Raw genomic sequence first — 52,183 nt, forward strand, 5'->3', positions numbered from 1 at the left:
CCTGCTGCTGTACGGCGCTGCCACCGGCGACACCGCGCTGCGCGACCTCGGCGTCTACCTGTACACCACCGAGGCCAACGCCGTTCAGCAGTACTGGTTCGACGCCGACCACCAGGTCTTCCCGGCCGCCTTCCAGCACGCCACCGTCGGCATGGTCTGGGGCTCCGGCGCCGCCTACTCCACCTGGTGGACCGCCGCGCCCGGCATGATCCACGGCATCAACTTCCTTCCCGTCACCTCCGGTTCGCTCTACCTGGCGCGCCGCAAGGACGATCTGGCCGCCAACCTGGCCGAGTTGAAGGCCAACAACGGCGGCGCGTTCACCGACTGGCGCGATCTCCTCTGGGAGGCCGAGGCGTTGACCGACCCGGCCGCCGCCAAGGCCGACTGGGACGCGGGCAACGCCGGCTACACCCCGGAGGAGGGCGAGTCCCGGGCCCACACCTACGCCTGGATCTACGACCTCGCCGCACTCGGCACCCTGGACCCGGCGACCACCGCCGACACCCCGACCGCGGCGGTCTTCGCCAACGGCTCCACCCGCACCCACGTGGCGCACAACTTCACCACCACCGCGCGGACGGTGCACTTCTCCGACGGCTACGCCCTGACCGTCCCGGCCCGCTCCACCGCCTCCGAACGCGGCACCCGGTCCGACGGCGGCACCGGCGGCGCCACCAACTCGCCCTCCCCGACCGCGAGTCCGTCCCCCACCACGTCCCCCACCACGTCCCCGACCCCCTCCCCGTCCGCCACCGCCCCGCAGACCCGCGCCAACACGCTGTACCTGCAGCCCGGCGGCGCCCTCACCCCCGCCTACGGCACCGGCGCGACCAGCAGCACCGTCCCGTCCGGCGGCGGCGCCAACCACGACGGCACGCCCTACCAGCCGCTGACCTTCACCATGGCCCACCTCGCCGGCACGCTCCGCCCCGGCGGCGCCACCGACTTCGACCTGTACGTGGACGCCGGCTCGACCGTCGCACTGGCCCAACAGGCCCGCGTCTCCTACGACTTCAACGGCGACGGGACGATCGACCGGACCGAGACCTACCGCTACTTCGCCACCGACCCGGTCCCCGGCTGGGAGCGCTACAGCGCCACCGCCGCCGGCCTGCAGTCCAGCACCGGCGCCCCGCTCACCAACCTCAGCGACGGCACCGTGAAGATCGAGGTCTGGCCCGCCCTCGGCAGCGCCCCCGCCCAGCTCCGCACCGGCGCGACGCAGTCCCAGGGCAGCGCGTCCGTCCTGCGCCTCCCGTTCGACTGACCCCGCTCCCCCACCCGAACGCCGCCGGGGCCCACCGACAGGGGCCCCGGCGGTCGGCCGTTCCACGAGACCGTTCCGCCGGGCCGGTGTGCGGGGCCGGTGTGCGGATTTCGGGGACACCCGGCGCGGATCGGCGCGCGCTGCCCGGCCCGGTCCCCGTGACGGGGCAGGCTCATCGGAAGCGCACACCCCGACGCACTGCCCGCCGGAAGGACCCCGGATGGAACCGCACTTCGGACGCCGCCTCCTGCTCGGCGCCCCCGCCGTGGCCGCCCTCGGCCTCGTCCTGCCCATCGCCGACCGGGCCACCGCCGACACCGCCGACCGCACCGGCCGTCGTACCGGCCACGCCGACCTCACCGGCCGCTTCCGCGCCCTGGAGCGTGAACACGGCGCCCGGCTGGGCGTGTTCGCCCACGACACCGGCTCGGGGGCGACGGTGCGCTACCGCGCGGACGAGCTGTTCCCGATGTGCTCCACGTTCAAGACGCTCGCCGTCGGCGCGGTGCTCGACGGCGGCGACGACCTCTCCGCGCGGGTGCACTACACCGAGGCCGACGTCACCGACTCCGGCTACGGCCCGGTCACCGGTCGGCCGGAGAACCTGGCCGGCGGCCTGACGGTGGCCGAACTCTGCGCCGCCGCAATCGAGTTCAGCGACAATGCGGCCGCGAACCTGCTGCTGCGCCGACTCGGCGGGCCGACGGCCGTCACCCGCTTCTGCCGTGCGATCGGCGACCCGGTGACCCGGCTGGACCGCTGGGAACCCGCACTCAACTCCGCCGAACCGGACCGCGTCACCGACACCACCACCCCGCACGCGCTGGCCCGCGACTACGCCCGCCTGGTCCTCGGCCCCGTCCTCGCCCCGCCCGACCGGGACCGGCTCCGCGGCTGGCTGCTCGGCAACACCACGGGCGCGCACCGACTGCGGGCCGGCCTCCCGCCCTCCTGGACGCTCGCCGACAAGACCGGGACCGGCTCCCACGGCACCGCCAACGACGCGGGCCTCACCTGGCCCCCGAACCGCGCCCCGATCACCCTCGCCGTCCTCACCACCCACCCCACCACCCGGGACGCCCCCACCGACGAACCCCTCCTCGCCACCACCGCCCACCTGATCGCCGAAGCCCTGTCCTGACCCACCCCGAGCACCCCACCACAGGCGCCCCAGCAGTTCCCCGACCGACCCCGCAGGCCCCGCCGCCAGGCGAACGCACGAACCACCAACGGCGCCCCCGCCCGCAACCCACCGCAGGCGGCCTCCACCCCCGGGCACAGCCCACCCCGGCCCGCCGCAGGCGAACTCCCCCCGGCCAGTCCCATCGGCCCCGCAAGCCCGCCGCAGGCGAACCCCCGCCCCGGCAGAACCCCGGTCCACCCCGCAACCACACCCCGCTGACCCCAGCCGCACCCGCCGCAGGCAGCCTCCCACCCCAGGCAGAAGCCCCCCGGCCAATCCCATCAGCCCCACAAGCCCGCCGCAGGCGAACCCCCGCCCCGACAGAATCCCGCCCGACCCCGCACCGCGTCCCACCGCCCCACCGACCCGCCGTCAGGCGGATGCGCGGATCACCAGCTCCGTCGGAATGATCACCGACGACGGCGCGGACGCCGAGGGGTCGTTGAGGCGGCGCAGCAGGAGTCGGGTCATCAGGCGGCCCATCTCCTCGATCTGCTGGCGGACGGTGGTGAGCGGCGGCTCCGTCCAGGCGGCGATGGACTCGACGTCGTCGAAGCCGACCACCGCGACGTCCTGGGGGACCCGGCGCCCGGCTGCCCGCAGGACCCGGATCGCACCGGAGGCCATCGCGTCGGAGGCCGCGAACACCGCGTCCAAGTCCGGTCGCCGGGTGAGGAGTTCGGCCATCGCCCGGCCACCGCCGTCCGCGGTGAAGTCGCCGACGGCGATCAGGTCGGCGTCGCCGTCGGGCAGCAGGTCGCGGTAGCCGTCGAGGCGGTCGATCGAGGAGGTCTGGTCGAGCGGGCCGGTGATGGTGGCGATCCGGCGGCGGCCGATCGAGCGCAGGTACTGGACGGCGAGCCGTCCGCCGCCGCGGTTGTCGTTGTCGACGTAGACCAGGTCGCGGTCGGACTCGGCGCCGGGCCACCCGGGGCGGCCGCCGATGACGAAGGGCAGGCCGAGGCGGTGCGCGGTGGCGGGGGTCGGGTCGGAGCGGTGCAGCGAGAACAGCAGGACGCCGTCGACGTGGCCGCCGGCCAGGTAGCGGCCGATCCGGTCGTGGTCCTGCTCGTCCTCGGCCAGCAGCAGCACCATCTGGTTGTCGGCGGCGGCCAGTTCGCGGCTGATGCCACGCAGGTGCTGGGCGAAGAACGGGTCGGAGAAGAACCGGGCCTCGGGTTCGGCGACGACCACGCCGATCGCCCGGTTGCGGCGGGTGACCAGGGTGCGGGCGGCCAGGTTGGGCACATAGCCGAGTTCGTCGACGGCCTGCTGGACCTTCTCGCGGAGCGCGGCCCGCACGCCCGCCCCGCCGTTGACCACCCGGGAGGCGGTGGCCCGGGACACGCCGGCCCGTTCGGCCACCGACTCCAGGGTGGGCCGGCCGCCCGGTTCCGCGCCGGCGCCGTTCCCGGGGCGGTGCTCCGCCCGTGCATCGGCCACCGTGGGCTCCTCTCCGCCGTCCGCAGCTGCCGGTCGGCAGTTCCGCTGGCGATCAGCCTAGCGCCCGCCACCCCGTTCTGAGAGCGCTCCCAGAAACCGGCCCGGAGCCACCCGGAGCCACCCTGAAACCACTCCGGAGCCACCCTGGAGCCGGCCCCGCAACCACTCCGGAGCGACTGCGGGGCCGGCTCAGACGGTGACCACGTGCCGTTCGCCGGCCTCGACGGCGACGGTGAGCCGGTTCCCGGGCGGCGGGAACGGGCAGATGAAGTGGTCGGCGAAGGCACACGGCGGCAGGAAAGCCCGGTTCAGGTCGAGCACGGTGGTGCCCTCGGCGTCGGGCGCGGGCAGCGTGACGAACCGGAACCGGTAGGTCTCTCGGCCGCTGGTGTTGTCCGCGAGGACAGCGCTGAGCCGGCCGCCCTCGCCGCTGACGGTGAGCGTGTGCGGCTGCCCGGCCAGCGTGAACGCGATCCGTCCGGCGACGGCGAGCGGGCGGGCCCGGCCGTCCGCGTTCTCCACCAGCACGGCCTGCCCGCCGTCGTCGAAGGGCGTGAACACGGCGGGCACCGCCCAGTCCGGCGCGTACGGGTAGACCGAGATCCCGGCGAACGCGGCCCGGGCGGGCGCGGCGGGGTCGAAGACCCGCAGCGCGAGTTCGCCCTCGCGCTCGATCGGCACCAGCCGCAGTTCGTCCAGGACGGCGATCCCGGGCTCCCGGTCGATGTCCGGCCGCAGCTCCACCCGGCCGGTCAACTCCCTTTCCCCCGAGGCGTGTTCGAGCCGGACGCCGTCACCGAGCCGCAGCTCGGCGCAGACCGCCCCGTCCTCGGCCCACCAACGGCCGGGCAGCCCGGGGAGTTTCGCGGGCTCCGGCGCCAGCCAGTGGGTGCCGGTCAGCGCCAGCGGCCCGTGCGGGGCGCCGACCGCGGCGTTCCGCGACTCCGTCCAGCGCTGCCAGCTCTCGGCTGCGGTGTCGGTCATCTGACTGCCTCCCAAGTCGTCGGTGCCGCAGGGAACTTGCGGCCGGTCCGGTCGGCCGCGGCGGAGCGGGTTCAGGGGCGGGCGAGCGGCCGGAACAGACCCTCCTGCATCACGGAGACCACCAACTGCCCGCTGCGGTCGTAGATCTCGCCCCGGGCCAGGCCGCGCGCGCCGTGCGCGATCGGCGACTCCTGCTGGTACAGCAGCCACTCGTCGGCCCGGAACGGGCGGTGGAACCACATCGCGTGGTCCAGCGAGGCGAGGTCGAAGTTCCGTTCGCCCCACAGGGGTTCGACGGGGGCGCGAACGGCGTCCAGCAGCGTCATGTCGCTGGCGTACGTCAGCGCGCAGACGTGGATCAGCGGGTCGTCGGGCAGTGCGCCGTTGGTCCGCAGCCACACCCCGCTGCGGGCCTCGACGCCGTCCAGTTCCTCGCGCGTCCACTTCAGCCGGTCCACGTAGCGGATGTCGAAGGGCTGGCGGCGGCTGATGAACGGCGGCAGTTCGCCGAGCCGGGCACCGACCTCGTCCAGCGCGCTCGGCAGGTCCTCGGGGGCGGGGACGTCCGGCATCGGGAACTGGTGCTCGATGCCGGAGGGTTCGGGCTTGTGGAAGTCCGCGGTCAGCGCGAAGATCGACCGCCCGCCCTGGATGGCCAGTACCCGGCGGGTGGTGAAGGAGCGCCCGTCCCTGATCCGGTCGACCTGGTAGACGATCGGCACGCCCGGGACGCCGGGGCGCAGGAAGTACGAGTGCAGCGAGTGCACCGGCCGGTCCTCGTCCACCGTGCGGCCCGCCGCCACCATCGCCTGGCCCGCGACCTGGCCGCCGAAGGTCCGCTGCAGTGCCTCCTCCGGGCTGCGGCCGCGGAAGATGTTCAGCTCGATCTGCTCCAGGTCGAGCAGGTCGACGAGCTGGTCGACGGGGGTTCCCATGTATCGCTCCCTCTCCGGACGCCCGGCGGACAAGGGTGTGCCGCCGAACGCCTTTCCTCGTCCAGCACAAGTCTCCGCGCCCACCCCGCATTCCCGCCCTCCGGCACGCTGACACCCTCTTCCAGCGTGGCCGGCACCGCCCTCCGGCCGTGACCGAAACCGCCCCTCAGCTCCGGTCGGCGCCGTCCTCCAGGGCCCGCAGGCGGGCGGTCGCGGCCGGGGCCTCGGCGGCTCCGAGGCGCCGGTACAGGGCGACGGCCGGCCGGAGGGCGGCGAGGGCGGCGGCGTGGTCGCCGGCCCGGGCGGCACAGTGGGCGGTGCCTTCGAGGGCTCTGGCCTCGTCCAGGGGGCTGTGCGCCGCCCGGGCCAGGTCCAGGGCCTGCCGGTAGAGGGCCGGCGCCCCGGGGGCTCCGGCGGTGTCGGCGGCCAGCGCGGCGGTGCTGGTGAGCACCTCGGCCTCGCCCTGGCGGTCCCCCACCTCGCGGAAGAAGGCCAGCGCCTGCGCGAACAGGTCGGCGGCGGCCGCGTGGTCCCCGGTGGCGTGCCGGACCCGGCCCAGGTCGTGGGTGGCGTTGGCCGCGCCGTAGCGCTGGCCGACCTTCCGGAAGATGTCCAGGGCCCGGCCCAGCAGGTCGGCGGCGGCCGCGTGGTCCCCGGTGGCGTGCCGGACCCGGCCCAGGTCCTTGAGGGCGTAGGCCTCGCCGTCGCGCTTGCCCAGGTCGAGGTAGATCTCCAGGGCCCGTTCCAGCGCGGCGGCCGCGGCGGCCGCGTCCCCCGTGGTGAGCCGCACCCGGCCCAGGTTCCACAGGGCGTTCGCCTCGCCGTGGCGGTTGCCCAGCTGCCGCATGATCGTCAGGGCCTGTTCCTGGAGGCTCCCGGCGGCGGCGTAGTCGCCGGTGGCGTGCCGCACCCGGCTGAGGTCCCACAGGGTGTTCGCCTCGCCGTGCCGGTCGCCGAGGTCCTGGTGGATCTCCAGCGCCCGCTCCAGCAGGTCGGCGGCGGCCGGGTAGTCCCCGGTGGCGTGCCGGACCCGGCCGATGCTCCACAGCGAACCGGCCTGGCCGAGACGGTCGCCGAGCTCCTGGTAGCCGGCCAGGGCGCGCTCGTGCAGGCCGGCGGCGACCTGGAGTTCCCCGAGCACGTAGCGGACCCGCCCGAGCTCCTCCAGCGCGCCCGCCTCCCCGGACCGGTCGCCGAGCTCCTGATGGACGGCCAGGGCGCGCTCGTACAGCCCGCAGGCTGCCTGGAACTCCCCGAGCGCGTGCCGGACCCGCCCGAGGTCCGCCAGGGCGCCCGCCTCGCCGGACCGGTCGCCGAGCTCGCGGGCCGTGGCGGCGGCGGTGCGGTGCAGGGCGGCGGCCTGGTGCCACGGCCCCTCCTGCTGGAGGAAGGCGGCGAGGGCGGCGGAGAGGTCGACCAGGTGCCGGGGGCCGGCGACGGCGACGGCCGCCAGCAGGTTGTCCCGCTCGCTCCGCATCCAGGCCAGCGCCCTGTCCCGGTCCGGGAGGGCGGGCGCGCCGGCCGGGGTCGCGGCGGGGCGCGGCGGGCCAGGGCGGCCGTGGTGGGCCAGGTGGCGGTCGGCCTCGCCGGCGGTGTACCGGTAGTGGTCCAGCAGGCGCTCCAGCGCGGCGGCGCGCTCCGCCTCCTCGGCGCCGTCCGCGTGCCCCAAGGTGCGGGCGTACAGGCCGACCAGGTCGTGGAACCGGTAGCGGCCCGGGACGTGCTGGGTGAGTAGGTTGTGGTCCAGCAGGGATTCCAGCAGGCGTTCGGCCGTCCGGTGGTCGGCACCGGCCAGGTGGGCGGCGGCGAAGGCGTCGAAGTCCGGCCCGGGGACCAGGCCCAGGCGGCGGAAGAGGTGCTGCTCGGCCTCCGGCAGGGCGGCGTAGGAGGTGTCGAAGACGGCCGCCAGGTTGCGGCCCTCGTCCCGGAGCCGGTCGAGGCGGCCGTGCTCGTCGCGCAGTTCGTCGACCAGGTCCTCGATGCGCAGCGCGCGGCGGTGACGCAGGCGGGCGGCGGAGATCCGGACGGCCAGCGGCACGTGGCCGCACAGGGCGGCCAGTTCGGCGACGGCCGGGTGGCCGTCCGGGACGCGGCCGGGACCGGCCACCCGGTGCAGCAGCGCGGCCGCCTCGGCCGGGGCGAGGGTGTCCAGGGCGAGCGTGTGGGCGTCGTCCAGGCCGGTGAGGCGTTTGCGGCTGGTGACGATGACCAGGCAGCCGGGGGTGCCGGGCAGCAGCGGACGGACCTGCGCGGTGCTGACGGCGTTGTCGAGGACGATCAGCGTGCGGGTGCCGGCGAGGCGGTCGCGGTAGAACGCGGCGCGTTCCCCGAGGTCCCGGGGGATCAGCTGCGGCGGCACGCCGAGCGAGCGCAGGAACCAGTCCAGCGCGTCCTCGGCGGCCAGGGCCGCCAGCCCGGGGGTGTGGCCGTGCAGGTCGACGAAGAGCTGCCCGTCGGGGAAGCTCCCGCGCATGCGGTGCGCGGCGTGCACGGCCAGCGCGGACTTGCCGACCCCGCCCATCCCGTCGATCGCCGAGATCACCACCATCCCGGCGTCGCTGCCCGCGGGCGCCTCCCGGGCGAGCGCGAGCAGCCGGTCGATCTCCTCCGCCCGGCCGGTGAACAGCCGCGTGTCGGCAGGAAGTTGGCAGCGCGACGCGCCACGGGCACGGCCCGGCGGCTCGGTCGTGGCGGCCGCCGGGGTGTCCGCCGCGCCTCCCGTCGGGCCTTCCGTCGTGCCTTCCGCCGCGGACAGCAGCCGCCCCTGGGCGGCGGCGTCCAGGCCGAGCGCCACCGCGAGCCGGGTGACCGACGACAGGCGCGGCCGCCGCCGTCCGGCCTCCAGCATGCTGATCGCGTGCGCCGAGACCCCCGCCAACTCGGCGAGTCCCTCCTGCGTCAATCCGGCCCGCCGACGCTGCTCCCGCAGCATCGCCCCGAAACCCCCGGCCACCGACGTCCCCCTGCCCATGTCCTCCGCGCGGCAGTCCGGGCCGGCCCGCCGGCCCTCGATCTGACGCTGGCACGACAGTAGGGCCTGTCGTGATCAAGCGCCAGGAAAACGCAAAGGGCACGCAGTGGAGTGCCCTACCCACCGCGCCGAGGATGGTCGTCGTCCAAAGACCGCCCGCTCCACGGAGGAAGACCAGATGCGCGCCAAGAACCGTCCACTGCTCAGGAACAGTTTCGTCCGCCTCCTGGTCGTGGCCATGTCCGCGGTCGGCCTGACCACCCTGTCGGCCGGCGCGAGCACCGCCGCGGTCCTCCCCCAGTCGTGCCACGGCCCCGTCGTCATGCCCGGGGAGCACTACGTCTACATGGGCGGGTCGCCCGCGTTCGCCATCGAGCTGGTGTACGACGACTGCAAGTACGCGACCGAGGCGGCGATCATCAACCTGCGCTCCGTGCCCACCCGGTGGTGGCTCGCGGTCGACATCGCCGACCAGAACGGCCAGATCCTGCACGGCGACACCCGCGGGTACGGCACCGAGTACGCCGCCCAGACCGGCTACGTGTCGCTGAACTCGGGCAAGGTGTTCCAGGCCCGCGGCTGGCTCCGGCTGGAGAACGGCTGCAGCGTGTTCTTCGACTCCGACTGGCACAACTACAGCAACGGCGCCGACCAGGGCGGCGGTTGGAACACCAGCTGCTGACACCGGCACCGGGGCCCGCACGCGGGCGCCGGGCCGTACGGCCGGGGGGGGGGCGGCCCCCCCCCCCGGGCGCCCCCCCCCCCCCCCCGCCGGGCCCCCCCGCCCCGCCCCCCCCCCCGCCCCCCCCCCCCCCCCCCCCCCCCCCCCCCGCCCGCCCCCCGGGGCCCCCCCCGGGGGGGCGGGGCGCGCGCGGGGGGGGGGCCCCCCCCCCCCCCCGGCCCCCCCCCCCCGGCCGTACGGCTTTCCGCACCGGCTCGACCGGCAACGGGAAACGCCCGACCCCGACCGCCCCGCACGGCCTTCAGGCCATCCCGGACTGCCGCACCGTGATGTTCAGCCGCCCCGTCAGACCGAGCTCCGGGTCGGCGGTGCCGGGCAGCGTCCGCGGCACCCCGTGGTACGCGAAACGGGCCGCGCCGCCGAACACCAGCAGGTCGCCGCTGCGCAGCTCCAGGTCCGTCCACGGCCCGGTCCGGCTCTCCGTGCCGCCCAGCCGGAACACGCAGGCGTCGCCCAGCGACAGCGACACCACCGGGGCGTCGACCCGCTCCTCCCGGTCCTGGTGCAGGCCCATCCGCGCACCGTGCGGGTAGTGGTTGACCAGCGCGACGTCGGGCACGTACCCGGCCGCGCCCGCGACCCCGCCGCCGTCCTCCCCGTACGCCTCCCGCACCGCCCGCCGGGCCAACGCGTCCAGCAGCGGCGGGAACGGCTTCACCGGCGCGCCGTCGCCGTCCACCACCGTCCGCGCGTAGCCGTACGGGTACCAGTGCCAGCCCAGGCAGACCGTCCGCGCCGACATCACCCCGCCGGAGGGCAGCCGCACCGCCCGCATCCCGGCCGGCGCCCGCGCCCACTCCCGGCACGCCGCCACCAGCTCCCGCTGCTCCGCCGCCCCCAACCACCCGGGCAGCAGCACCACCCCGGGCACCGGCTCCTCCCGCCCACGCCCGAACAACTCCCCGACGAACACCCCGCCGCCTCGCACCCCGCCATCCTCCCACCGCCCCCCGACACACCCCGGCCCGCCCGCCCGCTCCCCACCTGCACGACCCACCGCCCCGACCGAGCCCCCACCCGCCTCCTCGCACACGCAGCAGACCACCCCCGCCGGAGCCCCCCACCCGCCCCCTCGCTCCCCCGCATGCGCGGCGCGCCACCCCGGCGGACCCTGGGAAGGGGCTGTCGTCCGGCTCGCCGAGGAGGCGTGATGCATCCGCTGGAGTTCCGTGTGGTGGACCTGCCCGCGGCCTCGTTGCACAAGGCCGTGGTGCTGGTGCTCGGGCAGTACCGGGCCGTGCTGGTGGGTGCGGGGTTGCGGCTCTCGGACGGGCGGCGGCTGGTGCGCGAGGTCGAGCGCTCGGGGCGCCGACTCGCGGCGGTACTGGTCGCGGACCACGCCGCCGACTCCTGGCTGGCCGCCGAGGTGCTGCGCGACGCGTTCCCGGAGGCCCGGTTCCTCGCGCCCGCCTCGGTGCTGGCCCGGATCGAGCGCGAGCACGCCGCCGTCCGGGCCGGCTGGGCCGGTCTGGGGGCCGAACTCCCGTCCCGACTGGTCGCGTTGGAACCGCTGCCGGAGGACGCCGTCGAGCTGGAGGACCACCGGCTGGAGCTGCGCGGGGCCTCGCTCGGCCTGCCCGACCGGCACTACCTGTGGGAGCACCGCAGCCGGACGCTGCTCGGCGGGCCGCTGCTGCGGCAGGACGTCCACCTGTGGCTGGCCGACACCCCGCGCCCGGCCGAGCGCATCGCCTGGATCGACCTACTGGACGAGATGGCCGCGCTGGAGCCGCTGCGCACCGTCCCGGGCCACCGCCGCCCGGACGCCGCCGGGCCGGAGCCGATCGGGTGGACGGGCGACTACCTGCGGGCCTTCGAGACCGAGCTCGGCAAGCCCGTCCCGGCCGAGCTGGTGGAGGCCGCCCTGCTGGGCCGCTTCCCGACGGCCGCGCTGCCGGGCCTGGTCGGGCCGGGGGTGCGGGCCGCCCGGGCGGAACTCGCTGCGGCCTGAGCCGAACTGACGTCCCGTCGGGGGTGTTCTGCTGTACCTACTGGTATGTACAGTGCCGGGCATGACCGTCCCGAGTGTGCCCGGCACCGCCGACCGCCTGATCGAGAGCACCCGCGAACTCCTCTGGGAGCGCGGCTACACCGGCACTAGCCCGCGCGCCATCCAGCAGCGCGCCGGGGCCGGGCAGGGCAGCATGTACCACCACTTCGCGGGCAAGCCCGAGCTGGCGCTCGCCGCGATCACCCGCACCGCGCAGGAGCTGCGGGCCGTCGCCGAGGAACTGCTCGCTGGGCCGGGCACCGCCGTCGAACGGGTCACCGCGTACCTGCGCCGGGAGCGCGAGGTGCTGCGCGGCTGCCCGGTCGGGCGGCTCACCCAGGACCCGGACGTGATGGCCGATCCGGTGCTGCGCGCGCCCGTCGAGGAGACCCTCGGCTGGCTGCGCGGCCGCCTCGCCGAGGTTCTCGCCGAGGGCCTGGCGTCCGGCGAACTCCCGCCGCACCTCGACCCGGACGCCACGGCCGCCACCGTCGTCGCCGTGCTCCAGGGCGGCTACGTACTGGCCCGCGCGGCCGACGACCCGGGCCCGTTCGACCGGGCGGTCACCGGCCTGCTCGCCCTGCTCCCCCCCTCCCCCGCAGCCGTGAGCCTCCCCCGCAGCCGCAAACCGCCACAGCCGTAAACCCACCGCAGCCGCAAACCCCCTCGGCCGCAAACCCCCTCGGCCGTAAACCCCGCAGCCGTAAACCCCCGACCCGGAAGGCGTCCCGACCGTGCAAGCGAAGCAGTACGCGATCACCCTGCCCGCCGACTACGACCTGGATGTCGTCCGCCGCCGGATCGCGGCCGGCGCCCCGCTGCTGGACGACCGGGCGGGGCTCGGCTTCAAGGCGTGGCTGCTGCGCGAGCGCGGCACGGCGGGCTCCCCGGTGAACGAGTACGCGCCGTTCTACGTGTGGCGCTCGGACGGGGAGCTGGCCCGGTTCCTGGTCGGCGGCGGCGGGTTCGAGAACATCGTCCGGGACTTCGGCCGCCCCGTGGTGCGGCACTGGACGGTGCTCGCCCAGTTCGCCGGGCCGGCCCGCACCGGCGAGCGGGACGCCCCGGCGCCCGCCTCGGCGGTCCGCAGCCGGAGCGCCGTCCCGGTCGGCGGGGGCCCGCAGGCCCTGGCCGGGTACGTGGAGCGCGAGGTCGAGCGGCTGCGCGAGGCGGCCCGGGAGCCCGGGGTGCACACCGCGCTGCTGGCGCTCGACCCGGACCGGTGGGAGCTGCTGCGCTTCACCCTCCGGACGGACCGGCCGGGAGCGGCTCCGGAGGAGGGCACCGAGGTGTTCGGGGTGCCGCACCTGTCCGCCCCGGGCCTGGCGTACCTGCCGGAGGGCCGGGCCTGGTGAGGCAGTTTCCAGGGGTGCGGCCCTCCCCGCGCCCCGCTACTTGAGCATGCCGATCTCCCGGGCGCAGCCGCCCCAGGCCCGCCAGCCCTGGCGGCGCAGGATCTCCTCGGCGACGGTGATCTGCTGGCGGCGGGTGGCCCGGTCGGGGCGGTCGGCGTAGCGCGGGCCGCCGGCCTCCCGCCAGGTGGGCGGCCAGATCTGGAGTCCGCCGTAGTAGCCGTTGCCGGTGTCGGCCTGCCAGTCGCCGCTGCTCTCGCAGTCGGCGAGGCGGTCCCAGACGGCGTCGGGGGTGGGCTGCCGGGCGAGGGCGAGGGTGCCGGCGGCGGGGAGCAGCAGGGCCAGGGCGAGCAGGCTCCGGCCGGTGAGGGGTATCCGCATCCCTCGACGCTACGCAGCGCACCGGCGCGGCCACCCGCCGAGCACCTCCACCCGGGCGACGCCGAGCACCCCCGCCGGGCGACGGGGCGCCCCGGGAACGACCAAAGCCCCCGGGAACGGCGGAAGCCGCCACCCCGGGGCGGGGTGGCGGCTTCGCGCCGACAGGGTGGGGCCGCGCTGGGCGGTCCCGGGGAAGCGGTGCTTCCGGGGGTGGGTCAGACGGACAGGACCTGGCCCGGGTAGATCAGGTCGGGGTTGCCTCCGACGACACCGGCGTTGCCGTTGTACAGGTCGTGCCAGTCGACGCCCAGGCCGCCGGCGATGCTGGAGAGGGTGTCCCCGGCCTTGACGGTGTAGGTGTTGCCGGACTTGGCGGTGTTGGTGGCCGCGGGGGCGGACTTGGTGCTCTTCGCGGCGGGCTTGCTGTCCTGCTTCGGGGCGTCCTGGGCGGCCTTGGGGGCCTGGGCGCGGGTCTCGGAGCGGGACGCCTTGGCGTTGTTGTCCTTGGCCGCGTTGTTCGACTTCGCGGAGTTCGAACCCGAGGCGGCGTTCGAGTTGGAGGTCGACTTCGAGGAGTTGGTGCTGCTCGGGGCGGAGGTGTCGACCTGGGCGGCGGCGCCGCCCTTGGTCAGGCCGGCCTGGACCGAGCACACCGGCCAGGCGCCGGGGCCCTGGGAGGCCAGCACCTTCTCGGCGACGGCGATCTGCTGCGCCTTGCTGGCCTGGTTGGCCTGCGGGGCGTAGGCGGTACCGCCGAAGGCGGCCCAGGTGGAGGAGGTGAACTGCAGGCCGCCGTAGAAGCCGTTGCCGGTGTTGATCGACCAGTTGCCGGTCGACTCGCACTGCGCGACCTTGTCCCAGGTGGAGACGTCGGCGGCGGAAGCCGTGTTGGCCGTGACGAGGCCGGCCACCGGGGCGGCCAGCAGGGCGCCGCCGACGACAGCCGCGCGGACGCGGTTGCGCTTGGGGGTGGTGGTGGCAGCGGCGGTCTCGTTACGGAAGATCATGAGATTCCTCTCGACATTCCCGGGAGGGGCAGGCGGAACCAGGCCCCTGCGGGGCCGTGCTCGCTGCCGAATTCCGGCGGGCGACGGTGCACGTGTCGGACGTGCCGCCGGTCGCCCCGGCCACCTGTCCGCATCCCCGGCGGCGGCTGGCTGCCGTCGCGCCGGTGGGCGCTCGGCCCGCGTTCCGGGGTGAGCCGGGGCGGGGTCCGTGCGTCGGGGGTGAACCCGGGAGGTGCTCGTTGCACCGGCCAAAAACCTACGATTCGGCTCCCCGAGCGCCAAACAGTTTCGGGTTGTTCCAGGTCAAAGCGGCGTTACCGGCGGTATTGATCAAGCACTTCGAGATTAAATGACCGATTTGTCCGCTTTTCCCAAGATCAAACCTTCTGTGCATATGGCCCCGGTCACAGTTTCACCGGTGTGACCTCGGGCACAGCATCGACAGAATGTGAGCATCCGGACACACAGAGCAGTCATCAGCCGCGCAAAACCCGTCGCCCGGCCCCGGACCCGTGACTCCAGCCACAACCTCCCGTTGGTAATGGCGGTCGGCGCGCCCCGCGCCGCGCACCCGGAACGTCCCGATCCGGGGCACCCGGAACGTCAGGGCGAACGAGGAGTCTTTTGTGTCGCGCATGCTTGAGGTGAGCGAGGACGTACGCGCCGAGATCGGCGACGACGAGGCCGAGAGCCTGCTGGCGGGCGCCCACGCCCCCGACGCGTACGACTGCACCTCCTGCCGACAACCGGGCGACTCGCTGCGCGAGCCCACCAGCACCGTGCTGTTCGTCGGCGAGGAGACCGCCGTCCTGGCCTTCGCGCACGCCCGCTGCGTCCCCTCCCAGGTGGTGCCGGTGGACGAGCAGCAGCTGCGCGGCGCCGTCGAGTCGATCGGACAGGCCGGGGCGGCCCCCGCCGCCCAGGTCCCGGCGCCGCTCGCCCCGGAGCCCGCGCCGGCCGTGCCGACCCTGCCGCAGCCGACCCTGCCGCAGCCGGCCGTGCCGCAGCAGGCCGTGCCGCAGCAGGCCGTACAGGTGGCCGTCCCGGAGCCGATCACCGCCTCGCCGACGCCCCCGCCCGGCCAGCCGCAGCCCGCGGTGCTCGGCGTGACCTGCGGCATCGTGCTGTGCGGCGATACCCAGCACGCCGCACTGGTGGTCGAGCCGACCGGCCCGGTCGGCCGCCCGGGCGGCGCGGTCGGCCAGGACGAGTTCCTCTCGCTGCTGACCGAGCACGGCTTCCAGCTGGTGACGGACGTCAACCGGGCGCCGGTCCGGCCGCGGGCCGGCTGGTCGGTGCTGATGGCGATGGGCCAGCTGCACGCGATCCTGCAGCCCTCCGCGACCGGCGGCTCCGCCGCCTGGTGGCAGGCCCACCAGCCGCTCCAGGTCACCCCGGGCTGGCGCGCGGCCGCGGCCCGCAAGTCCGAGGTGATCATGTACGCGGTGCCGGCCGGCACCATCGGCCGCCAGCCCCGCGAGGACCTGCTGCGCCTGGCCATGGACCGGGCCGCCGCCGGCGGCCTGCTCGCCGCGGGCATGCTGCCGCTGGCCGGCACCTGAGCGGGCCGGGCCGATGACCGACCCCGTGAACGACCCGGCCGCCACCGGGACGCCCGACGACTCCCCGGTGGCGGCCGCCGGAACGGCCGCTGACCAGGCACAGGAGGCACCCGGTGGGATAGCGCCGGGGGCGGGGCCCCCGCATCCCGAACCGGTTTCGCTCGTTGGCTCCTACGTGTACAGCTACGACCTCGCCTCCCCCGGCCGTCCCCCCACCCCCACCGGTCCGTTCGGCGTCGGCGCCGGCCGGTCGATCCCGAGCATGCGCCCGTCGTACGACGCGGAGCACCCGGCGTCGCCCACGCCGATCTACGACACGCTGTACTCCGAGTACCGGCGGCTGTTCCGCGCGCTGCCGGGCGACCGCTCCGGCGAGGAGGGCCTGCGGTTCACCGGCTTCGCGGTCCGCGACCCGCAGCCCCGCGAGGCCGACCGGCGCGAGGCCGATCGGCGCGAGGGCCCCGACCACCCGCAGCACCAGGTGTTCGAGACGTACGCCGGGCAGGTCGCGGGCGCCCCGCAGTTCATGCCCGCGCAGGCGAACGGGACCGGCCAGGGCTGGGTGGCCTCCGGCTACCTCGGCCCGGTGCCGCCCGCCGCGGGCAGCACCACGGGCGGCGGTACCGGCGGCGGCACCGGCGGGCGGCACCGCTCGGTGCTCTCCCTGCCGCCGGGCCGCGAGGCCTGACCGGCCCCGTACACACGGCAGTGGGCCGCGGACGTCCGTCCGCGGCCCACTGCCGTCTGCCGTGCTGCCGTCACGCCGTCACGCGTGGCCGGTCACTTGCGCTTGCGCTTCTCCCGGACCCGGACCGAGATCGAGATCGGGGTACCGACGAAGCCGAACTCCTCGCGCAGGCGGCGCTCGATGAAGCGGCGGTAGCCGGCCTCCAGGAAGCCCGTGGCGAACAGCACGAACCGCGGCGGGCGGGTGCCCGCCTGGGTGCCGAACAGGACGCGCGGCTGCTTGCCGCCGCGGATCGGGTGCGGGTGCGCGGCGACCAGCTCGCCCAGGAAGGCGTTCAGCCGGGCGGTCGGGATGCGGGTCTCCCAGCCGGCCAGCGCGGTCTCGATCGCCGGGACGAGCTTCTCCATGTGGCGCCCGGTCTTCGCCGAGACGTTCACCCGGGGCGCCCACTGGACCTGCACCAGGTCGCGCTCGATCTCGCGCTCCAGGTAGTACCGGCGCTCCTCGTCGAGCTGGTCCCACTTGTTGTAGGCGATGACCACGGCGCGCCCGGCCTCGACGGCCATCGAGATGATCCGGGTGTCCTGCTCGGTCAGGGTCTCGCCGGCGTCGATCAGGACGACCGCGACCTCGGCCTTGTCCAGCGCGGCGGAGGTCCGCAGCGAGGCGTAGAAGTCGGCGCCGGAGGTCAGGTGGACCCGGCGGCGGATACCGGCGGTGTCGATGAACTTCCAGGTCTTGCCGCCCAGTTCGATCAGCTCGTCGACCGGGTCGCGGGTGGTGCCGGCCAGCTCGTTGACCACCACCCGGTCCTCGTTCGCGACCTTGTTCAGCAGGCTGGACTTGCCGACGTTCGGGCGGCCGATCAGCGCGACCCGGCGCGGACCGCCGGGAGCCAGGCCGTCGCCGAACAGCTGCGGCGGAGCCTCCGGCAGCACCTTCAGCACGGCGTCCAGCAGGTCGCCGGAGCCGCGGCCGTGCAGCGCCGAGACCGGGTACGGCTCACCCAGGCCGAGCGACCACAGGTAGGCGGCCTCGGCCTCGGTGGACGGGCCGTCGACCTTGTTGGCGCACAGCACCACGGGCTTGCCGGAGCGGCGGATCAGCTTGACCAGCGCGTCGTCGGTGTCGGTGGCGCCGACCGTGGCGTCCACCACGAACAGCACCGCGTCGGACTGCTCGATGCCCAGCTCGGCCTGGCCGGCGACCATCGCGTCGATGCCGAGGACGTCCAGCTCCCAGCCGCCGGTGTCGAGGACCTTGAACCGGCGCCCGGCCCACATCGCCTCGTAGCTGACCCGGTCCCGGGTCACGCCCGGGCGGTCCTCGACGACCGCCTCGCGGCGGCCGATGATGCGGTTGACCAGGGTCGACTTGCCGACGTTCGGCCGGCCGACGACGGCCAGCACCGGCAGCGGGCCGTGACCGTCCAGGTCGGCGTCGATCTCGTCGGTGTCGAAGCCCTCCTCGGCGGCCAGCGCCATGAACTCGGCGTACTCGGCGTCGCCGAGCTCGCCGTGCGAAGTCGTGTCGTTACTCATTGCAATATTTCCGTTTCCCGGCCCGGCCCTTCCCAGGGGCGTGCCGTGCGTACCTGCCCGCTCGGGGCAGCGCGAACCGTGCGGATCTCGCGCGGTCGGAGCGTTGTCGGTCGGTCTGTCGGATGGGTCCGGCAGACCGGTCTGTCCGGTCGTTCGGTCCGGTTGTTCGGTCCGGTCGTTCGATCAGGCGGCGGTGAGGCCGGCCTTCCGCTCGACCAGGTCGGTGATCGTGCCGATCACCTGGTCGAGGGTGAGTTCACTGGTGTCCACCAGCACCGCGTCGGCGGCCTGGGTGAGCGGGGCGGTCTCCCGCGAGGAGTCCGCGGCGTCCCGGCGGGCCAGGTCGGCCGCCATCTCGGCGATGGTCGCCTCGTCGACGCCCTTGGCCCGCAGCTCAACGGCCCGCCGGTCGGCCCGGGCCCGCACCGAGGCGGTCAGGAACACCTTCACCGTGGCGTTCGGGAACACCACGCTGCCCATGTCCCGGCCCTCGGCGACGATCCCGGTCGCGGCGTGCGCGGCGCAGCCCCGCTGCAACTCCACCAGCCGGGCCCGGACGGCGGGAACCGCCGCGACGGCACTCACCGCCGCGGTCACCTCCGCCCCCCGGATCGGCCCGGACACGTCCTGCCCGTCGACCGTTATGGTCGGGCCGGCGGCGTCCGTCCCGGAGACGATGACGGGCTTGCCGCAGGCGATCGCCACCGCCTCCGGGTCGTCCACGTCGATCCCGTTGGCGAGCATCCACCAGGTCATCGCCCGGTACATCGCGCCGGTGTCCAGGAAGCTCAACCCGAGCCGCGCGGCAACCGCCCGCGAAACGGTGGACTTCCCGGACCCCGCGGGCCCGTCGATGGCGACGACGACCGGGCCGCTCGACGCTCGGTCGACACTGTCCACGGGACGAACCTCTTCTCTCACAGCACAAGCACTCCCCCCAAGGTTAATGGACCCGCCCCCACACCCCACGCCACAGCTCCCCGCCCCCGCCCAGCACCCGCCCCGCGCAGCGGGTGGTCCCCGCCCGGCACCCGCCTGCGGCGAGCCGCAAAGGCCCGAACGAACCCACCTCAAAAATCCTCCGGCCCCGCCCGCCACCGGGCCGCAGGCCACCCCACCCCAAAAATCCCCCGCGCCCGCCCCCGCGCAGCGGGTTGTTCAGTCCCGGACGCCCCAGCCGCGTTCGCGCAGGCCCGCGGTCAGGGCGCGGACGACCGTCGGGGCGACGGCGAGTTGGACGTGGCCGACCTGCTGGCCGGTGGAGTGCTCGATCGTCACGTCCTCGATGTTGACGCCGAGGGCGCCGACCTCGCCGAAGAGGCGGCCGAGTTCGCCGGGCTGGTCGCCGAGGACGACGGTGACGGTCTCGTAGCGGGTGGGCGGGGCCCCGTGCTTGCCGGGGATGCGGGCCTGCCCGGTGTTGCCGCGGCGCATGACGGCCTCGATCCCGGCGGCGCCGGCCCGGCGGGCGCCCTCGTCGGAGGTCTGCAGCGCCCGCAGCGCGGCGACCGTCTCGGCGAGGTCCGCGGCGAGGTCGTCCAGCACGTCGGCGACCACGCCCGCGTTGGCGGAGAGGATGTCGACCCACATCGCGGGGTTGGAGGCGGCGATCCGGGTGACGTCGCGCACGCCCTGCCCGGAGAGCCGGACGGCGGTCTCCTCGGCGTGTTCGAGCCGGGCCGCGAGCAGCGAGGAGAGCAGTTGGGGGGCGTGCGAGACCAGCGCGACGGCCCGGTCGTGGTCGGCGGCGTCCATCACGATCGGCATCGCGCCGCACAGCGCGACGAGTTCGAGCGCGGCGTTGAGCGTGCCGGTGTCGGTGTCGGCGGTGGGCGTGAGCACCCAGGGGCGGCCCTCGAAGAGGTCGGCGGTGGCGGCGAGCGGCCCGGAGCGCTCGCGGCCGGCCATCGGGTGCGAGCCGATGTAGTGCACGGTGTCGAGGCCGAGCGCGGCGATCTCGCCGCGCGGCCCGGCCTTGACGCTGGCGACGTCGGTGTAGGCGCGGGCCAGGCCGCGCCGCTGCGCGTCGGCGAGGACCTTGCCGACCAAGGCCGGGGGGACGGCGACGATCGCCAGGTCGACGGGGCCGTCGGCGGGGTCGGTGGTGCCGGCGCCGAGCGAGGCGGCCGTGCGGGCGGCGTCCTGGTCGGCGTCCTCCAGGTGCACGCTTATGCCCCGGCGGGTGAGGGCGAGCGCGGCGGAGGTGCCGATCAGTCCGGTGCCGATGACGGCGGCTGTGCGCATGGCGGGTTCTCGTCTCCCGGTCGGGCGGAGGCTGGCGGCCCCATTGTCTCGCACCGGCTGTCTCGCACCGGCGCGGGCGCCCGCAGACCGCCCCGGGGCGCCGCCCGGGCCGACGCGCAGCGGAAATCCGCGTCCGGTGACGGGTGTTGGGTGCAGACTGGGCGCCCGGGTCCGGGGCACGGGCCCGTGGCGAAGGGGGCGAGGTGGCGGGGCAGCAGGCGGTGTGGGAGTCGAGGCTGGACTCGGTGGTGGTGCACGCGGTGGGCGCGGTGTGCCGCCGCCGGACGGCGGGCGTGGTCCCGGCGGACGGGCGGGTGCGGGTGGCGGGGCTGCCGCGGCTCGCCGCGGCGGGGTCGCTGCGGGTGCGGGTGGTCTCGGGCGGGGCGCGGGTCGCCGAGGCCCGGCTGGAGCCGGTGGAGGAGCTCCGCGCGGAGGACGGCCGGCCGGGCTGGGAGCGGGAGCTGGCGGAGCTCGCGGCGGAGCGCGACCGCCTGACGGAGCGTCACCGGCGGCTGGAGGAGCGGATCGCGGAGGTGGCGGGGCTGCGCCCGGTGCCGCCGCCGCGGCGCGAGGACGGGGGCCTGCGCCGGGCCCCGGCGGACGCGGTGCTGGCGCTGGCCGAGTTCGTGGACGCCCGGCTGGCGGTGCTGCAGGAGCGCGCGGTGGAGCTGGCGCAGCGGGTGCGGGAGGCGGAGCACGCCTTCGAGGTGGCGTTCGCGGCCGCGCAGCGCCGGTCGAGCGCCGAGCGGCCCGGCGGAGTGGAGTCGGCGGCGCGGGCGGTGCTGTCGGTACGCGGCGAGGGCCCGGTGGAGCTGGAGGTGGAGTACGCGGTGCCGGGCGCGGTGTGGGTGCCGACGTACCGGCTGGCGCACCGCCGGGGCGAGCGTTCGGCGTCGCTGGTGCTGCGGGCCTCGGTGGCGCAGCGGACGGGCGAGGACTGGTCGGGGGTGCGGCTGGCGCTGTCGACGGCGGACCTGACCAGGTCGAACGCGCTGCCGAAGCTGGGTTCGCTGCGGATCGGGCGGCGGCAGGAGCCGGTGGCGCCGTCGGGCTGGCGGGCGCAGCCGGCCGGCCTGGACGAGCTGTTCGGCGGCTGGCAGGACGCCCAGTCGGCGCGCCCGGCGCCGCGCGAGGTGCGCGAGTCCCTGGCGGTGCCGGTGTCGGCGGCGGGCGGCGGGGCCCCGGGACCGCAGCCGAAACCGCACCCGCACCCGCAGCCGCAGGCGCGCCCGGCGGCGAAGCGGGCCCGGATCGGCGGCGCGCCGCCCGCGCCGGGCCTCGCCCCGCAGGGGCCGGCCGGTCCGCCGTCGTTCGCGGGCCCGCCGCCGCTGCCGCCGATGGCGTCGATGCCCGCGTCGATGCCCGCGCCGGTGCCGCCGCCCGCGCCGATGGCGTACGGAGCGGCCGCCCCGGCGGCGTTCCTGGCGGACGAGGCCCACCGGGGCGCCCCCGCGCCGGAGCCGTCGGAGCCGTCGGAGCCGGCCGGCCCGCTGCCCTCGGAGGACCAGTTGGACTATCCGGCGATGGTGCTGGCGGGCCCGGAGGAGGCGTCGTTCCGGCGCGGCCGGCTGTTCCCGGAGCCGGTGCGGCCGGGCGGCGGCGGTGGCGGGGCCGCGCTGCGCGAGGCGGAGGCGGTGGGCCTGCTGCCGCTGCCGCGGTTCGGGGCGCCGCCGCGCCTGTCGGCGGGCTCGTTCGACCACCGGTACGACGCGGCGGCCCCGGCCGACATCCCGTCGGACGGGGTGTGGCACACGGTGGCGGTGGCGGAGCTGACGGTCGGCGCGGCGAGCAGCTACGTGTGCGTGCCGTCGGTGGAGGAGGCGGTGTACGGGGTGCTGGAGCTGTCGAACGCGACGCCGCACGCACTGCTGGCCGGGCCGGTGGAGGTGTCGGTGGACGGCGACTTCCTGCTGACCGCGGGGCTGCCGACGCTGGCGCCGGGCGGGGTGCGGGAGCTGGGCCTGGGCCGGGCGGAGGAGCTGCGGGTGGCCCGGCACACCGAGCTGCGGGAGTCGACGTCGGGGGTGCTGAAGTCGACGACGGTGCTGGACCACGGGGTGCGGATCGAGCTGGTGAACCGGCTGCCGCACGAGGCGTCGGTGGAGGTCCGCGAACGGGTGCCGGTGTCGGCCGACCCGGAGGTGCGGATCGAGGAGCGGCCGGGCTGGTCCCCGCCGCGGGAGCCGTCCGCCGAGGTCCCGGCCTCGGCCCGGCTGCGCCGGGTGGTGGTGCCGCCCGGCGGGACGGTGGAAGTGACGGGCGGTTACGTGGTGCACATCCCGGCCGGCCGGGCCGTGGTCGGCGGGAACCGGAGGAGCTGAACGTGACGGACGAGGCGATCGCCCTGCCGGTGACCGCGGTCACCTGCCTGGAGGACCGGGCGCAGGTGGAGCGGACGGCGGGGCTGGAACTGGCGGCGGGCGCGCACCGGCTGCGGCTGGGGCCGGTGTCGGCGCTGGCGGTGGACCGCTCGCTGCACGCGGCGCTGCTGGACGCCGACGGCGGCCCGGCCGCGGCGGCGAAGGTGCTGGACGTGCGGCTGGTGCGGTCCTGGCAGCCGCCGGCGCCGGTCGCGCCGGGGCCGGACGACTCGGCGCTGCGCCGCCGGGTGCACGAGCTGGAGCGCGAGCACCTGGCCGAGCAGCGCCGCCAGGAGCGGCTGCAGGCCCGGCTGGCGCTGCTCGGGCAGCTGGCGGCGGACCTGCTGCGGGAGATCGGCGAGGCCGCGGGCCTCGGCGAGCCGGAGCAGGCCCGCTGGACCAGGGAGCTGGACCGGGTGGACGCCGAGCGGGAGTCGTACGGGGAGCAGTTGCGGGCCTCCCGGGTGCGCTCGGTGGAGCTGGTGGCGGACCTGGCGGCGGCCGAGGAGGCGCTGGACCGGGCCGAGGAGGAGCCGGCCGAGCTGCTGGCGTTCGTCGAGCTGGCGGTGGAGTGCGCGGCGCCGGGCCGGTTCCTGGCCCGGGTGGGGCACCTGACGGCGTGCGCGCTGTGGCGTCCGGCGTACCGGGCGGAGCTGGTCGGCGGCGTGCTGCGGCTGGAGACCGGGGCGGTGGTGTGGCAGCGCACCGGCGAGGACTGGTCGGGGGTGCGGCTGACGCTGTCGACGGCGCGCTCGGCGCTGGCGGGCGAGCCGCCGGCGCTGGCCGAGGACCGGCTGGTGCTGCGGGAGCGCTCGGCGCAGGAGAAGAAGACCGTGGAGGTGGAGCTGCGCGAGCAGGCGGTCGCCGACGCGGGGCCGCTGGAGCCGGGCCTGCCGGGCGTGGACGACGGCGGCGAGGTGCGGGTGCTGCGGGTCGAGGGGCCGGTGTCGGTGCCCTCGGACGGGCGGGCGCACCGGCTGCCGGTGAGCGCGTTCGAGACGGCGGCGCGCAGCGAGTTCGCGGCGGCGCCGGAGCTGTCGGAGGCGGTGACGGAGGTGGTGTCGTTCCGCAACGCCTCGGGGCACGCGCTGCTGGCGGGCCCGGTGGACCTGGTCCGCGGCTCGGGCCACGTCGGCCGGGGCGCGCTGGAGTTCGCGGCGCCGGGCGCGCCGGTCCGGCTGGCGTTCGGCTCCTCGGACGGGCTGCGGGTGGTCCGGGAGGCGGAGGAGCGCCGGGAGGGTACGGGCCTGGGCGGGCAGCGGACGCTGGTGACGCGCACGGTGCGGCTGCACCTGTCGCACGCGGCGCCGCCGGAGGAGGCCGCCGAGCGGGTGGTGACGGTCCGTGAGCGGGTCCCGGTGTCGGAGGTGTCGGCGGTCCAGGTGCGGCTGCGCAAGGAGCACTGCTCACCGCCGCCGGACGAGCTGGACGCCGACGGCATCGCCCGCTGGGAGGTGCCGCTGCCGCCGGGCGGGCGGCGCACGGTGACGCTGGTGTACGAGATCGCGGCGGCGGCGAAGGTGGCGGGCCTGTGAACCGCCCCCTGAACCGCCCCCGCCGCGCTCCCGCCCGGGCCGGGTCCGCTCCGGTACAAAAGGAGGCATGATCTACCACCTCGCCCCGCTGGACGACTGGCTGCGCGACCCGGGCCGGCCGTACACCGCCGCCTCGCTGCTCTCCGACGGCTTCCTGCACTGCTCCCCCGACGAGGAGACGGCGCTGGCGGTGGCCAACCTGTTCTTCCGGGACGCCCCGGACCCGCTGATGGCCCTGCTGATCGAGGAGCGCCTGGTGGAGCCGATGGTGAAGTGGGAGGCGGCGACCGGCGGCCCGCCGCCCGGGGTCCGGGAGGACGTGCTGTTCCCGCACGTCTACGGGCGGCTGAACCGCACCGCGGTGGTCGGCCTGGAGCGGCTGGAGCGCGGCCCGGACGGGCGCTGGGCCGCGCTGCTGCCCTGGAGCTGACGCACCCTCAACCGGGCCGCCGGAGGGCCGTCAGGGCCCCCTGGCGGCCCGTCCGGGGGCCGTTGTGCCGGGAGGTCAGAGCCAGCCGCGTTCGCGGGCCGCCATGCCGGCCTGGAACCGGGTGGTGGCGCCGAGCTCGCGCATCAGGCCCTGCAGGCGGCGCTGGGTGGTGCGGGCGCTCCAGCCGAGCGAGCGGGCGATCGACTCGTCGGTGAGGCCGGCCGCGAGCAGTCCGAGCAGCTTCAGGTGGTCGGAGTCCGGGCCGGGGCCCTCGCCGTCGCCGAGCACGGTCTGCAGCGGCACGGCCCGCTCCCACTCGGCCTCGAACAGCGCGTCCAGGGCCTGCAGCAGCGCCGACGGGTGGATCACGTAGGCGGCGTCCAGGACGCTGTCGCCGACGCTGATCGGGATGATCGCCATCTTGTCGTCGGCCATCATCATCTTCATCGGCAGCACCGGCCGGACCCGGGCCTCCTCGCCGTCCTCGACACCGGTGAGGATCTCCTGCTCCAGCCGCCCGGGCCAGGCGATCGCCTCCTTGTCGAAGACGGTGCGGATCCGCACCCCGGCCTTGAGCTTGGCCCGCTGCCGGGGCTGCTGGACGGTCGGGTCCTGCACGTACGGCGGGCAGTCGAAGCCGCGGATCTGGTACTGGCTGGTCTCGATCAGGTGCTCCAGCCGCTGGGCGATCGCCTCGCCGCCGGTCAGCACCTCCACCGAGTGCGCCGGGTCGGTGTACCGGGACGCCTCCCGGAAGGCGTCCATCAGCCGGTGCATCTCGGCGCGGGCGCTGCGCAGTTCGGCCTCGCGGTGGCCGATCAGGGTGCCGATGGCGACGTCGGGGGCGACCGACAGGTAGCGCTCCCGGTCGACCGGGGCGCGGGTCGCCATGCCCTGTTCGGCGAGCCGGTCCAGGGCGTCCCGGCACTGCTCCAGGGTGAGGCCGCAGTGCTCGGCGAGCTCCTGGGCGGTCGACTGCGGTGCGACGACCAGTGCGGCGTACACCTGGCCGTCGGGACGGCCGAGGCCCAGCACTGCGAATGCGTCGAGCATGGTGGTGGTTCCTTCCCCCGCCGCCCGGTGGCCTGAACGCGATGGCGCACTTCCGCCACGCGCCGGGGCGAACTTCGGTGGCAATCTTCTGCCACCGAACCGTGCGATAGCAAGGCCGTGCGGTGCGCCTCACATGTCAAGACCGGGCAAAATCGTGACGTGAACGCGCCGAGGGCCCGTCCGCAGGGGTGCGGACGGGCCCTCGGACGGCGGTCCCTACAGGCCGACCTCGTTCATCAGGGTGCCGACCTCGGGGTTGGTCAGGCGGCGCAGCCAGCCCGACTTCTGGTCGCCCAGCGCGATCGGGCCGAAGGCGGTGCGCACCAGCCGGTCGACCGGGAAGCCGACCTCGGCGAGCAGCCGCCGCACGATGTGCTTGCGGCCCTCGTGCAGGGTCACCTCGACCATGTAGTTCTTGCCGAGGTTGGAGATCACCCGGAAGCTGTCGGCGCGGGCCCAGCCGTCCTCCAGCTCGACGCCCTTGGCCAGGATCTTGCCGAGGTCGCGCGGCAGCGGCCCCTGGATCGCCGCCAGGTACGTCTTGGTGACGCCGTACTTGGGGTGGGTCAGGCGGTGCGCCAGCTCGCCGTGGTTGGTGAGCAGGATGATGCCCTCGGTCTCGGTGTCCAGGCGGCCGACGTGGAACAGCCGGGTCTCCCGGTTGGTCACGTAGTCGCCGAGGCACTGCCGGCCCTCCGGGTCCTCCATGGTGGAGACCACGCCGGCCGGCTTGTTGAGCGCGAAGAACAGGTACGACTGGGTGGCGACGGTCAGGCCGTCCACCTTGATCTCGTCGTTCTCCGGGTGGACCCGGCGGCCCTGCTCCAGCACGGTCTCGCCGTTGACGTCGACCCGGCCCTGCGCGATCAGCTCCTCGCAGGCGCGCCGGCTGCCCATGCCGGCCCGGGCCAGCACCTTCTGCAGGCGCTCGCCGTCCTCGCCGACCTCCTTGCCGGGGCCCTCGTGCCGGGCCAGCACCCGGTCCTCGATCCGGCCCTGCAGCTCCCGGGAGCGCTGCGGCTGGCGCCGCGGGTCGCCGGGCGCGCCCTGCCCGTCCCGGCGCGGCCGGGGGGCCGGCGCGGGCTTGCGGGAGCCGAAGGCGCCGCGCCCGGGCGTCGCGTTCGGGCCGCCGCCGAACTCGGGGCGGTCGTACTTGCGCTCCTCGGGCCGCAGCGGACGGTCCGGGTAGCGGCGCTCCTCGCGCCGGTCCCCGCCGCCGCTGCCGCCGCGCTGCCCGCCGCCGTACGAGCCGGAGCCCGCACCGTACGAGCCGGAGCCGCCCGACCGGCCGCCGCGGTCGTAGCCGCCCTGCCCGCCGCCGCTGCCCCCGCGGCCGCCGCCGTGGCCGCCCGAGCCCGAGCCGCCGTACCCGCCGCCACCGCCGCGCGAGGACTGCCCGCCGCGCCCGCCGCCGCTGCCGCCCCCGTAGGAGCCGGAGCCGCCCCGGCTCCCGCCCTGCTGACCGCCGCGGCCGCCCTGCCCGCCCCGGCCCTGGCCGCCGCTGTTCCTGCCGTTGCCACCACTGCTACGCATCAAATGTCCGTACGTCGTATTCCGTCTGGTCGGCCTGGTTCGGCCTCGGCCCCTCCTGTGCGGCGGCGACCGCCTGCGCGATCATCGTGCCCTCCAGGGACTCCGTTTCCACGTCGTCGACCTCGGGCAGGAAGGGCGCGAGCTCCGGCAGCTCGTCCAGGCCGCGCAGCCCCATCCGTTCCAGGAAGTAGTTCGTCGTCCGATACAGGATCGCTCCGGTCTCGGGCTCGGTGCCGGCTTCTTCGACCAGTCCTCGCTGTACCAGGGTACGCATCACGCCGTCGCAGTTCACACCACGGACCGCGGAAACCCGCCCGCGCGACACCGGCTGCCGGTAGGCGACCACCGCCAGCGTCTCCAGCGCCGCCTGCGTCAGCCTGGCCTGTTGCCCGTCCAGGACGAACCGGTCGACGGCCGCCGAGCACTCCGCGCGGCTGTAGAAACGCCAGCCGCCGGCCACCGGCCGGAGTTCGAAACCGCGCCCCTGCGCCGTGTACTCGCCCGCCAACTGGCGCAGCGCGAGCGCCACTTCGTCCTTCGGCGCGTCCAGCACGTGGGCCAGCCGGGCCTCCGCGACGGGCTCGTCGGCGACCATCAGCACCGCCTCCAGCGCGGCCCGCAGCGGCACCCCGTCCGGCCCCGCGGAAGGCCCGACGACCGGCTCCGCGGCAGGCCGCTCGGCAGACTCCTCGGGCGCCGCGGGAGGCGCCGCGGGAGGCGCCGCCGGAGGCTCCTCGGCGGCGGGCAGCGCGAGGACCCGCTCGACCGGCTCCGGCCGCTCGCCCTCGGGGTACGCCGACTCCTGCCACTCCTGCGGCCGGGGCGCCCCGGGCAGGCCGAGCGTCCGGCGCGGCTGCCGCTCCGTCATGCGCTTCCGCCTTCCTCACGGCCGCCCGCGGGGCGGTCGAACTCGTCGGTGACCTCGATCGTCCGGTCCGCCCCGGCGACCCAGCGCACCACCAGCTCCCCCAGCGCCTCCGGCTGCTCGAAGGCGAGCGCCCGCTCCCGGTACAGCTCCAGCAGGGCCAGGAACCGGGCCACCACCACCAGGGTGTTCCCGGCGTCGGCGACCAGCCGCCCGAAGCCGGCCTCGCCGAGCGCGGCCAGCCGCTCGGCGAGCAGCGCGGCCTGCTCGCGGACGCTGACCGGCGGCATGTGGATGTGGTCGACGTACACGGCCGGCGCCGGCTTCGGCGTGAACGCCTTCGCGGCGAGGGCCGCGAACCGCTCGGGGCCGATCGACAGCACCACCTCGGGCAGCAGCTGCGCGTGGTGCGGCTCCAGGCCGACGGTGCGCGGGCGGCGCAGCGACTCGGCGGCCCAGCGCTCCGCGAACAGGCCGGCCACCCGCTTGTAGGCCCGGTACTGGAGCAGCCGCGCGAACAGCAGGTCGCGGGCCTCCAGCAGGGCCAGGTCCGCCTCGTCCTCGATCTCGGCGGCGGGCAGCAGCCGGGCCGCCTTGAGGTCGAGCAGGGTGGCGGCGACCACCAGGAACTCGGTCGCCGCGTCGAGGTCCCACTCGGGGCCCATCGCCCGGATGTGGGCGACGAACTCGTCGGTGACCTTCGACAGCGCCACCTCGGTGACGTCCAGCTTGTGCTTGGCGATCAGCCCGAGCAGCAGGTCGAACGGCCCCTCGAAGTTCTCCAACCGGACCTGGAACGCCATGACGTCACATTCTGGCAGATCCCGGGCACGGTCCGGCGGCGGTCAGCGGCCGCGCAGCCGCCGCACCAGGATCGAGGCCTCGCCGCGCTGCTCCAGGTCGGCGAGGACGACCGAGATCGCCTCCCGGACGACCCGGCCGCGGTCGACGGCGAGGCCGTGCTCGCCGCGCAGGACCAGGCGGGCGTGCTCCAGGTCCATCAGCTCCTCGGCGGAGACGTACACGGTGATCTTCTCGTCGTGCCGCTCCCGCCCGGAGGACCGCCGGGCCCGGCCGCGGCCGCGCACGGTCGCGGAGGCGGCCCGGCGGGTCTCCGCAGGGTCCTCGGGGCCTGCCTGGGGGCTCGCCGGGTCGGCCTCCGGCCGGGCGGCCGGGACGTCCGCGGTGCGGGCGTTCGCGGGGGCCTCGCCGCCGCGGGGCGGCTCCTGCCCGGCCGGGCCGGGGGCGGCGGGGGCGGCGCCGTTGCCGTTGCGCGCGAGCGAGGGCGACAGGGCCATTCCGCCGGTCGATCGGAACAGCTCGTCGGCCCCCGGGAGGCTCACTCGGCGGGGCGGCACCGGTCGAGCACCTCCCTGGCGAGCTGGCGGTAGGCGGCGGCGCCGACCGAGTTGGTGGCGTACGTGGTGATCGGCTCGCCGGCCACGGTGGTCTCCGGGAACCTGACGGTCCGTCCGATGACGGTGTGGAAGACGTGCTCGCCGAACGCCTCGACGACCCGGGCCAGCACCTCGCGGCTGTGCACGGTGCGGGAGTCGTACATGGTCGCCAGGATGCCGTCCAGGCGCAGGTCCGGGTTGAGCCGCTCGCAGACCTTCTCGATCGTCTCGGTGAGCAGCGCCACGCCGCGCAGCGCGAAGAACTCGCACTCCAGCGGGACGATCACGCTGTGCGCGGCGGTCAGCGCGTTCACCGTCAGCAGGCCCAGCGAGGGCTGGCAGTCGATGATCACGTAGTCGTAGTCGGGCAGCAGCGGCTTGAGCGCGCGGGCCAGCGCCGACTCGCGGGCGACCTCGCTGACCAGCTGCACCTCGGCGGCCGACAGGTCGATGTTCGACGGCAGCAGGTCCATGCCGGGGACGGCGGTCTTCAGCAGCACCTCGTCGGCCGTCAGGCCCCGCTCCATCAGCAGGTTGTAGACGGTGACGTCGAGTTCCATCGGGTTGACGCCGAGGCCGACCGAGAGGGCGCCCTGCGGGTCGAAGTCCACCAGCAGGACGCGGCGGCCGTACTCGGCCAGCGCGGCGCCGAGGTTGATGGTCGAGGTGGTCTTGCCGACCCCGCCCTTCTGGTTGCACATGGCGATGATCTGCGCGGGACCGTGCTCGGCCAGCGGCGCGGGGATCGGGAAGTACGGCAACGGGCGACCGGTCGGGCCGACCCGTTCGCGGCGCTGGCGGGCCGCGTCGGGGGCCAGGGTGGCGGCGTACTCCGGGTCCGGCTCGTACTCGGCGTCCGGGTCGTCGTACGGGCCGTAGCCGAGCTCGTTGTAGACCAGTCCGTACGCCGCGAAGTCGGTGTCGTAGTCACCGGCGGCGCCCGTCGCGCTCTGGCGCGCCTCGAAGGTGCGGACCGCGACCGAGCCGACCTCCTGCGCACCCACCGTGGCCTGCCGGGCTTCCTCGTTCGGCTGCCCGGCGGAGAGCTCCGCCAGTCCTGGCTGACCACCCCCGGGAGCAAATGTCGACTCATTCACAAGTCGTCTTACCTCCTTGGACGTCCAGGACTCTATGTCGATTCGTCAGCGTGGCAGCATGCCAACGGTTTGCGACTCTAGGCCGTTTCGGGCATTCGCAGCAACACAATCCACGGTAGTCGGCCCCATGTGTCGGGCTGCCACCCACTCCGTGTCAAGAGATGACCCTAACGTTTCCGCGCGGGCCACGGGGCCGTGAGGGCCCGTCAGGTGTCCTTGTCGACAGAGCGGGTGACGAAGCGCACCGGAATTGACCACCGCCGGACACCTCGGCGTCACCGGCGTGTCCGGACGGGCCCGGGCGGGCATGCCGAAGCCCCCGGCGCGTGGGGAGGGACGGCCGGGGGCGACAGCGGGTGAGGGGGCGTCAGGCGAGCACGCTCTCCAGGGAGACCGACTCCAGGCCGAAGGCCTCGGCGACGGCCGGGAAGGTGATCTGGCCCTCGTGCACGTTCAGGCCCTTGGCGAGCGCGGCGTCCCGGCGCAGCGCCTCCTTCCAGCCGCGGTTCGCCAGCTCCACCACGTACGGCAGGGTGGCGTTGGTGAGCGCGTAGGTGGAGGTGTTGGGGACGGCGCCCGGCATGTTGGCCACGCAGTAGAAGACCGAGTTGTGGACCTCGAAGGTCGGCTCGGCGTGCGTGGTGGGGTGCGAGTCCTCGAAGCAGCCGCCCTGGTCGATGGCGATGTCGACGAGCACGGAGCCCGGCTTCATCCGGGAGACCAGCTCGTTGGTGACCAGCTTGGGGGCCTTGGCGCCCGGGATCAGCACGGCGCCGATCACCAGGTCGGCCTCGATCACGGCCTTCTCCAGCTCGAAGGAGTTGGAGACGATCGCCTTGATCTTGTTGCCGAAGATCTTGTCGGCCTCGCGCAGCTTGTTGATGTCGCGGTCCAGCAGGGTCACGTCGTAGCCCATGCCGATGGCGATGGTGGCCGCGTGCCAGCCGGAGACGCCGCCGCCGATGACGACCGCCTTCGCCGGGTGGGTGCCGGGCACGCCGCCGGGCAGCACGCCGCGGCCGCCGGCCGGGCGCATCAGGTGGTAGGAGCCGACCTGCGGGGCCAGCCGGCCCGCGACCTCGGACATCGGGGCGAGCAGCGGGAGCGCGCCGTTGGGCAGCTGCACCGTCTCGTAGGCGATGGCGGTGGTGCCGGAGGCGACCAGCGCGTCGGTGCCGGCCCGGTCGGCGGCCAGGTGCAGGTAGGTGAAGAGGGTCTGGCCCTTGCGCAGGCGGTGGTACTCCTGCGCGATGGGCTCCTTCACCTTGAGGATCATGTCGGCCGCGGCCCACACCTCGTCGGCGGTGGGGAGGATGGTCGCGCCGGCGGCGACGTACTCCTCGTTGGGGATCGAGGAGCCGAGACCGGCGTTGTCCTCGATGACGACCTCGTGTCCGTTGCGGACCAGCTCATGCACGCCGGCGGGCGTGATGGCCACGCGGTACTCGTGGTTCTTGACCTCGCGGGGGATGCCGACCTTCACGGCTAACACGTCCTCTGTGCCATGGGGGAGTCCGACCGGGGAAGACCGGCGGGCGGCGCGCACGAAGGCAGAACGGAACATCCGGTGCATGGATCTATGCGCGACTGAGTTCGAGTGTAATGAAGCCCAGGTGGCCTGTCAGCCTTCCAAAGTGACCAATTCGGTCACGACCATTGGCAGGTTCGTAGGCTTGCATGCCTCCCAGCCCTACATTGCGGGTCGAACTCCGCATCTACGACATTACTCCGAAAGCGGACGAATCCCCTCCTGGCCGAGCTGCTCGCGCAGCCGCGCGGCCAGCGCCCCGACCTCCCGTTCCCCCGCCGCGTCGCCGGTCCGGCGCAGCACCGCCGCCGCCGACCGGTACTCCCGCAGCGCCTCCTCGAAGCGCCGCAGCGCGGTGTGCGCCTCCGCGAGGCGCACCAGCAGCCGGGCCTCGGCCGGCCGGTCCTCCAGCGCCTGCCGCAGCACCAGGGCCCGCCCGTACGCGTCGGCGGCGCGCACCGGCTCGCCGAGCGCCCGGTGGGTGTGCCCCACGCCCTCCAGCGCGCGGGCGCAGCCCGCCTCGTCGCCCGCCCCCCGGGAGAGGTCGACGGCCCGCCGGTAGCGCTGCCCGGCCTGCTCCCAGCGGCCCGCCGCGGCCTGCAGGTCGCCCAGGTTCAGCAGCGCGGCCGCGGCCCGGCGCGGCGCGCCCTGCCGCTCGGCGACCTTCAGCACCGACTCGTGCAGGGCGTGCAGGTCCGCCGGGGCGGCCTCGCCGGTCAGCGGCAGCGCCCGCAGCAGCGCCGTCACCAGCCGGCCCGCCGAACCGTCCAGGTCGCCCTGCCCGACCGCGTCCGCGACCGCCGCCAGCAGCTGCTCCCGCTCCCCCAGCAGCCAGCCGGCCGCCTGCCCGGCGGTCCGCAGCCGCAGCGGCCCCGGCAGCGGGTCCGGGTTCGGCCCGGCGGCCGGGTCGAGCAGCAGGCGCGCCGAGTCCACCAGCCGCACCAGCCGCTCCAGCAGCCGGGCCCGGGCCAGCTCCACCTCGGCCGGGCGGTCGAGCTCGCCGCGCAGCTCCAGCAGCCGCCCGTACAGCCGCCCCGGCACCCGGAACCGCTCGGTGCCGTCCGCGGCGGCGGGCTCGCGCTCCAGCAGCTCCAGTTCGGCCAGCGCCGCCAGCGCCGCCCCCGCCTCCGGGGCCGGGCAGCCGACCAGCGCCGACGCCGTCCGCAGGTCGACCTGCTGGCCCGGCGCGAGGGTGCACAGCCGCAGCAGCCGGGCCCGGGCGGCGGGCAGCCTGCGGTACGCCAGCTCGAACGCCCCGCGCAGCGGGTCGCCGTCCACCACCGGCACCGTGCCCGCGGCCGTCTCCACCCCTGCCTTCGCCTTCGCCTTTCCGGCGGTCGGCGGGGGCGGCGCGTCCTCCCCGGCCGGGGCGGGGCGCAGCCGGGCGGCGGCGTCGGTGACGGCCAGCCGGGGTTCGCCGCGCAGCCAGCCCGCGGCCAGCCGCAGCGCGGCCGGGCGGTTGGCGCAGGCTTCGGCGAGGTCGGCGGCGCCGACCGGGTCGCAGGAGATCCGGGTGCCGCCGACCAGCTCGCCCAGCAGGTCGACCGCCGCGCGGTGGTCCATCCCGCCGAGGATCACCGGGTCGATGCCCTCGATGCCCGTCAGCGGCCCGGAGGTGGTCGCCAGCAGCAGCGACCCGCTCTTCTCCGCGAGCAGCGGCCACACCTGCCCGGCGTCGCGGACGTCGTCCAGCAGCACCAGGGCCCGGCGCTGCCCCAGGGCCTCGCGCAGCGCCTCGCAGGCCGGGTCCTCCTCGGCGGCGCCGGGCAGCAGCGCCGCGCCGGGGCGCTCCCCGAGCTGGTCCAGCAGCACCCGGGCGGCCCGGCCGGGCCCGACCCGGGTGCCGTCGGGCGCGGACATCCGCACGTACAGCAGCCCGTCGGGGTGGTCGCCGGCCACCGACCGGGCCCAGTGCACCGCGAGCGCGGTGCGCCCCGAACCGGGCCGCCCGGCCAGCACCAGCAGCCGCCCGCGGCCCTGCGCGGGCCGCCCGGCCGCCACCGTGAGCGCCGTCAGCTCCGCCGCGCGCCCCGCGAACGGGCGGGCGCCCGCGGGCAGCGCGTCGAAGATCCCGGCCGCTTCGGCCACCGCCGCCGTCTTCCTCGCCACCCGCGCCACTCCCGACCCGTCGCCCAGCGAACCGAACCCTGTCCGCGAAGCGTAGTTCGAGCGCCCCTCCCCACCGGGACACCCCGGTATGACCAACCGCCGAATCACCCCGCCGGCGCAAAGCCCGGAGGCTCGATACCCGGCGACGCGACATCAGGGGCGCGGGGAACTGCGCGAAGCGGAGGAACCCCACCGCAAGGTCGCGGCACGGACATCGACCTGCCGTCACCCCGCGCCCCGCGGCACGCCCGTGGCCGCCCGTGCAGTTCCCCGCGCCCCCGGCCCCGCCGCCCCTCGGCGGCTCAGAAGGGCCGCGCCTCCCACGGGCTGTCCGCCGGGTGCAGCGCCTCCAGGCCGCCGGCCCGGCCGCGGGCCGCGTGCAGCGCCAGCGTGCCCGTGACCAGCGTCGGGTTGTGCAGTTCGCCCGCCAGGATCTTGCCGACCAGTTCGTCGAGCGGCACCCAGGCGGCCTCCAGCTCCAGTTCCTCGCCGTGCGCGGCGTACTTCTCGCCGTCGGCCTCGGACAGCCCCGTGGCGAGGAACAGCCGGACGGCCTCGTCGCTGCCGCCGGGCGAGGTGTAGAAGTCGACCAGGACCCGCCACTGCCCGGCCTTGCAGTGGGCCTCCTCGAAGAGCTCCCGCTGCGCCGCGTGCAGCGGGTTCTCGCCGGGCACGTCGAGCAGCCCGGCGGGCAGTTCCCAGAGCCGCTGCCGGACGGGGTGCCGGTACTGGCGCAGCGTCAGGACCCGCCCGGCGTCGTCGACGGCGAGGACGGCGACCGAGCCGGGGTGCAGCTGGTAGTCGCGCTGGGCCCAGTTCCCGTCCGGCATCCGGACCTGTTCGCTGCGCACGCCCGTCACCTTGCCCTCGAACGGCGTCCGCCCGTCCCGGACGTCCCAATGCTCCGCGGCGTCCCGAATCCCGGTCACAGCCACCACACCCCTTCTCGTCAGTTAGACACAATCTACCGGACGGGCGGGCCCCGACACGCCGAACCGCCCGCCCCGGTGGCCCCGGGACGGGCGGTTCGGCAGGAGCGGCGTCAGCCGACCTTGCGCTCGATCGCCGCGGCGACCAGGCCCGCGAACAGCGGGTGCGGGCGGGTCGGGCGGGACTTCAGCTCGGGGTGGGCCTGGGTGGCGACCAGGTAGGGGTGGACCTCGCGCGGGTACTCGACGTACTCGACCAGGTCGCCCTTCGGGGAGAGGCCGGAGAACTGCAGGCCGGTCTTCTCCAGGTCGGCGCGGTAGGCGTTGTTGACCTCGTAGCGGTGGCGGTGGCGCTCCTCGACGTACTGCTCGCCGCCGTAGACCTCGCGCACGATCGAGCCCTCGGCGAGCTTCGCCGGGTACAGGCCCAGGCGCATGGTGCCGCCCAGGTCGCCCTTGCCGTCGACGATGGCGAGCTGCTCGGCCATGGTCGAGATCACGGGGTACTTCGCGGCGGAGTCGAACTCGGTGGAGTTCGCCTCGGGCAGGCCGGCCAGGTTGCGGGCCGCCTCGATGACCACGCACTGCAGGCCCAGGCACAGGCCGAGCAGCGGGATGCGGTTCTCCCGGCCGTAGGTGATCGCGGCGACCTTGCCGTCCACGCCGCGGTCGCCGAAGCCGCCGGGGATGCAGATCGCGTCGACGTCGCCGAGCTGCTCCTGCGCGCCCTCGGGGGTCTCGCAGTCGTCCGAGGTGACCCACTTGATCTGGACCCGGGCGTTGTTGGCGAAGCCGCCGGCCCGCAGCGCCTCGGTCACCGACAGGTAGGCGTCCGGCAGGTCGATGTACTTGCCGACCAGCGCGACCTTGACCTCGTGCTGCGGCTCGTGGACCCGGCGCAGCAGGTCGTCCCAGGTGGTCCAGTCCACGTCGCGGAACGGCAGGTCGAGGCGGCGCACCACGTACGCGTCCAGGCCCTCGCCGTGCAGCACCTTGGGGATGTCGTAGATCGACTTGGCGTCGATCGCGGCGACCACGGCCTCCTCGTCGACGTCGCACATCAGCGAGATCTTGCGCTTGATGGCCTGCGGCACCTCGCGGTCGGCGCGCAGCACGATCGCGTCGGGCTGGATGCCGATGTTGCGCAGCGCGGCCACCGAGTGCTGGGTGGGCTTGGTCTTCAGCTCGCCGGACGGGCCGATGTACGGCAGCAGCGAAACGTGCACGAAGAACACGTTGTCGCGGCCGACCTCGTGGCGGACCTGGCGGACGGCCTCCAGGAACGGCAGCGACTCGATGTCGCCGACGGTGCCGCCGACCTCGGTGATCACCACGTCGACGTCCTCGGTCGCCATCCGGCGGATCCGGGACTTGATCTCGTTGGTGATGTGCGGGATGACCTGGACGGTGTCGCCCAGGTACTCGCCGCGCCGCTCCTTGGCGATCACCGTGGAGTAGACCTGGCCGGTGGTGACGTTCGCCGAGCCGTGCAGGTTGGTGTCGAGGAAGCGCTCGTAGTGGCCGATGTCGAGGTCGGTCTCGGCGCCGTCGTCGGTGACGAAGACCTCACCGTGCTGGAACGGGTTCATGGTGCCCGGGTCCACGTTGAGGTACGGGTCGAGCTTCTGCATGGTCACCCGCAGGCCGCGGGCCTTGAGCAGGGCGCCGAGGCTGGAGGCGGTGAGGCCCTTGCCGAGCGAGGAGGCGACACCCCCGGTGACGAAGAGGTGCTTGGTCGTCACGGCGCGGCCGCTGGCCGACTTGCCGGAATGGGGCTGTGCCAAGAGGGGGCTCCCGTGGGTCGCGTGTCGGAGAGTGACGCCGGTGGAGGGGCTCCCGGCCCTCGTTCCCACCAGTTCCACGGGATACCAGCGTATCAGTGCCCCGGCGAGTGCTCGCCCGCGTCCGGGTGGACGGTTCCCGGACGAATCGATCGGACGGCCCATCCGGGCAGGTCAGAGCGGCCGGGAGGGGGCGGAGCGGGGCGCGCTCCGGGGCGCGTGGCGCCGCCCGAACCACCCGAATCCACGTATTCTGCTCAAACGTCGACATCCTCGCCCGACCCGTGCGCGCCGCCGCCGCGGGGGCACGCTGGAACGGAGAACAATGGCCGGTCGCATCGAGGACTACGCGCTCATCGGGGACATGCAGACCGCCGCCCTGGTCAGCCGGGACGGCGCGGTCGACTGGCTGTGCCTGCCGCGCTTCGACTCGCCCGCGGTGTTCGCGGGCCTGCTCGGCACCGACGAGCACGGCTTCTGGCGGATCGGCCCCGCCCTGCCGGTCGGCGAGCGGCCCGCCCCGCCGCCGCCCCGCCCGACCCTGCTCGACCCCGCCGGGCCCCCGCTGCCCCCCGACACCGCCGCCGCGCCCGCCGTCCCGTGCGACCGGCGCCGCTACCGGGGCGACTCGCTGGTCCTGGAGCAGGAGTGGGACACCCAGGGCGGCACCGTCCGGGTCACCGACTTCATGCCGCCCCGGCACCTGCTCGGCACCCCCGACGTGCCGCAGATGATCCGGATCGTCGAGGGCCTGGCCGGCACCGTCCGGATGCGCTCGGCGGTGCGGATGCGCTTCAGCTACGGCCGGATCGTCCCCTGGGTGCACCGGGTCGAGCAGCCCGACGGCGGGCACCGCACCGTCGCCGTCGCCGGACCGGACTCGGTCTGGCTGGACGGGAAGGCCGAGACCTACGGCCGCGACCTGACCACCTACGCCGACTTCACCGTCACCGCGGGCGAGCGGATCGCCTTCGGCCTGACCTGGAAGGCCTCGCACGAGCCCGCGCCCGCCCCGCCGGACGCCGAGGACGCGCTGGAGTCCACCGAGCGGTTCTGGCGCGAGTGGGTGGAGCAGTGCACCTACCGGGGCCCCTACCGGGAGGCCGTGGTCCGCTCGCTGATCACCCTCAAGGCGCTCACCTACGCCCCCACCGGCGGCATCGTCGCCGCCCCCACCACCTCGCTGCCCGAGGACCTCGGCGGCGAGCGCAACTGGGACTACCGCTACACCTGGCTGCGCGACGCCGCGATCACCCTCTCCTCGCTGCTGCGCACCGGCTACCGCGAGGAGGCCCGGGCCTGGCGCGAGTGGCTGCTGCGCGCGGTGGCCGGCGACCCGGAGAACCTGCAGATCATGTACGGCATCGCCGGGGAGCGCGAACTCACCGAGTCCGAGCTCGACTGGCTGCCCGGCTACGAGGGCTCCCGCCCGGTCCGGGTCGGCAACGGCGCCGCCGGGCAGCTCCAGCTCGACGTGTACGGCGAGGTCGTCGAGGCCCTGCACCTGGCCACCATGTCCGGCCTGGCCCGGCACGACCACGCCCACCAGCTCCAGCTGCGCCTGATCGAGTACCTGGAGGACCACTGGCGCGACCCGGACGAGGGCATCTGGGAGGTCCGCGGCCCGCGCCGGCACTTCGTGCACTCGAAGGTGATGGCCTGGGTCGCCGTCGACCGCACCCTGAAGCTGCTGGAGCAGGTCGAGGAGCCGCCGCCCGGCCTGGTCGAACGCTGGACGGAGCTGCGCGAGGAGATCCACGCCGACGTCTGCGCCAAGGGCTACGACCCGCGCCGCAACACCTTCACCCAGTACTACGGCGGCCAGGAGCTGGACGCCTCGCTGCTGCTGATCCCGCAGGTCGGCTTCCTGCCGCCGGACGACAAGCGCGTGATCGGCACCATCGAGGCGATCCAGCGCGAACTGTCCACCGAGGACGGGTTCGTGCTGCGCTACCCGACCCACGACGACGACGGGAACAACGTCGACGGGCTGTCCGGGCACGAAGGGGCGTTCCTGGCCTGCTCGTTCTGGCTGGCCGACGACCTGGCGATGATCGGGCGGGTCGGCGAGGCCCGCGAGCTGTTCGACCGGCTGCTGGGGCTGCGCAACGACCTGGGGCTGCTCGCCGAGGAGTGGGACCCGCGGGCCCGCCGCCAGGTCGGCAACTTCCCGCAGGCGTTCAGCCACGTCCCGCTGATCGACACCGCGCTGCGGCTGACCGCCGCCGGCGGCATCGACCTGGCGAACTGAGCACCGGCCCGGCTGACCGGCTGACCGGCTGACCGGCGACCTGAGCGGCCGTCAGGGGCGGCGCTGCACCAGCTCGTCGTAGATGCTCAGCACCTGGGCGACGGTCGCGGCCTCGTCCGGCCAGGTCCGGGCCTGGGCCCGGCCGACGGCGGCCAGCGCGGACCGGCGCCGCTCGTCGCCGAGCAGCTCGCGGACCGCGCCGCCGAGCGCCTGCGGGTCGGCGAACGGGACCAGCACCGCGGCGTCGCCGACCAGTTCGGGCACCCCGCCGACGGCGGTCGCCACCACCGGGACGCCGGCCCGCATCGCCTCCTGGGCGACCAGCGAGCGGGCCTCCCAGCGCGAGGACAGCACCACCACGTCGGCGGCGGCCAGCAGGTCGGGGATGTCGGCCCGGTAGCCGAGCAGTTCGACCGGCAGCTGCTCGGCGGCGATCCGCTCGCGCAGCGCCTGCCGCTCGGGGCCGTCGCCGGCCAGCAGCACCCGGGGCGCGGGGGCGCCGGGCGCGGCGAAGTGCGGGACGGCGTCCAGCAGCAGGCCGAAGCACTTCTGCATCACCAGCCGGCCGATCGCCAGCACCACGGGGCGGCCGTCGTCGCCACCGGGCAGCGCGGCCCGGGCCTGCGCCCGGTCGAGCGTGCCGGGCGGCATCGGCGGGGCCGCGACCGGGCCCAGCCGGGCGTCGGTGGCGCCGAGTTCGCGGGCCCGGGCCACCAGGTCGGAGGAGGCGCCGAGGACCAGGTCGGCGGCCCGCACCACCCGGCGCTCCATCAGCCGCTGCAGCCGGCGGTCGAGGCCGGTGGTGAGCAGCGCGTGGTGCGAGGTCACCACCAGCGGCGTCTCCGGGCGGATGCCGGGGAAGCGGCCGGCGGTGCGCAGCGCCAGGTCGGCCAGCAGGCCGGCCCGCAGGCCGTGCGCGTGCACCACGTCGGCGCCGGTGAAGGCGCGGCGCAGCTCGCCGATGGCGAGGGCGTCGCTGCGGGCCCCGGAGGTGGGGGTGATGTCGACGGTGTGCAGGCGGGCGCCCGCGGCGGAGAAACCGAACAGCCGGTCGGTGCCCTCGGGCGCGCAGACCGTGACGGCGACGCCGTGCGCGACCAGGCCCTGGGTGAGGGAGCGCACGTGGGCGCCGATGCCGCCGGTCGCGGCGGAAAGGACGAGCACCACGTGCAGCTGGGGGGCCGCGGCGGCCCGGGCGGCGGAATGCTCCACGTCTGTCTCGCTCCGACTCGTTGTCAGCTGGTGTCCGGTCGCCACGATGCCAGGTCGGTCGGGTTCTTGGACAGTCGCCCGCCGTGGCGGGCGCGTCGCCCCGGGCCGGTCGGGCCCGGGGCGACGCGGGCGGCGCCGCGCGGCCGGGGTCAGTGCGCGCGGGCGGTCCGGGCGGCGGCCAGCAGTTCCTCGGCGTGCGCCCGGCCGAGCTCGGAGTCCTCCAACCCGGCCAGCATCCGCGACAGTTCGCGCACCCGCTGCTCGTCGTCGAGGGTCTTCACGCCGCTGCGGGTGACGGTGCCGTCGTTGGTCTTCTCCACCATCAGGTGCCGGTCCGCGAACGCGGCGACCTGCGGGAGGTGGGTGACCACCACGACCTGGGCGCTGCGGGCGAGTTTGGCCAGCCGGCGGCCGATCTCGACCGCGGCCTTGCCGCCGACGCCCGCGTCGACCTCGTCGAACAGGTAGGTGGGCACCGGGTCGGCGCCGGCGAAGACCACCTCGACGGCCAGCATGACGCGGGAGAGTTCACCGCCGGAGGCGCCCTTGGCGATCGGGCGGGGCTGCGCGCCGGGGTGCGGGGCGAGCAGCACCTCGACCTCGTCGACGCCGTGCGGGCCGTAGGAGACGGTGCGGCCCTCGATCTCGATCCCGGACAGGTCGTCGACCTGGCTGATCGCGAAGGTCACCCGGGCGTGCGGCATGGCGAGTTCGGCGAGCTCGTCGGAGACCGCGGCGGCGAACTTGTCGGCGGCGGCGTGCCTGGCCTGTGACACCTCGGCCGCCAGGTCGGCCAGCCGGGCGCGCAACTCGGTCTCCCGGGCGCCGAGTTCGTCGATCCGCTCGTCGTCGCCGTCGAGTTCGAGCAGGCGCACCGAACCGGTCTCGGCCCAGGCGACGACCTCGGCGAGGGTGCCCTCGGTGCCGGAGTACTTGCGCACCAGGTGGGCCAGGACGGCGCGGCGGTCCTCGACGGCGGCCAGCCGGACCGGGTCGGCGTCCAGGTCGTCGGCGTACCCGGCGAGGTCGCCGGCCACGTCGGCGAGCAGGTAGCCGACCTCGCCGAGCCGGTCGGCGAGGCCGGCGAGGCGCTCGTCGTGGTGGCGGACGGCGTCGACGGCGCGGCGGGCCTGGGCGAGCAGGGTGCCCGCGTCGACGGCCTCCGGGTCGGCGGGGTCGCCGGCCAGCGCGGCGTGCGCGAGCGTCGCCGCGGAGGACAGCGCGTCGGCGTGGCCGAGGCGTTCGGCCTCGGCGGCGAGCTCGGCGTCCTCCCCGGCGACGGGTTCGGCGGCGGTGATCTCCTCCAGGCCGAAGCGCAGCAGGTCGGCCTCCTGGGCGCGTTCGCGGGCCCGGGTGGTCAGCTCCTCCAGGGTCGCGGACACCTCCCGCAGCTCCCGGTACACCTCGCGGTAGCGGCCCAGCGGTTCGGCGACGGCCTCGCCCGCGTACCGGTCGAGGGCGCCGCGCTGCCGGGACGGGCGCAGCAGGCGCTGCTGGTCGGTCTGGCCGTGCACGGCGATCAGGTCCTCGCCGAGCTCGGCGAGCAGGCCGACCGGGACGGCGCGGCCGCCGACGTGCGCGCGGGAGCGGCCCTCGGCGGAGACGGTGCGGCTGATCAGCAGCTCGCCGTCGTCGAGTTCGGCGCCGGCCTCGACCGCCCTGGCCAGCACCGGCGACTTCGGGTCGAGGGTCAACCGGCCCTCCACCACGGCCCGTTGGGAGCCGTTGCGCACCAGCGCCGGGTCGGCCCGGCCGCCGAGCAGCAGCCCGAGGCTGGTCACCACCATGGTCTTGCCCGCACCGGTCTCCCCGGTGACGGCGGTGAACCCGGGGGCGAGTTCGACCACCGCGTCGTCGATGACGCCCAGATCCCGTATCCGCATCTCGTCCAGCACGGTGACGACCTTACGAGGTTCCACCGTCGCTTTGCGACGACCGCCCCCGGTTTCACACCCTCGTGGCGGTCGGGGCGGGCGCGGGCACCGACAGGCGCGGCAGGAACAGCTGCACCAGCGGGCCGATGGCCAGCGCGTAGGCGAGGGTGCCGATGCCGAAGGTCCCGCCGAGGGCGATGCCGACGGCCAGCACGGTCAACTCCAGTCCGGTGCGGATCAGCCGCACGGAGCGGCCGGTGCGCCGGTGCAGGCCGGTCATCAGGCCGTCGCGCGGGCCCGGGCCGAGCCGGGCGCCGATGTACAGGCCGGTGGCGAGGCCGTTCAGGAGGATCCCGGCGGCCAGCAGCGGCAGGCGGACGGCGAGCGCGTGCGGGGCCGGCAGCAGGGACAGCGTGGCGTCCATCGCGGCGCCCAGCACCAGCACGTTGCCGATGGTGCCGACGCCGGGCTTCTGCCGCAGCGGCACCCAGAGCAGCAGCACCAGGGCGCCGACCACGGTCACCCAGGTGCCGACCGAGCCGCCCAGGTGCCGGGCCAGGCCCTGGTGCAGCACGTCCCACGGGTTGCCGCCGAGCGAGGCGCGCAGCATCAGGCCCATCGAGACGCCGTACAGGGTGAGCCCGGCGGCGAGCTGCGCCAGCCGGCGGGGCAGGTCGCCGCGGGCGGCGGACAGGGGCAGGGAGAGCGCCATCGGGTGGACCTCTTCTCGGGCTTCGCTTGCCGTCTCTCGGCACTGCACGCCACTATGGGCAGTCCAAAAGGCGACCCGACAGGGCCAATCCGATCCGAGTGGACTGATTTCCGTGGCCGAGTGGCACAGCACGCTGACCCCGCACGCCCTGGCCCGCCAGCTCGCCGCCGCCCCCGCCCCGGCCCGCCGCGGCCCCGCCTACCGGACCCTCGCCGACCGGGTCTCCCGGCTGGTCGCCGACGGCCGCCTCCCGGTCGGCACCCGGCTGCCCGCCGAACGCGAACTCGCCGCCGAACTGCAGCTGTCCCGCACCACCGTCGCCGCCGCCTACGAGGCGCTGCGCACCGACGGCTTCCTGCACTCCCGGCGCGGCGCCGGCTCCTGGACCGCCCTCCCCGCGGGCACCCGCCCGCCCGCCGACGCCCTGCACCCCGTCTCCCCCGACCGGGGCGACGTCCTCGACCTCGGCCTGGCCGCGCCCACCGCCCCGCCGCAGCTCACCGAGGCCGCCGCGCACGCCGTCGCCCAGCTCCCCGCCTACACCGGCGGCCACGGCAACTACCCGACCGGCCTGCCGGCGCTCCGCGAGGCCGTCGCCCGGCGCCTCACCGAACGCGGCCTGCCCACCGGCCCCGACCAGGTGATGATCACCACCGGCGCGATGAGCGCCCTGCACCTGGTCCACCAGGCCCTGCTGACCCGCGGCGACCGGGTCGCCGTCGAGGCCCCCAGCTACGTCAACACGCTGCGCGCCCTGCAGCGCTCCGGCGCCCGCCTGGTCCCCGTCCCGTTCGCCGGCGGCCCCGACGGCGCCGACGGCCGCACCGGCTGGGACCTCGCCCAGTGGCAGCGGGTGCTGCGCGGCGCCGCCCCGAAACTCGCCTCCACCGTCCCGGACTTCCAGAACCCCACCGGCGCCCTGATCGACGAGGACCAGCGCCGCGCCCTGCTCGCCCACGCCCGGGCCGCCGGCACCGCCGTCGTCACCGACGAGACCTGCGCCGAACTCGGCTGGGGCGTCGCCGACGCCGACCTGCCCCGCCCGTTGGCCGCCCTCGACCGGGACGCCCAGGTGATCACCGTCGGCTCGGCCGGCAAACTGCTCTGGCCCGGCCTGCGGATCGGCTGGCTGCGCGCCCAGCCGTCCCTGGTACGGAAGTTGGCCGCCGACCGGGCGCTCTACGACCTCGGCACACCCGTCCTCGACCAGCTGGTCGCGGCCCGCCTGCTGACCGAGCACCTGCCCGCCGTCCGCGCCGACCGGCACGCCCAACTCCGCGCCACCGCCGAGGCGTTCACCCGCCTGCTGCCCGCGCGCTTCCCCGCCTGGCGGGCCGCCGCGCCGCCCGGCGGCCTCGCCCTGTGGGTCGCCACCCCCGGCACCCCCGCCAGCGCGCTCGCCCGGGCCGGCGAACGCCTCGGCGTCCGGATCGCCGCCGGCGCCGGGTTCGGCGTCGACGGCGCCTTCGAGGAGTACCTGCGGCTGCCGCTCACGCTGCCCGCCGACCGGGTCGAGGAGGCCCTGGGCCGGCTCGCCGAAGCCGCCGAACTCGCCCGCGCCGAACGCTTCTCCGCCGCCGACCCGGCCCCCGCCGAGCTCTGACCGGCCGTCGACCGGCCCGCCGCGCTCAGCAGTTGCCCGACCACCGGCCCGCCGCGCTCAGCAGTTGTCGGACCGCCCGCGCCACCCCACCACCGGCAGCGCGAACTTCGCCACCAACCGGTCCGTGAACGGCGCCCGGTGCAGCCGCGCCAGCCGCACCGGCGTCTTGCCGCGCCGCACCTCCACCCGCGCCCCCGGCGGCAGCTCCGCCGACCGGCGCCCGTCGCACCACAGCACCCCGTGCGGCGTCTTCGGCAGCACCTCCACCGCCAGCACCGAGTCCGGCGACGTCACCAGCGGCCGCGCGAACAGCGCGTGCGCGCTGATCGGCACCATCAGCAGCGCCTCCACCTCCGGCCACACCACCGGCCCGCCGCCCGAGAACGCGTACGCCGTCGACCCCGTCGGCGTGGACAGCACCACCCCGTCGCAGCCGAACGTCGACACCGGACGGCCGTCCACCTCGGTGACCACCTCCAGCATCCGCTCCCGGGACGCCTTCTCCACCGACGCCTCGTTCAGCGCCCAGTCCTCGTGCAGCACGTCGCCGTTGGTGCGCACCAGCACGTCGACGGTCATCCGCTCCTCGACCTCGTAGTCGGCCGCCACCACCCGCTCGACCACCGTCGCCAGGTCGTCGCGCTCCGCCTCCGCGAGGAAGCCCACCCGGCCCAGGTTGATCCCCAGCATCGGCAGCCCCGACTCCCGGGCCAGCTCCGCGCCGCGCAGCAGCGTGCCGTCGCCGCCCGCGACCAGGATCAACTCGCAGCCGTCCGCCGCCCCGTGGCCGCCCGGCACCAGCTCCACGCCCTCCGGCAGGTCCAGCCCCACCGCCTCGGTCTCCAGCAGCCTGATCCGGAGACCCGCCCGCAGCAGCCCGTCGACCAGCCCCTCGACGCTGCGCAGCGCCGCCTCCCGGCCGGTGTGCGCGATCAGGAAGACCGTACGTCGATCGCTCATTGCCCGCTGCCCTCTCCCTCTGCCGGCCCGGCCACCCCGGCCCGACCACGGCCTGCCAGTCTGCGCAACGCCCGGACGCCTGCCAAGTACCCTACTGGGGGCCCTCGGCCACGGCCCGGTCCGCCGCCGCCGGGTCCAGCGGCTCCGCGTCCCGGCGCAGCCACAGGAAGTACTCCACGTTGCCCGACGGCCCCGGCAGCGGCGACGCCGTCACCGCCCGCACCCCCAGGCCCGACTGCCGGGCCTGCCCGGCGACCTGACGGATCGTCTCCGCCCGCAGCTCCGGCGACCGCACCACCCCGCCCGAGCCCAGCCGCTCCTTGCCGATCTCGAACTGCGGCTTCACCATCAGCACCAGGTCCGCGTCCGGCGCCGCGCAGCCCGCCAGCGCGGGCAGCACCAGGCCCAGCGAGATGAACGACAGGTCGCCCACCACCAGGTCCACCGGCTCCCCGCCGATCAGCTCCGGCGTCAGCTCCCGCACGTTGGTGCGGTCCATCACCGTCACCCGCTCGTCGCTCTGCAACGACCAGGCCAGCTGCCCGTAGCCGACGTCCACCGCCAGCACGTGCGCCGCGCCCGCGCGCAGCAGCACGTCCGTGAACCCGCCCGTCGACGCGCCCGCGTCCAGCGCCCGCCGACCCGCCACCACCAGGCCCTGCGGGACGAACGCCGCGAACGCGCCCGCCAGCTTGTGCCCGCCGCGCGACACGTAGTCCGGGTCGGTGTCGTCCTTCGCCACCACCACCGCCGCCGCGGTCTCCACCTGCGTCGCCGGCTTCGTCGCCACCGCGCCGCCCACCGTCACCCGGCCCGCCGCGATCAACTCGCTCGCGTGCTCCCGCGAACGGGCCAGCTTGCGGCGCACCAGCTCCGCGTCCAGACGGCGTCGTGCCACTGCCACTGCTACGTCAGCTCCCACCATCGCGTGTCGTCACTCGCGGTCCAGTTCCGCGAGGGTCGCGGCGAGCCGCGCATGGACATCTTCGTACACCTCGGCCCGCTGCTCCGCCCCCGCCCCGTCCGCCTCCCCCAGCCGGGCCAGCGCCTCGTCCACCGCGGCCTCCCCCGTCCGGGGCACCTCACTCACCGCCGCCACCCGCCCCCGGAGCGGCCTTCTTCCCGGCGGACCGCTTCGCGGGCGCCCGCTTCACCGGCTTCGGGGCAGCGGCTTCCCCCGCCGGGGCCTGCTGCGCCGGGGCCTTCTTCGCTGCGGTCCGCTTCGCCGGGGCCGCCCCCTCGGACGGAGCGCCCGCCGCCGGGGCCTTCTTCCGCGCCGGCGCCTTCTTCACCGGCAGCGGCGCACTGGGCGAGTCCGCGCCCCCGGACGGCGCCGGGGCCGTCTGCGGCGTCACCGCCCGCTCCCCGGCCGCTGCGGCCTTCCGCGCCACCGTCCGCGGCGTCACCGCCCGCTCCCCGGCCGCCTGCTCCCCGCCCGCCTGTTCCCCGCCCGCCGGGGCCCGGCGCGGCACCGAGCGCTGCGCCGCCGTCTGCTTCGCCGCCGCGCCCTTGCGCACCGCGGCCTTCCGGACCGGGGCCGCCGGGGCGCCCTCCGCGGCGGCCTTCCGCGCCGCCGCCTTCTTCACCCCGGCCGCCGAACCCGCCGCCTGCTTGCGGGCCGCCGCCTTCCGCGCCGTCGCCCGCGGGCCGCGCACCGGCGCCCCCTCGGCGGGCACGGGCGGCGCCGCCGGCTCCTCGTCCCAGCCCGCGTCGAACAGGCCCTGCGCCCGGGCCGCCGGCCGGACCACCGGCTCCGCCCGCTCCGGCTCGGGCTCCGCCACCCGCTCGGACCGCCCGGCCCCCTCGGGCCCGGCCGCCGGGCCGTCCACCTCGCGCAGCTTCGACTCCAGGAAGCTCAGCACCACGCCGACCTTCACCACCTGATCGCCGACCTTCTCGAACACCCGCTCCGCCTCGCCCCGGGCCACGCCCGCGACCAGGTCGACACCGGCCCGGCCGGCCGTCACGGCCTCCCCGGCGAGCGTCCTCAACTGCTCGACGGCGGGCGGCAGTTCACCACCGAGCTGGAGCAGCCCCTCGGCCGCGTCCCAGACCCGGCGCCCGGCCTCCTCGGCCACCTGCGCCGCGACCACCACCACGCCCCGCACACCCTGCACCGCGTCCCGCAGCATCCGCCCGCCTCCTCGCCCGCCACCGACTGCCGCTCCGACGCTACCCTCTCCCGCCCGGCCCCGTCCGCCGCTGCGCTAGCGTGGAACGCCGAACGACCACCGACAGGAGCACGCCGCACCCATGGCCAGCATCGAGGAGTGCCACCGCGCACTGGAGCAGCTCAGCCGCAACCTCGCCACCGCGGGCGGCGACGTCCGCAAGGCCGCCGAACTCGACCGGTCGCTCAGCTGCCACCTCACCGACCTCGACCTGACCTTCACCGGCCGCCTCACCGCCGGACGGCTCGCCGACGTCGCCGACCACCCCGGCCCGCCCGCCACCAAGGCCGACATCCGCCTCACCACCACCGGCGACGACCTGGTCGCCCTGGTCGACGGCCGCCTCCCCTTCCCCACCGCCTGGGCCACCGGCCGCCTCAAGCTCGACGCCGGCTTCCGCGACCTCCTCCGCCTGCGCACCCTGCTCTGAACCGCCCCGGCCACGACCACCCTCGGCGCACGGACGGAACAGGCCGGCCGCGTACCGGCCCACGCCGGGCAACCCCCGCGCCGCCCCCGGAGCACCGGCAGGTCCCGCCGGCTTCTCGCTCCCCGCCTACCCTCGGTGGCGCGACTGCACGGCCGACCGCCACGGCGCCACCACCATCACCGAGGCCGTCGGTGACGGCACAGTCGCCGTCGGTATCGGCGACGGCCCAGTCTCCGACGTCACCGCCGACGACGGCACGGCCCCGGCCGACGACGGCGCGCCCCGCTCCGCGCACACCGCCACCAGCACCGCACCCGCGACACCCGCCGCACCCATCGCGGCCACCACCCGAACCGTCCGTCCCCGCACCGCGTCCCCTTTGGTTTGAATTCGTTCGAAACAGTACCGGACCAGCGACACCGACCCCCGTCAAGCGGATGCCGGCAGCCCCGCCAGGGCCTTCGCCGACTCCGGCGCCGCCCCGTTCGCGTCCGCCCAGGTCCAGGCCGCCGCGCACAGCGCCCGCAGCGCGTCGATCCGCGCGCCCGCACCCGACAGGGTCAGCGCCCCGCCGTCCACCCCGGCCTCCCAGCCGCCGCAGTCGAACCGGCCGCCGCCCGGCGCCGCCACCTCCGGCTGCGGCTCCAGCAGGCCCCGCAGGTCCTCCGCCAGATAGGTCGGCCGGTGCCGCAGCGGCGCCGCCAGCACCTCCTCCGGCGTCGCCACGCCCGTGAACACCAGCAGCGAGTCCACCCCGCCGTTGAACGCGCCCTCGATGTCGGTGTCCAACCGGTCCCCGACCACCAGCGGACGCTTCGCCCCCGTCCGCAGCACCGTCTCCCGGTGCATCGGCGGCAGCGGCTTCCCCGCCACCTCCGGCTCCACCCCGGTCGCCGCCCGCACCGCCGCCACCAGCGTCCCGTTGCCCGGCGCGATCCCCCGCGCCGTCGGGATCGACAGGTCCGTGTTCGACGCCACCCACGGCAGGCCCCGGCCCACCGCGTACGAGGCCTCCGCCAGGTCCGTCCAACCCACCGACGGGTCGTAGCCCTGCACCACTGCCGCCGGGTCCTCGTCCAGCGAGCGCACCGGCACCAGCCCGCGCTCCTCCAGCGCCTCCACCAGGCCCGCCCCGCCGACTACCAGCACCCGCGACCCCGCCGGCACCTTCTCCGCCACCAGCCGCGCCGCCGCCTGGGCCGAATTGATCACGTCCCCGGGCTCGGCCGGCACCCCCAGCTCGGTCAGGTGCTCCGCCACCACCCGCGGCGGCCGCGACGCGTTGTTCGTGACGTACGCCAGCCGCATCCCCGCCGCCCGCGCCCGCTCCAACGACTCCACCGCGTGCCCGATCGCGTGCGGCCCCGCGTACACCACCCCGTCCAGGTCGAGCAGCGCCGTGTCGTACGCCTCCGTCAACGCCACCGCGCTGAACCCCGGCACGCTCCGCACCACCGCGGCACTCTCCGTCATCGCTGCTCCACCCTCGCCACCTCGAACCGAACGGACACCCGCCACCCTAGATGCCCCGACGGGGCGGGGCGTCAGGCCGCCTCCGGCCCGTCCGGCGGCGCCACGTAGCCCGGCGCGCCCGGCAGCAGCGGCCCGTACGCCCCCGCCCGGGCCGCCAGCGTCGCCCTGGTCTGCCGCAGCGCCGCCCGGTAGTGCGCGTTGCCCGGGCTCATCGCCACCGCCAGCGCCAGGTGCTCCGCCGAGGTCTCGAAGTCCCCCAGCCGGGCCGCCGACATCCCCCACCCGAACTGCGCGTAGTCGTCCGACGGGTCGGCCACCGCCACCGCCCGGAAACTCTCCAGCGCCGCCCGGTACTGCCCCGCGTCGAACTGCGCCCGCGCCAGCGCCTCCCGGACCGACCCCGACTCCGGCTCCGCCTCCGCCGCCCGCGCCAGCAACTGCACCGCCGCCGCCGGGTGCCGCTCCTCCAACAGCCGCACCCCGCGCCGGAACCAGTCGTACACGTCGCCGCCCGGCGCCCCGTCCGCCCCGTCCCCGGGAACAGCCGCCGCCCCGCCCGCGCTGTCGCCCCCGTGCTCCCCGCGCCCCATCCGCACCCACCGCCTTCCCGTCCGCCCAGCTCACCCGCCCGCCCGTGACCCGGACGACCCAGCCCGACGCGATCTCCCTACAAGGACTACCCGACTAACATGCCCAGAATGAGCGCCCCTCGTGCCGAAAGCGGCATCGAGCCCTCGGGCGGCCCCGGAGACCCCGGGCACGTCGCCACCGCAGGGCTGTCCCTCTCCCCGTTCCGCGGCCTGCGCTACGACCCGCGCCGGGTCGGCGACCTGGCCGCCGTCACCTCCCCGCCCTACGACGTGGTCGACCCCGGCCGGCGCCTCGACCTGGAGACCGCCGACCCGCACAACATCGTCCGCCTGATCCTCCCCCGCCCCGAACCCGAGGACGCCGGCGACCGCCCCGACCGCGACACCCGCTACCGGCACGCCGCCCGCCTGCTCCACGACTGGCAGCAGCAGGGCGTCCTCACCGCCGACCCGCGCCCCGCCCTCTACGTCTACGAGCAGCGCTCCCCCTCCGGCTCCCTCCAGCGCGGCCTGATCGGCGCCCTCGCCGTCAGCGGCCCCGAGGCCGGCGTCGTCCTCCCGCACGAGGACGTCATGCCCAAGCCCGTCGCCGACCGGGTCGGCCTGATGCGCACCACCCGGGCCAACCTCGAACCGCTGCTGCTCACCTACCGCGGCAACGGCCGCGCCGCCGACGTCGTCGAACGCACCGCCGCCGGCGAGCCCCTGCTCGCCACCACCACCAGCGACGGCACCGACCACCGCCTGTGGGCCGTCACCGACCCCGCCGACCTCGCCGACGTCACCCGCGACCTCGCCACCTGCCGCGCCCTGATCGCCGACGGCCACCACCGCTGGGAGATGTACCTGCGCCTCCAGCGCGAGAACCGCCACCTCCCGCGCAGCCCCTGGGACCGCGGCCTGGTCCTGCTCGTCGACACCGACCGCTACCCCCTGCGGGTCCGCGCCATCCACCGCGTCCTGCAGCGCCTCCCGCTGTCCGCCGCGCTCGCCGCCCTCGACCCCGACGTCTGGCGGGTCACCGAACTCCCCGGCACCCTCCCCGACGCCCTCAAGGCTCTCGCCGACGCCCGCAGCGGCCCGGACAACGCCTTCGTCCTCACCCCCGGCGACGGCCGCTTCCTGCTCCTCACCGGCCCCGACGAGCGCACCCTCGCCGCCACCGTCCGCACCGACCGCCCCGAGGAGTGGCGCCGCCTCGACGCCACCGTCCTGCACGCCGTCCTGCTCGACCGCACCTGGCACGTCCCCGACAGCCCCGAGCACATCGGCTACCTGCACTCCGCCGAGGCCGCCGTCCGCGAGGCCACCCGCACCGGCGGCACCGCCGTCCTGCTGCACCCCGTCGAGGAGCGCGTGGTCCGCCGCCTCGCCGAACAGGGCGTCACCATGCCCCGCAAGTCCACCTCCTTCGGCCCCAAACCGGCCACCGGACTCGTCCTGCGCTCCCTCGAACTCGGCTGACCCGCCCCGGCCGGCCCGCGAGGCGCCCCGGGAACGCGAAAGGGCCCCGCTCCGTCCGGGATGCCGTTGGCGAATTCGGGGCCGGGCGTGACGTCGGTCTCCAAGACCCGGTTGTGGTCTTGGAGACCGACGTTGTTGTTTGGGGTGGGGTTCGATGTCGATGCGTCCGGCCGGGGTTGGCGATATCCCTGCGGAGACGGTGAGGGTGGCCAGGGCGGCATTCTTGAAGGGGAGCCTGGCGATCCGCCTGCGGGACGAGCTGGGTGTCCTGTTCCAGGACGAGCAGTTCACGCTCCTCTTCCCGGCCCGGGGCAAGCCGGCGTGGTCACCCGGCCGACTCGCCCTGGTGTCGGTGCTCCAGTTCGCCGAGGGGCTGCCGGACCGTCAGGCGGCCACAGCGGTACGGGGTCGAATCGACTGGAAGTACGCGCTGGGCCTGGATCTCACCGATCCGGGGTTCGACTACTCCGTGCTCAGCGAGTTCCGTGCCCGGCTGGTGGACGCCGACGGCGGGCAGCGGATATTCGACCGGG

Annotated in this window: 45 protein-coding genes (1 of these 45 cut by a window edge); 16 read left to right on the top strand and 29 right to left on the bottom strand. The window is 75.7% G+C overall.

Translation table 11 applies throughout. The features are described 5' to 3' along the window. Together ACIOHG_RS03365 and bla are read left to right on the top strand one after the other, a co-directional pair. Window positions 1-1,270, top strand: partial view of a glycosyl hydrolase gene (locus ACIOHG_RS03365; RefSeq protein ID WP_400944729.1) — the 3' portion only. The gene continues 1,628 nt to the left of window position 1, outside the view; 1,270 of the gene's 2,898 nt are visible here — the last part of the coding sequence; its start codon lies beyond the left edge, outside the window; it ends in the stop codon at window positions 1,268-1,270. Window positions 1,271-1,490: 220 nt separating this feature from the next. Beyond that, window positions 1,491-2,411 carry a class A beta-lactamase gene (bla, locus tag ACIOHG_RS03370; RefSeq protein ID WP_400944731.1) on the top strand — a complete coding sequence of 307 codons (921 nt, stop codon included), beginning with the start codon at window positions 1,491-1,493 and terminating at the stop codon, window positions 2,409-2,411. Between the two features lie 414 nt (window positions 2,412-2,825). Here bla and ACIOHG_RS03375 read toward each other — a convergent pair whose 3' ends face one another. From ACIOHG_RS03375 to ACIOHG_RS03390, 4 genes are all read right to left on the bottom strand, one after another. Then, window positions 2,826-3,896: a LacI family DNA-binding transcriptional regulator gene (locus ACIOHG_RS03375; protein ID WP_400944733.1), complete on the bottom strand. Its 1,071-nt coding sequence runs from the start codon at window positions 3,894-3,896 to the stop codon at window positions 2,826-2,828. 189 nt (window positions 3,897-4,085) lie between these two features. Further along, window positions 4,086-4,880: a DUF1684 domain-containing protein gene (locus ACIOHG_RS03380; protein ID WP_400944735.1), complete on the bottom strand. Its 795-nt coding sequence runs from the start codon at window positions 4,878-4,880 to the stop codon at window positions 4,086-4,088. Between the two features lie 71 nt (window positions 4,881-4,951). Then, window positions 4,952-5,815: an acyl-CoA thioesterase gene (locus ACIOHG_RS03385; RefSeq protein WP_400944737.1), complete on the bottom strand. Its 864-nt coding sequence runs from the start codon at window positions 5,813-5,815 to the stop codon at window positions 4,952-4,954. 166 nt (window positions 5,816-5,981) lie between these two features. Next, entirely contained in the window at window positions 5,982-8,786 is a 2,805-nt protein-coding gene (locus ACIOHG_RS03390) for an ATP-binding protein (RefSeq protein WP_400944739.1), read from the bottom strand. A gap of 178 nt (window positions 8,787-8,964) precedes the next feature. Here ACIOHG_RS03390 and ACIOHG_RS03395 point away from each other — a divergent pair, with 178 nt between their 5' ends. Beyond that, on the top strand, window positions 8,965-9,468 hold the full coding sequence (locus ACIOHG_RS03395; protein WP_400944741.1) for a hypothetical protein: 504 nt from the start codon (window positions 8,965-8,967) through the stop codon (window positions 9,466-9,468). 301 nt (window positions 9,469-9,769) lie between these two features. On the opposite strand, the gene ACIOHG_RS03400 is transcribed toward ACIOHG_RS03395, so the two are convergent. Next, the gene (locus ACIOHG_RS03400) at window positions 9,770-10,456 is read right to left on the bottom strand and encodes an alpha-ketoglutarate-dependent dioxygenase AlkB family protein (protein ID WP_400944743.1); all 687 of its coding nucleotides are present in this window, start codon (window positions 10,454-10,456) and stop codon (window positions 9,770-9,772) included. A gap of 222 nt (window positions 10,457-10,678) precedes the next feature. On the opposite strand from ACIOHG_RS03400, the gene ACIOHG_RS03405 reads away from it, so the two are divergent. From ACIOHG_RS03405 to ACIOHG_RS03415, 3 genes are all read left to right on the top strand, one after another. Further along, on the top strand, window positions 10,679-11,479 hold the full coding sequence (locus ACIOHG_RS03405; RefSeq protein ID WP_400944745.1) for an MBL fold metallo-hydrolase: 801 nt from the start codon (window positions 10,679-10,681) through the stop codon (window positions 11,477-11,479). 61 nt (window positions 11,480-11,540) lie between these two features. Next, on the top strand, window positions 11,541-12,161 hold the full coding sequence (locus ACIOHG_RS03410) for a TetR/AcrR family transcriptional regulator (protein WP_400944747.1): 621 nt from the start codon (window positions 11,541-11,543) through the stop codon (window positions 12,159-12,161). A gap of 91 nt (window positions 12,162-12,252) precedes the next feature. After that, the gene (locus ACIOHG_RS03415; RefSeq protein ID WP_400944749.1) at window positions 12,253-12,873 is read left to right on the top strand and encodes a DUF4865 family protein; all 621 of its coding nucleotides are present in this window, start codon (window positions 12,253-12,255) and stop codon (window positions 12,871-12,873) included. Between the two features lie 36 nt (window positions 12,874-12,909). On the opposite strand, the gene ACIOHG_RS03420 is transcribed toward ACIOHG_RS03415, so the two are convergent. Then, a complete protein-coding gene (locus tag ACIOHG_RS03420) occupies window positions 12,910-13,251 on the bottom strand; it encodes a transglycosylase family protein (protein WP_400944751.1) in 342 nt (113 codons plus the stop codon). Between the two features lie 215 nt (window positions 13,252-13,466). After that, window positions 13,467-14,258 carry a transglycosylase family protein gene (locus tag ACIOHG_RS03425; protein WP_400944753.1) on the bottom strand — a complete coding sequence of 264 codons (792 nt, stop codon included), beginning with the start codon at window positions 14,256-14,258 and terminating at the stop codon, window positions 13,467-13,469. Window positions 14,259-14,893: 635 nt separating this feature from the next. On the opposite strand from ACIOHG_RS03425, the gene ACIOHG_RS03430 reads away from it, so the two are divergent. Beyond that, window positions 14,894-15,820 carry a hypothetical protein gene (locus tag ACIOHG_RS03430; RefSeq protein ID WP_400944853.1) on the top strand — a complete coding sequence of 309 codons (927 nt, stop codon included), beginning with the start codon at window positions 14,894-14,896 and terminating at the stop codon, window positions 15,818-15,820. Between the two features lie 13 nt (window positions 15,821-15,833). Then, window positions 15,834-16,508 carry a hypothetical protein gene (locus tag ACIOHG_RS03435; protein ID WP_400944755.1) on the top strand — a complete coding sequence of 225 codons (675 nt, stop codon included), beginning with the start codon at window positions 15,834-15,836 and terminating at the stop codon, window positions 16,506-16,508. Window positions 16,509-16,600: 92 nt separating this feature from the next. Here ACIOHG_RS03435 and der read toward each other — a convergent pair whose 3' ends face one another. The 3 genes from der to ACIOHG_RS03450 all read right to left on the bottom strand — a co-directional run bounded on the left by der (window position 16,601) and on the right by ACIOHG_RS03450 (window position 20,293). After that, entirely contained in the window at window positions 16,601-18,049 is a 1,449-nt protein-coding gene (gene der / locus ACIOHG_RS03440; RefSeq protein ID WP_400944757.1) for a ribosome biogenesis GTPase Der, read from the bottom strand. Window positions 18,050-18,232: 183 nt separating this feature from the next. Further along, window positions 18,233-18,949 carry a (d)CMP kinase gene (cmk, locus tag ACIOHG_RS03445; RefSeq protein WP_400944759.1) on the bottom strand — a complete coding sequence of 239 codons (717 nt, stop codon included), beginning with the start codon at window positions 18,947-18,949 and terminating at the stop codon, window positions 18,233-18,235. A 258-nt stretch (window positions 18,950-19,207) separates the two neighbouring features. After that, window positions 19,208-20,293 carry a prephenate dehydrogenase gene (locus tag ACIOHG_RS03450; RefSeq protein WP_400944760.1) on the bottom strand — a complete coding sequence of 362 codons (1,086 nt, stop codon included), beginning with the start codon at window positions 20,291-20,293 and terminating at the stop codon, window positions 19,208-19,210. 203 nt (window positions 20,294-20,496) lie between these two features. Here ACIOHG_RS03450 and ACIOHG_RS03455 point away from each other — a divergent pair, with 203 nt between their 5' ends. The 3 genes from ACIOHG_RS03455 (at window position 20,497) to ACIOHG_RS03465 (ending at window position 24,618) form a co-directional block, all read left to right on the top strand. Further along, window positions 20,497-22,614 (top strand): DUF4139 domain-containing protein, encoded by a 2,118-nt coding sequence (locus ACIOHG_RS03455; RefSeq protein ID WP_400944762.1) that lies wholly within the window; start codon window positions 20,497-20,499, stop codon window positions 22,612-22,614. After that, complete coding sequence (locus ACIOHG_RS03460; RefSeq protein WP_400944855.1) at window positions 22,611-24,188, top strand: DUF4139 domain-containing protein; 1,578 nt, start codon at window positions 22,611-22,613, stop codon at window positions 24,186-24,188. Before ACIOHG_RS03455 ends, ACIOHG_RS03460 begins: the two co-directional genes overlap by 4 nt. Before the next feature lie 67 nt (window positions 24,189-24,255). Further along, window positions 24,256-24,618 (top strand): DUF952 domain-containing protein, encoded by a 363-nt coding sequence (locus tag ACIOHG_RS03465; RefSeq protein WP_400944763.1) that lies wholly within the window; start codon window positions 24,256-24,258, stop codon window positions 24,616-24,618. A gap of 75 nt (window positions 24,619-24,693) precedes the next feature. Here the strand turns inward: ACIOHG_RS03465 and ACIOHG_RS03470 are convergent, their stop codons facing one another. The 10 genes from ACIOHG_RS03470 to ACIOHG_RS03515 form a co-directional block, all read right to left on the bottom strand. Beyond that, window positions 24,694-25,671, bottom strand: coding sequence for a helix-turn-helix domain-containing protein (locus tag ACIOHG_RS03470; protein WP_400703635.1), 978 nt, complete (start codon window positions 25,669-25,671; stop codon window positions 24,694-24,696). Between the two features lie 216 nt (window positions 25,672-25,887). After that, window positions 25,888-27,204 (bottom strand): pseudouridine synthase, encoded by a 1,317-nt coding sequence (locus ACIOHG_RS03475; RefSeq protein WP_400944765.1) that lies wholly within the window; start codon window positions 27,202-27,204, stop codon window positions 25,888-25,890. After that, window positions 27,197-27,799 (bottom strand): SMC-Scp complex subunit ScpB, encoded by a 603-nt coding sequence (scpB, locus tag ACIOHG_RS03480; protein WP_400944857.1) that lies wholly within the window; start codon window positions 27,797-27,799, stop codon window positions 27,197-27,199. Before scpB ends, ACIOHG_RS03475 begins: the two co-directional genes overlap by 8 nt. A gap of 269 nt (window positions 27,800-28,068) precedes the next feature. After that, window positions 28,069-28,872 (bottom strand): segregation and condensation protein A, encoded by an 804-nt coding sequence (locus ACIOHG_RS03485; protein WP_400944767.1) that lies wholly within the window; start codon window positions 28,870-28,872, stop codon window positions 28,069-28,071. A 42-nt stretch (window positions 28,873-28,914) separates the two neighbouring features. Next, window positions 28,915-29,367 (bottom strand): hypothetical protein, encoded by a 453-nt coding sequence (locus ACIOHG_RS03490; protein WP_400944769.1) that lies wholly within the window; start codon window positions 29,365-29,367, stop codon window positions 28,915-28,917. A 41-nt stretch (window positions 29,368-29,408) separates the two neighbouring features. Continuing rightward, window positions 29,409-30,470 (bottom strand): ParA family protein, encoded by a 1,062-nt coding sequence (locus tag ACIOHG_RS03495; RefSeq protein WP_400703623.1) that lies wholly within the window; start codon window positions 30,468-30,470, stop codon window positions 29,409-29,411. A 460-nt stretch (window positions 30,471-30,930) separates the two neighbouring features. After that, window positions 30,931-32,046: an alanine dehydrogenase gene (gene ald / locus ACIOHG_RS03500; RefSeq protein WP_099903702.1), complete on the bottom strand. Its 1,116-nt coding sequence runs from the start codon at window positions 32,044-32,046 to the stop codon at window positions 30,931-30,933. 240 nt (window positions 32,047-32,286) lie between these two features. Then, window positions 32,287-34,200 (bottom strand): AAA family ATPase, encoded by a 1,914-nt coding sequence (locus ACIOHG_RS03505; RefSeq protein ID WP_400944772.1) that lies wholly within the window; start codon window positions 34,198-34,200, stop codon window positions 32,287-32,289. 302 nt (window positions 34,201-34,502) lie between these two features. Continuing rightward, the gene (locus ACIOHG_RS03510; RefSeq protein WP_400944774.1) at window positions 34,503-35,129 is read right to left on the bottom strand and encodes an NUDIX domain-containing protein; all 627 of its coding nucleotides are present in this window, start codon (window positions 35,127-35,129) and stop codon (window positions 34,503-34,505) included. Window positions 35,130-35,242: 113 nt separating this feature from the next. Beyond that, window positions 35,243-36,913: a CTP synthase gene (locus tag ACIOHG_RS03515; protein WP_400944776.1), complete on the bottom strand. Its 1,671-nt coding sequence runs from the start codon at window positions 36,911-36,913 to the stop codon at window positions 35,243-35,245. Between the two features lie 322 nt (window positions 36,914-37,235). On the opposite strand from ACIOHG_RS03515, the gene ACIOHG_RS03520 reads away from it, so the two are divergent. Further along, entirely contained in the window at window positions 37,236-39,161 is a 1,926-nt protein-coding gene (locus ACIOHG_RS03520) for a glycoside hydrolase family 15 protein (protein WP_400944777.1), read from the top strand. Between the two features lie 51 nt (window positions 39,162-39,212). Here ACIOHG_RS03520 and ACIOHG_RS03525 read toward each other — a convergent pair whose 3' ends face one another. The 3 genes from ACIOHG_RS03525 to ACIOHG_RS03535 form a co-directional block, all read right to left on the bottom strand. Continuing rightward, window positions 39,213-40,373 carry a glycosyltransferase family 4 protein gene (locus ACIOHG_RS03525; RefSeq protein WP_400944779.1) on the bottom strand — a complete coding sequence of 387 codons (1,161 nt, stop codon included), beginning with the start codon at window positions 40,371-40,373 and terminating at the stop codon, window positions 39,213-39,215. A gap of 149 nt (window positions 40,374-40,522) precedes the next feature. Further along, on the bottom strand, window positions 40,523-42,256 hold the full coding sequence (gene recN / locus ACIOHG_RS03530; protein WP_400944859.1) for a DNA repair protein RecN: 1,734 nt from the start codon (window positions 42,254-42,256) through the stop codon (window positions 40,523-40,525). A 64-nt stretch (window positions 42,257-42,320) separates the two neighbouring features. Beyond that, complete coding sequence (locus tag ACIOHG_RS03535) at window positions 42,321-42,959, bottom strand: YitT family protein (protein WP_400944781.1); 639 nt, start codon at window positions 42,957-42,959, stop codon at window positions 42,321-42,323. 112 nt (window positions 42,960-43,071) lie between these two features. On the opposite strand from ACIOHG_RS03535, the gene ACIOHG_RS03540 reads away from it, so the two are divergent. Beyond that, entirely contained in the window at window positions 43,072-44,562 is a 1,491-nt protein-coding gene (locus ACIOHG_RS03540; protein WP_400944783.1) for a PLP-dependent aminotransferase family protein, read from the top strand. A 57-nt stretch (window positions 44,563-44,619) separates the two neighbouring features. Here ACIOHG_RS03540 and ACIOHG_RS03545 read toward each other — a convergent pair whose 3' ends face one another. The 4 genes from ACIOHG_RS03545 to ACIOHG_RS03560 all read right to left on the bottom strand — a co-directional run bounded on the left by ACIOHG_RS03545 (window position 44,620) and on the right by ACIOHG_RS03560 (window position 47,654). Then, window positions 44,620-45,522 carry an NAD kinase gene (locus ACIOHG_RS03545; RefSeq protein WP_400944785.1) on the bottom strand — a complete coding sequence of 301 codons (903 nt, stop codon included), beginning with the start codon at window positions 45,520-45,522 and terminating at the stop codon, window positions 44,620-44,622. Window positions 45,523-45,613: 91 nt separating this feature from the next. Further along, window positions 45,614-46,447 (bottom strand): TlyA family RNA methyltransferase, encoded by an 834-nt coding sequence (locus tag ACIOHG_RS03550; protein WP_400944787.1) that lies wholly within the window; start codon window positions 46,445-46,447, stop codon window positions 45,614-45,616. A gap of 9 nt (window positions 46,448-46,456) precedes the next feature. Next, window positions 46,457-46,612, bottom strand: coding sequence for a hypothetical protein (locus ACIOHG_RS03555; RefSeq protein WP_400944789.1), 156 nt, complete (start codon window positions 46,610-46,612; stop codon window positions 46,457-46,459). Next, a complete protein-coding gene (locus ACIOHG_RS03560; RefSeq protein ID WP_400944791.1) occupies window positions 46,605-47,654 on the bottom strand; it encodes a hypothetical protein in 1,050 nt (349 codons plus the stop codon). The genes ACIOHG_RS03555 and ACIOHG_RS03560 overlap by 8 nt, the downstream gene beginning before the upstream one ends. A 121-nt stretch (window positions 47,655-47,775) precedes the next feature. Here ACIOHG_RS03560 and ACIOHG_RS03565 point away from each other — a divergent pair, with 121 nt between their 5' ends. Beyond that, window positions 47,776-48,123, top strand: a complete 348-nt coding sequence (locus ACIOHG_RS03565) for an SCP2 sterol-binding domain-containing protein (RefSeq protein ID WP_400944793.1) — start codon at window positions 47,776-47,778, stop codon at window positions 48,121-48,123. A 429-nt stretch (window positions 48,124-48,552) separates the two neighbouring features. Here ACIOHG_RS03565 and ACIOHG_RS03570 read toward each other — a convergent pair whose 3' ends face one another. Further along, on the bottom strand, window positions 48,553-49,596 hold the full coding sequence (locus ACIOHG_RS03570; RefSeq protein WP_400944795.1) for an HAD-IIA family hydrolase: 1,044 nt from the start codon (window positions 49,594-49,596) through the stop codon (window positions 48,553-48,555). Window positions 49,597-49,667: 71 nt separating this feature from the next. After that, complete coding sequence (locus ACIOHG_RS03575) at window positions 49,668-50,186, bottom strand: tetratricopeptide repeat protein (RefSeq protein ID WP_400944797.1); 519 nt, start codon at window positions 50,184-50,186, stop codon at window positions 49,668-49,670. A gap of 108 nt (window positions 50,187-50,294) precedes the next feature. On the opposite strand from ACIOHG_RS03575, the gene ACIOHG_RS03580 reads away from it, so the two are divergent. Beyond that, a complete protein-coding gene (locus ACIOHG_RS03580; protein WP_400944799.1) occupies window positions 50,295-51,650 on the top strand; it encodes a DUF1015 family protein in 1,356 nt (451 codons plus the stop codon). 154 nt (window positions 51,651-51,804) lie between these two features. Further along, window positions 51,805-52,183, top strand: a 379-nt coding sequence (locus ACIOHG_RS03585) for a transposase (RefSeq protein ID WP_400944801.1), incomplete at its 3' end; no start/stop codon positions are given.

The sequence above is a fragment of the Kitasatospora sp. NPDC088134 genome (assembly GCF_044741705.1).
GTDB lineage: Bacteria > Actinomycetota > Actinomycetes > Streptomycetales > Streptomycetaceae > Kitasatospora.

What these genes read in the sequence shown, in the direction of transcription:
- bla (WP_400944731.1), top strand. Translation starts at nt 1,491, where the DNA reads ATGGAACCGCACTTCGGACGCCGCCTCCTGCTCGGCGCCCCCGCCGTG.
- ACIOHG_RS03380 (WP_400944735.1), bottom strand. Translation starts at nt 4,880, where the DNA reads ATGACCGACACCGCAGCCGAGAGCTGGCAGCGCTGGACGGAGTCGCGG.
- ACIOHG_RS03385 (WP_400944737.1), bottom strand. Translation starts at nt 5,815, where the DNA reads ATGGGAACCCCCGTCGACCAGCTCGTCGACCTGCTCGACCTGGAGCAG.
- ACIOHG_RS03390 (WP_400944739.1), bottom strand. Translation starts at nt 8,786, where the DNA reads ATGGGCAGGGGGACGTCGGTGGCCGGGGGTTTCGGGGCGATGCTGCGG.
- ACIOHG_RS03395 (WP_400944741.1), top strand. Translation starts at nt 8,965, where the DNA reads ATGCGCGCCAAGAACCGTCCACTGCTCAGGAACAGTTTCGTCCGCCTC.
- ACIOHG_RS03405 (WP_400944745.1), top strand. Translation starts at nt 10,679, where the DNA reads ATGCATCCGCTGGAGTTCCGTGTGGTGGACCTGCCCGCGGCCTCGTTG.
- ACIOHG_RS03410 (WP_400944747.1), top strand. Translation starts at nt 11,541, where the DNA reads ATGACCGTCCCGAGTGTGCCCGGCACCGCCGACCGCCTGATCGAGAGC.
- ACIOHG_RS03420 (WP_400944751.1), bottom strand. Translation starts at nt 13,251, where the DNA reads ATGCGGATACCCCTCACCGGCCGGAGCCTGCTCGCCCTGGCCCTGCTG.
- ACIOHG_RS03425 (WP_400944753.1), bottom strand. Translation starts at nt 14,258, where the DNA reads ATGATCTTCCGTAACGAGACCGCCGCTGCCACCACCACCCCCAAGCGC.
- ACIOHG_RS03430 (WP_400944853.1), top strand. Translation starts at nt 14,894, where the DNA reads ATGCTTGAGGTGAGCGAGGACGTACGCGCCGAGATCGGCGACGACGAG.
- ACIOHG_RS03435 (WP_400944755.1), top strand. Translation starts at nt 15,834, where the DNA reads ATGACCGACCCCGTGAACGACCCGGCCGCCACCGGGACGCCCGACGAC.
- der (WP_400944757.1), bottom strand. Translation starts at nt 18,049, where the DNA reads ATGAGTAACGACACGACTTCGCACGGCGAGCTCGGCGACGCCGAGTAC.
- ACIOHG_RS03450 (WP_400944760.1), bottom strand. Translation starts at nt 20,293, where the DNA reads ATGCGCACAGCCGCCGTCATCGGCACCGGACTGATCGGCACCTCCGCC.
- ACIOHG_RS03465 (WP_400944763.1), top strand. Translation starts at nt 24,256, where the DNA reads ATGATCTACCACCTCGCCCCGCTGGACGACTGGCTGCGCGACCCGGGC.
- ACIOHG_RS03470 (WP_400703635.1), bottom strand. Translation starts at nt 25,671, where the DNA reads ATGCTCGACGCATTCGCAGTGCTGGGCCTCGGCCGTCCCGACGGCCAG.
- ACIOHG_RS03475 (WP_400944765.1), bottom strand. Translation starts at nt 27,204, where the DNA reads ATGCGTAGCAGTGGTGGCAACGGCAGGAACAGCGGCGGCCAGGGCCGG.
- scpB (WP_400944857.1), bottom strand. Translation starts at nt 27,799, where the DNA reads ATGGTCGCCGACGAGCCCGTCGCGGAGGCCCGGCTGGCCCACGTGCTG.
- ACIOHG_RS03485 (WP_400944767.1), bottom strand. Translation starts at nt 28,872, where the DNA reads ATGGCGTTCCAGGTCCGGTTGGAGAACTTCGAGGGGCCGTTCGACCTG.
- ACIOHG_RS03490 (WP_400944769.1), bottom strand. Translation starts at nt 29,367, where the DNA reads ATGGCCCTGTCGCCCTCGCTCGCGCGCAACGGCAACGGCGCCGCCCCC.
- ACIOHG_RS03520 (WP_400944777.1), top strand. Translation starts at nt 37,236, where the DNA reads ATGGCCGGTCGCATCGAGGACTACGCGCTCATCGGGGACATGCAGACC.
- recN (WP_400944859.1), bottom strand. Translation starts at nt 42,256, where the DNA reads ATGCGGATACGGGATCTGGGCGTCATCGACGACGCGGTGGTCGAACTC.
- ACIOHG_RS03535 (WP_400944781.1), bottom strand. Translation starts at nt 42,959, where the DNA reads ATGGCGCTCTCCCTGCCCCTGTCCGCCGCCCGCGGCGACCTGCCCCGC.
- ACIOHG_RS03545 (WP_400944785.1), bottom strand. Translation starts at nt 45,522, where the DNA reads ATGAGCGATCGACGTACGGTCTTCCTGATCGCGCACACCGGCCGGGAG.
- ACIOHG_RS03550 (WP_400944787.1), bottom strand. Translation starts at nt 46,447, where the DNA reads ATGGTGGGAGCTGACGTAGCAGTGGCAGTGGCACGACGCCGTCTGGAC.
- ACIOHG_RS03560 (WP_400944791.1), bottom strand. Translation starts at nt 47,654, where the DNA reads ATGCTGCGGGACGCGGTGCAGGGTGTGCGGGGCGTGGTGGTGGTCGCG.
- ACIOHG_RS03565 (WP_400944793.1), top strand. Translation starts at nt 47,776, where the DNA reads ATGGCCAGCATCGAGGAGTGCCACCGCGCACTGGAGCAGCTCAGCCGC.
- ACIOHG_RS03570 (WP_400944795.1), bottom strand. Translation starts at nt 49,596, where the DNA reads ATGACGGAGAGTGCCGCGGTGGTGCGGAGCGTGCCGGGGTTCAGCGCG.
- ACIOHG_RS03575 (WP_400944797.1), bottom strand. Translation starts at nt 50,186, where the DNA reads ATGGGGCGCGGGGAGCACGGGGGCGACAGCGCGGGCGGGGCGGCGGCT.
- ACIOHG_RS03580 (WP_400944799.1), top strand. Translation starts at nt 50,295, where the DNA reads ATGAGCGCCCCTCGTGCCGAAAGCGGCATCGAGCCCTCGGGCGGCCCC.